The sequence below is a fragment of the Candidatus Methanoperedens sp. genome (assembly GCA_027460535.1).
Lineage (GTDB): Archaea > Halobacteriota > Methanosarcinia > Methanosarcinales > Methanoperedenaceae > Methanoperedens.
In genome coordinates, this window is record JAPZAR010000015.1 from 1 (window position 1) to 56,025 (window position 56,025).

Annotated in this window: 63 protein-coding genes and 2 tRNA genes; 31 read left to right on the forward strand and 34 right to left on the reverse strand. The window is 45.9% G+C overall.

From position 1 onward, the window contains the following. The 3 genes from O8C65_07120 to coaBC form a co-directional block, all read right to left on the reverse strand. The coding region (locus O8C65_07120; protein MCZ7356688.1) for an S-layer protein domain-containing protein at positions 1–2,133 on the reverse strand (2,133 nt) is incomplete at its 3' end. A 180-nt stretch (positions 2,134–2,313) separates the two neighbouring features. Further along, a complete protein-coding gene (locus O8C65_07125) occupies positions 2,314–2,604 on the reverse strand; it encodes a hypothetical protein (protein MCZ7356689.1) in 291 nt (96 codons plus the stop codon). Further along, the gene (coaBC, locus tag O8C65_07130) at positions 2,601–3,797 is read right to left on the reverse strand and encodes a bifunctional phosphopantothenoylcysteine decarboxylase/phosphopantothenate--cysteine ligase CoaBC (protein MCZ7356690.1); all 1,197 of its coding nucleotides are present in this window, start codon (positions 3,795–3,797) and stop codon (positions 2,601–2,603) included. The genes O8C65_07125 and coaBC overlap by 4 nt, the downstream gene beginning before the upstream one ends. A 99-nt stretch (positions 3,798–3,896) precedes the next feature. Between coaBC and O8C65_07135 the strand changes: the two genes are divergently transcribed. The 7 genes from O8C65_07135 to O8C65_07165 all read left to right on the forward strand — a co-directional run bounded on the left by O8C65_07135 (position 3,897) and on the right by O8C65_07165 (position 11,140). Next, entirely contained in the window at positions 3,897–4,568 is a 672-nt protein-coding gene (locus O8C65_07135) for a DUF166 domain-containing protein (GenBank protein MCZ7356691.1), read from the forward strand. Beyond that, the gene (locus O8C65_07140) at positions 4,569–5,795 is read left to right on the forward strand and encodes an NADP-dependent malic enzyme (GenBank protein ID MCZ7356692.1); all 1,227 of its coding nucleotides are present in this window, start codon (positions 4,569–4,571) and stop codon (positions 5,793–5,795) included. Further along, complete coding sequence (locus tag O8C65_07145; GenBank protein ID MCZ7356693.1) at positions 5,792–6,394, forward strand: rhomboid family intramembrane serine protease; 603 nt, start codon at positions 5,792–5,794, stop codon at positions 6,392–6,394. Before O8C65_07140 ends, O8C65_07145 begins: the two co-directional genes overlap by 4 nt. Positions 6,395–6,404: 10 nt before the next feature. Continuing rightward, on the forward strand, positions 6,405–8,114 hold the full coding sequence (gene polX, locus O8C65_07150) for a DNA polymerase/3'-5' exonuclease PolX (protein MCZ7356694.1): 1,710 nt from the start codon (positions 6,405–6,407) through the stop codon (positions 8,112–8,114). Between the two features lie 190 nt (positions 8,115–8,304). Further along, a complete protein-coding gene (locus O8C65_07155) occupies positions 8,305–10,335 on the forward strand; it encodes an ATP-binding protein (GenBank protein ID MCZ7356695.1) in 2,031 nt (676 codons plus the stop codon). A 237-nt stretch (positions 10,336–10,572) separates the two neighbouring features. Next, positions 10,573–10,644, forward strand: a tRNA-Gly gene (locus O8C65_07160). Between the two features lie 223 nt (positions 10,645–10,867). Beyond that, on the forward strand, positions 10,868–11,140 hold the full coding sequence (locus tag O8C65_07165) for a hypothetical protein (GenBank protein ID MCZ7356696.1): 273 nt from the start codon (positions 10,868–10,870) through the stop codon (positions 11,138–11,140). 76 nt (positions 11,141–11,216) lie between these two features. Here the strand turns inward: O8C65_07165 and O8C65_07170 are convergent, their stop codons facing one another. Then, a complete protein-coding gene (locus O8C65_07170) occupies positions 11,217–12,323 on the reverse strand; it encodes an ORC1-type DNA replication protein (GenBank protein MCZ7356697.1) in 1,107 nt (368 codons plus the stop codon). A 254-nt stretch (positions 12,324–12,577) separates the two neighbouring features. Here O8C65_07170 and O8C65_07175 point away from each other — a divergent pair, with 254 nt between their 5' ends. The 5 genes from O8C65_07175 to O8C65_07195 all read left to right on the forward strand — a co-directional run bounded on the left by O8C65_07175 (position 12,578) and on the right by O8C65_07195 (position 15,815). After that, on the forward strand, positions 12,578–12,895 hold the full coding sequence (locus O8C65_07175) for a helix-turn-helix domain-containing protein (protein ID MCZ7356698.1): 318 nt from the start codon (positions 12,578–12,580) through the stop codon (positions 12,893–12,895). 31 nt (positions 12,896–12,926) lie between these two features. Beyond that, positions 12,927–13,541, forward strand: a complete 615-nt coding sequence (locus O8C65_07180) for a hypothetical protein (GenBank protein MCZ7356699.1) — start codon at positions 12,927–12,929, stop codon at positions 13,539–13,541. A gap of 46 nt (positions 13,542–13,587) precedes the next feature. Next, a complete protein-coding gene (locus O8C65_07185; GenBank protein ID MCZ7356700.1) occupies positions 13,588–14,334 on the forward strand; it encodes a succinate dehydrogenase/fumarate reductase iron-sulfur subunit in 747 nt (248 codons plus the stop codon). Between the two features lie 2 nt (positions 14,335–14,336). Continuing rightward, positions 14,337–14,675, forward strand: a complete 339-nt coding sequence (locus O8C65_07190) for a hypothetical protein (protein MCZ7356701.1) — start codon at positions 14,337–14,339, stop codon at positions 14,673–14,675. Between the two features lie 69 nt (positions 14,676–14,744). Continuing rightward, a complete protein-coding gene (locus tag O8C65_07195) occupies positions 14,745–15,815 on the forward strand; it encodes an AI-2E family transporter (GenBank protein MCZ7356702.1) in 1,071 nt (356 codons plus the stop codon). A gap of 62 nt (positions 15,816–15,877) precedes the next feature. Here the strand turns inward: O8C65_07195 and ileS are convergent, their stop codons facing one another. Next, on the reverse strand, positions 15,878–19,024 hold the full coding sequence (gene ileS / locus O8C65_07200; GenBank protein MCZ7356703.1) for an isoleucine--tRNA ligase: 3,147 nt from the start codon (positions 19,022–19,024) through the stop codon (positions 15,878–15,880). A gap of 124 nt (positions 19,025–19,148) precedes the next feature. Here ileS and O8C65_07205 point away from each other — a divergent pair, with 124 nt between their 5' ends. After that, positions 19,149–19,367, forward strand: coding sequence for a hypothetical protein (locus O8C65_07205; protein MCZ7356704.1), 219 nt, complete (start codon positions 19,149–19,151; stop codon positions 19,365–19,367). Positions 19,368–19,374: 7 nt separating this feature from the next. Here O8C65_07205 and hypA read toward each other — a convergent pair whose 3' ends face one another. The 3 genes from hypA to O8C65_07220 all read right to left on the reverse strand — a co-directional run bounded on the left by hypA (position 19,375) and on the right by O8C65_07220 (position 21,351). After that, positions 19,375–19,740 (reverse strand): hydrogenase maturation nickel metallochaperone HypA, encoded by a 366-nt coding sequence (gene hypA / locus O8C65_07210; protein ID MCZ7356705.1) that lies wholly within the window; start codon positions 19,738–19,740, stop codon positions 19,375–19,377. A gap of 4 nt (positions 19,741–19,744) precedes the next feature. Further along, entirely contained in the window at positions 19,745–20,752 is a 1,008-nt protein-coding gene (locus O8C65_07215; protein ID MCZ7356706.1) for a hypothetical protein, read from the reverse strand. A 95-nt stretch (positions 20,753–20,847) separates the two neighbouring features. Beyond that, positions 20,848–21,351, reverse strand: coding sequence for a hypothetical protein (locus O8C65_07220; protein MCZ7356707.1), 504 nt, complete (start codon positions 21,349–21,351; stop codon positions 20,848–20,850). Between the two features lie 73 nt (positions 21,352–21,424). Between O8C65_07220 and O8C65_07225 the strand changes: the two genes are divergently transcribed. Next, complete coding sequence (locus O8C65_07225) at positions 21,425–21,955, forward strand: hypothetical protein (protein MCZ7356708.1); 531 nt, start codon at positions 21,425–21,427, stop codon at positions 21,953–21,955. Continuing rightward, positions 21,956–22,486 (forward strand): DUF84 family protein, encoded by a 531-nt coding sequence (locus O8C65_07230; GenBank protein ID MCZ7356709.1) that lies wholly within the window; start codon positions 21,956–21,958, stop codon positions 22,484–22,486. Positions 22,487–22,581: 95 nt separating this feature from the next. Here the strand turns inward: O8C65_07230 and O8C65_07235 are convergent, their stop codons facing one another. Beyond that, positions 22,582–23,520 (reverse strand): NADP-dependent oxidoreductase, encoded by a 939-nt coding sequence (locus O8C65_07235; protein MCZ7356710.1) that lies wholly within the window; start codon positions 23,518–23,520, stop codon positions 22,582–22,584. Between the two features lie 351 nt (positions 23,521–23,871). Then, on the reverse strand, positions 23,872–24,027 hold the full coding sequence (locus tag O8C65_07240; protein ID MCZ7356711.1) for a hypothetical protein: 156 nt from the start codon (positions 24,025–24,027) through the stop codon (positions 23,872–23,874). A 163-nt stretch (positions 24,028–24,190) separates the two neighbouring features. On the opposite strand from O8C65_07240, the gene O8C65_07245 reads away from it, so the two are divergent. Then, on the forward strand, positions 24,191–25,498 hold the full coding sequence (locus tag O8C65_07245; GenBank protein MCZ7356712.1) for an ammonium transporter: 1,308 nt from the start codon (positions 24,191–24,193) through the stop codon (positions 25,496–25,498). Position 25,499: 1 nt separating this feature from the next. Further along, positions 25,500–25,838: a P-II family nitrogen regulator gene (locus O8C65_07250; protein MCZ7356713.1), complete on the forward strand. Its 339-nt coding sequence runs from the start codon at positions 25,500–25,502 to the stop codon at positions 25,836–25,838. A gap of 16 nt (positions 25,839–25,854) precedes the next feature. Here the strand turns inward: O8C65_07250 and O8C65_07255 are convergent. The 3 genes from O8C65_07255 to O8C65_07265 form a co-directional block, all read right to left on the reverse strand. Then, positions 25,855–25,926: transfer RNA gene (locus O8C65_07255), tRNA-Ala, on the reverse strand. Between the two features lie 36 nt (positions 25,927–25,962). After that, complete coding sequence (locus O8C65_07260; protein MCZ7356714.1) at positions 25,963–26,229, reverse strand: elongation factor 1-beta; 267 nt, start codon at positions 26,227–26,229, stop codon at positions 25,963–25,965. A 4-nt stretch (positions 26,230–26,233) separates the two neighbouring features. Continuing rightward, positions 26,234–26,398, reverse strand: coding sequence for a zinc finger domain-containing protein (locus O8C65_07265; protein ID MCZ7356715.1), 165 nt, complete (start codon positions 26,396–26,398; stop codon positions 26,234–26,236). A 147-nt stretch (positions 26,399–26,545) separates the two neighbouring features. Here O8C65_07265 and ribH point away from each other — a divergent pair, with 147 nt between their 5' ends. Then, on the forward strand, positions 26,546–26,959 hold the full coding sequence (gene ribH, locus O8C65_07270) for a 6,7-dimethyl-8-ribityllumazine synthase (protein ID MCZ7356716.1): 414 nt from the start codon (positions 26,546–26,548) through the stop codon (positions 26,957–26,959). Between the two features lie 210 nt (positions 26,960–27,169). Here the strand turns inward: ribH and O8C65_07275 are convergent, their stop codons facing one another. Both O8C65_07275 and O8C65_07280 read right to left on the reverse strand, forming a co-directional pair. Beyond that, positions 27,170–27,346: a hypothetical protein gene (locus O8C65_07275; GenBank protein ID MCZ7356717.1), complete on the reverse strand. Its 177-nt coding sequence runs from the start codon at positions 27,344–27,346 to the stop codon at positions 27,170–27,172. A gap of 150 nt (positions 27,347–27,496) precedes the next feature. Then, positions 27,497–27,679 carry a hypothetical protein gene (locus tag O8C65_07280; GenBank protein ID MCZ7356718.1) on the reverse strand — a complete coding sequence of 61 codons (183 nt, stop codon included), beginning with the start codon at positions 27,677–27,679 and terminating at the stop codon, positions 27,497–27,499. Between the two features lie 214 nt (positions 27,680–27,893). Between O8C65_07280 and O8C65_07285 the strand changes: the two genes are divergently transcribed. Next, positions 27,894–29,033 carry a pyridoxal phosphate-dependent aminotransferase gene (locus tag O8C65_07285; GenBank protein MCZ7356719.1) on the forward strand — a complete coding sequence of 380 codons (1,140 nt, stop codon included), beginning with the start codon at positions 27,894–27,896 and terminating at the stop codon, positions 29,031–29,033. On the opposite strand, the gene O8C65_07290 is transcribed toward O8C65_07285, so the two are convergent. Next, positions 29,028–29,453 carry an FAD synthase gene (locus O8C65_07290; GenBank protein ID MCZ7356720.1) on the reverse strand — a complete coding sequence of 142 codons (426 nt, stop codon included), beginning with the start codon at positions 29,451–29,453 and terminating at the stop codon, positions 29,028–29,030. The two genes, O8C65_07285 and O8C65_07290, sit on opposite strands and share 6 nt — an antisense overlap. Before the next feature lie 40 nt (positions 29,454–29,493). Further along, the gene (locus O8C65_07295) at positions 29,494–30,030 is read right to left on the reverse strand and encodes a class I SAM-dependent methyltransferase (protein ID MCZ7356721.1); all 537 of its coding nucleotides are present in this window, start codon (positions 30,028–30,030) and stop codon (positions 29,494–29,496) included. A 120-nt stretch (positions 30,031–30,150) separates the two neighbouring features. Between O8C65_07295 and O8C65_07300 the strand changes: the two genes are divergently transcribed. Then, positions 30,151–30,978, forward strand: a complete 828-nt coding sequence (locus O8C65_07300) for a F420-dependent methylenetetrahydromethanopterin dehydrogenase (protein MCZ7356722.1) — start codon at positions 30,151–30,153, stop codon at positions 30,976–30,978. A 98-nt stretch (positions 30,979–31,076) separates the two neighbouring features. Here the strand turns inward: O8C65_07300 and yciH are convergent, their stop codons facing one another. Next, a complete protein-coding gene (gene yciH, locus O8C65_07305; protein MCZ7356723.1) occupies positions 31,077–31,385 on the reverse strand; it encodes a stress response translation initiation inhibitor YciH in 309 nt (102 codons plus the stop codon). A gap of 56 nt (positions 31,386–31,441) precedes the next feature. On the opposite strand from yciH, the gene O8C65_07310 reads away from it, so the two are divergent. Further along, positions 31,442–31,798 carry a DUF192 domain-containing protein gene (locus tag O8C65_07310; protein MCZ7356724.1) on the forward strand — a complete coding sequence of 119 codons (357 nt, stop codon included), beginning with the start codon at positions 31,442–31,444 and terminating at the stop codon, positions 31,796–31,798. Between the two features lie 4 nt (positions 31,799–31,802). After that, on the forward strand, positions 31,803–32,858 hold the full coding sequence (gene endA / locus O8C65_07315) for a tRNA-intron lyase (GenBank protein MCZ7356725.1): 1,056 nt from the start codon (positions 31,803–31,805) through the stop codon (positions 32,856–32,858). A 66-nt stretch (positions 32,859–32,924) separates the two neighbouring features. Here the strand turns inward: endA and O8C65_07320 are convergent, their stop codons facing one another. Further along, the gene (locus tag O8C65_07320) at positions 32,925–33,125 is read right to left on the reverse strand and encodes a DUF5371 family protein (GenBank protein ID MCZ7356726.1); all 201 of its coding nucleotides are present in this window, start codon (positions 33,123–33,125) and stop codon (positions 32,925–32,927) included. Positions 33,126–33,258: 133 nt separating this feature from the next. Further along, positions 33,259–34,251, reverse strand: coding sequence for a hypothetical protein (locus O8C65_07325; protein ID MCZ7356727.1), 993 nt, complete (start codon positions 34,249–34,251; stop codon positions 33,259–33,261). 100 nt (positions 34,252–34,351) lie between these two features. Here O8C65_07325 and O8C65_07330 point away from each other — a divergent pair, with 100 nt between their 5' ends. Then, positions 34,352–34,909, forward strand: a complete 558-nt coding sequence (locus O8C65_07330) for a CBS domain-containing protein (GenBank protein MCZ7356728.1) — start codon at positions 34,352–34,354, stop codon at positions 34,907–34,909. Positions 34,910–35,400: 491 nt separating this feature from the next. On the opposite strand, the gene O8C65_07335 is transcribed toward O8C65_07330, so the two are convergent. The 5 genes from O8C65_07335 to O8C65_07355 form a co-directional block, all read right to left on the reverse strand. After that, positions 35,401–36,696, reverse strand: coding sequence for an isopropylmalate synthase (locus O8C65_07335; GenBank protein MCZ7356729.1), 1,296 nt, complete (start codon positions 36,694–36,696; stop codon positions 35,401–35,403). 79 nt (positions 36,697–36,775) lie between these two features. Further along, entirely contained in the window at positions 36,776–37,810 is a 1,035-nt protein-coding gene (locus O8C65_07340) for an ABC transporter substrate-binding protein (GenBank protein ID MCZ7356730.1), read from the reverse strand. Next, on the reverse strand, positions 37,807–39,615 hold the full coding sequence (locus O8C65_07345; GenBank protein ID MCZ7356731.1) for a sensor histidine kinase: 1,809 nt from the start codon (positions 39,613–39,615) through the stop codon (positions 37,807–37,809). Before O8C65_07345 ends, O8C65_07340 begins: the two co-directional genes overlap by 4 nt. A gap of 30 nt (positions 39,616–39,645) precedes the next feature. After that, complete coding sequence (locus O8C65_07350) at positions 39,646–40,155, reverse strand: response regulator (protein MCZ7356732.1); 510 nt, start codon at positions 40,153–40,155, stop codon at positions 39,646–39,648. After that, a complete protein-coding gene (locus O8C65_07355; protein MCZ7356733.1) occupies positions 40,152–40,457 on the reverse strand; it encodes a MarR family transcriptional regulator in 306 nt (101 codons plus the stop codon). The genes O8C65_07350 and O8C65_07355 overlap by 4 nt, the downstream gene beginning before the upstream one ends. Positions 40,458–40,808: 351 nt before the next feature. Between O8C65_07355 and O8C65_07360 the strand changes: the two genes are divergently transcribed. Beyond that, positions 40,809–41,699: an NAD(P)H-binding protein gene (locus tag O8C65_07360; GenBank protein MCZ7356734.1), complete on the forward strand. Its 891-nt coding sequence runs from the start codon at positions 40,809–40,811 to the stop codon at positions 41,697–41,699. Here O8C65_07360 and O8C65_07365 read toward each other — a convergent pair. The 6 genes from O8C65_07365 to O8C65_07390 form a co-directional block, all read right to left on the reverse strand. After that, a complete protein-coding gene (locus O8C65_07365) occupies positions 41,693–42,448 on the reverse strand; it encodes a geranylgeranylglyceryl/heptaprenylglyceryl phosphate synthase (GenBank protein ID MCZ7356735.1) in 756 nt (251 codons plus the stop codon). The genes O8C65_07360 and O8C65_07365 overlap by 7 nt on opposite strands. 6 nt (positions 42,449–42,454) lie before the next feature. Further along, a complete protein-coding gene (locus O8C65_07370) occupies positions 42,455–42,610 on the reverse strand; it encodes a 50S ribosomal protein L40e (GenBank protein ID MCZ7356736.1) in 156 nt (51 codons plus the stop codon). Between the two features lie 54 nt (positions 42,611–42,664). After that, complete coding sequence (locus tag O8C65_07375; protein MCZ7356737.1) at positions 42,665–43,057, reverse strand: DUF2111 domain-containing protein; 393 nt, start codon at positions 43,055–43,057, stop codon at positions 42,665–42,667. A 28-nt stretch (positions 43,058–43,085) separates the two neighbouring features. Continuing rightward, positions 43,086–43,688: a TIGR00296 family protein gene (locus O8C65_07380; protein MCZ7356738.1), complete on the reverse strand. Its 603-nt coding sequence runs from the start codon at positions 43,686–43,688 to the stop codon at positions 43,086–43,088. Positions 43,689–43,823: 135 nt separating this feature from the next. Then, entirely contained in the window at positions 43,824–45,482 is a 1,659-nt protein-coding gene (gene thsA / locus O8C65_07385; GenBank protein MCZ7356739.1) for a thermosome subunit alpha, read from the reverse strand. A gap of 155 nt (positions 45,483–45,637) precedes the next feature. After that, positions 45,638–46,783, reverse strand: coding sequence for an alanine--glyoxylate aminotransferase family protein (locus tag O8C65_07390; protein MCZ7356740.1), 1,146 nt, complete (start codon positions 46,781–46,783; stop codon positions 45,638–45,640). A gap of 185 nt (positions 46,784–46,968) precedes the next feature. On the opposite strand from O8C65_07390, the gene O8C65_07395 reads away from it, so the two are divergent. Together O8C65_07395 and O8C65_07400 are read left to right on the forward strand one after the other, a co-directional pair. Beyond that, a complete protein-coding gene (locus O8C65_07395; protein MCZ7356741.1) occupies positions 46,969–47,907 on the forward strand; it encodes a hypothetical protein in 939 nt (312 codons plus the stop codon). Positions 47,908–48,033: 126 nt separating this feature from the next. Next, positions 48,034–48,600: a DUF429 domain-containing protein gene (locus O8C65_07400; protein MCZ7356742.1), complete on the forward strand. Its 567-nt coding sequence runs from the start codon at positions 48,034–48,036 to the stop codon at positions 48,598–48,600. A gap of 22 nt (positions 48,601–48,622) precedes the next feature. On the opposite strand, the gene O8C65_07405 is transcribed toward O8C65_07400, so the two are convergent. Beyond that, on the reverse strand, positions 48,623–49,762 hold the full coding sequence (locus O8C65_07405) for an ethylbenzene dehydrogenase-related protein (protein ID MCZ7356743.1): 1,140 nt from the start codon (positions 49,760–49,762) through the stop codon (positions 48,623–48,625). Positions 49,763–50,025: 263 nt separating this feature from the next. On the opposite strand from O8C65_07405, the gene O8C65_07410 reads away from it, so the two are divergent. The 4 genes from O8C65_07410 to thiC all read left to right on the forward strand — a co-directional run bounded on the left by O8C65_07410 (position 50,026) and on the right by thiC (position 53,380). Continuing rightward, the gene (locus O8C65_07410; GenBank protein MCZ7356744.1) at positions 50,026–50,583 is read left to right on the forward strand and encodes an O-acetyl-ADP-ribose deacetylase; all 558 of its coding nucleotides are present in this window, start codon (positions 50,026–50,028) and stop codon (positions 50,581–50,583) included. A 321-nt stretch (positions 50,584–50,904) separates the two neighbouring features. After that, entirely contained in the window at positions 50,905–51,561 is a 657-nt protein-coding gene (locus tag O8C65_07415) for a hypothetical protein (protein MCZ7356745.1), read from the forward strand. Between the two features lie 35 nt (positions 51,562–51,596). Beyond that, entirely contained in the window at positions 51,597–52,010 is a 414-nt protein-coding gene (locus tag O8C65_07420; protein MCZ7356746.1) for an EamA family transporter, read from the forward strand. A gap of 89 nt (positions 52,011–52,099) precedes the next feature. Next, a complete protein-coding gene (gene thiC / locus O8C65_07425; GenBank protein ID MCZ7356747.1) occupies positions 52,100–53,380 on the forward strand; it encodes a phosphomethylpyrimidine synthase ThiC in 1,281 nt (426 codons plus the stop codon). 250 nt (positions 53,381–53,630) lie between these two features. Here thiC and ftsZ read toward each other — a convergent pair whose 3' ends face one another. Continuing rightward, positions 53,631–54,767 carry a cell division protein FtsZ gene (gene ftsZ / locus O8C65_07430; protein ID MCZ7356748.1) on the reverse strand — a complete coding sequence of 379 codons (1,137 nt, stop codon included), beginning with the start codon at positions 54,765–54,767 and terminating at the stop codon, positions 53,631–53,633. 144 nt (positions 54,768–54,911) lie between these two features. On the opposite strand from ftsZ, the gene O8C65_07435 reads away from it, so the two are divergent. After that, positions 54,912–55,220, forward strand: a complete 309-nt coding sequence (locus tag O8C65_07435; GenBank protein ID MCZ7356749.1) for an MTH1187 family thiamine-binding protein — start codon at positions 54,912–54,914, stop codon at positions 55,218–55,220. Here O8C65_07435 and O8C65_07440 read toward each other — a convergent pair. Further along, positions 55,217–55,996: an MBL fold metallo-hydrolase gene (locus tag O8C65_07440; protein MCZ7356750.1), complete on the reverse strand. Its 780-nt coding sequence runs from the start codon at positions 55,994–55,996 to the stop codon at positions 55,217–55,219. The genes O8C65_07435 and O8C65_07440 overlap by 4 nt on opposite strands. Between the last annotated feature and the right edge of the window lie 29 nt (positions 55,997–56,025).

Consider the following 56,025-nt stretch of genomic DNA (forward strand, 5'->3'; position numbering starts at 1 on the left):
GTTTAGAGGAGTTCCTGGATCTACTACGTTCCCATCTTTTAACAGGGAGATGAGCATTGTCCGGGCACTCAGATCTATATCCACTGCCTTCAGGACATAGCCTTCCTGCAGGGGCAGGGTACTGCCAACTGATATGGTGCGTTTGAGGTCTTCATCCATAAGCACCTTGTGAAGCTGTCCCTGGGCAAGAGCGCTCTTTCCTGCAAAAGTGGTGCTTGGTTGTGCATTTGCAATAGTGGTATTGGATGTATATCCCGCGAAGTACTTGTCAGCCATAAAGCCTATGACCTGATAACTGCCGAAACCTGAGTAGCCGAATTGTACTTCTTCTGGCGTCGTGTCATATACTATGTTGCCTGCGTTGATTCTTCTATCCGTGTAGCTATTCATCTGCATCGTAATGCTTTCGTTGCCAACATCACTATTAATGTCATAATAAAACCCTGAGAAGCTCATGGGGTTCCATGTGTATTTGAGAGAGAACAGGTCAGGTCTGCTGCCGTCCCACACGCGGTTGCCCGCAAGGTAGGTCTTGGAGTGGACTGTCCAGTTCCAGTATGTCGATCCACTACCGTTTGCGTTAGTAGCTATGACCGAGACATTGTAGTTCGCGGATGAAGAAGGAGTATTGGTAAATAAGGTTTGAACTCCCGCCAAGACCAATCCGGTATTGTTAGCCTGAGAAGATCCTATGTACCATGTTACATTCGCATCCTGGCTCACGGTTATTTTGAAGGTCTGAGATACGGTTCCGATGGTCTCGACATTTACTCCAGTTGGGTCTACTTTGGTTATTACCGGTTTTGGAGAAACTGCAGCCACAAAAGGAGACAGGCTTGAGACTGTTCCACTTACCATGTCATTACCAGTATTAACCGCGGTCGTTACGTTATCCCATTTATTTGTTGAATCATTCCAATGATACAGTCTAATGTCAGATTCAATAAAACCTGAAGGCAATAACGCTGGATTATATTTTAAACTGACTGTGATGGGAGATGCAACTGTTGCTGTGGTTGATATGTTGAAATAATTGTTGCTTACCGATGTATAACCTGTGGGGAGGGAATGAGATGAATCGACTGTTTCAAGTGTGTTCCCCGGTGCAGAAACGCTTGCGAATGTAACCGAGGAATTCGTCGAGATAGTTACTGTTACCTGACTTGCGCTCGCCGGTGTGTTGGGGTCGGTGGTCGCTATTAAACTCGTTCCGGTCTCATTCACATTACCTGTTGCATCGACTGTCTTTACCAAGATTTCGTATGTAGTGAAAGAATTAAGACCAGTTATATTGTAAGAATTCGTTGTACTTATCGATGTGTTGCCTATCCAGCTACCATTTTTAAAGATGGCTACATGATGAAAATCGGGGTCTGTAGGGTTCGTCCAATTGATCAATAACCATGTCGTACCATTCCCAGTAATCATGAGATTAGTGACATTTGCTGGCGCTGTCGTATCAGGAGCTTGTGTAACAGTCCATGTCCATGTTTTCACAGCGGAGCCATTTGAATTGGAAGCGTTCGCTATAACTGTATGTACTACTCCTATTCCTGCAGTATTATTAGAATATTCAGCCTTAGTGCCTATAGGAACGGATAGGTTGGATAGCGGAACTACCACTCCATCAATTGTCCAGCTTACATCAACTATTTGATCCGCCGTAACATTAAAAGCCTGCAATCCACCAAGATATGAGGTCCAGGTTAAAGGTGGATTGAACGAGGTTATGCTTGGAGGACTTGCTGGAATGGCATTCACTATGAAAGAAGCATCTATCGATGATATAACATCGGTTCCGTTCTTGGCAGTAAAATTATAGTTATGTGTAGCGTTGCTCAAGGGACCGATACCACTAATTGTATATGTCTTGCCATCTGCCGTATTTACATCCAGAGAATCCATTGGATTCATCGCGTGATCAATTCCATCAAGGGTCAATTTTACGTAATCTGCCGTGCCATTGGCATCATCTTTGAAAGTGACAGTAAAGGTAAAAGTTGTTGTTGTGTCTCCAGATGGTGGCGAAACGGTTCCACTTATTAAGCTTAGCGGCGCTGCCATCGCAATTAAAGCAGCGCTCAGCATCAGCAGTACTAGAATTATTCCCTTAATATATCTCTTCATTACCATAATTACCCCTTCAGCTCATTTTTTCAATTATCCTCGTCTCTCTTGCCCGGTCATCATGCCATAAAAATGCAATATGATAGGGTATTCTTTCACTAAGAACTCATTATATAAATAATTTCTGTGACAAAAGTCAACCCGCCAGCAGTTTAATGATAATCCGCATTGAAATGTCCGTATTGACTATTCCTTTCCGAGCATCTTTTCCAGCAATTCAAATCTCTTTAAAGCAAGCTCCTTGCTCGCTATGCGTCTTATTATCGCCCGCCCGGTATCGAAAACTATTATTTTCTCAACCGGAGAGTTGGTCAGTATAAGCATTTCGTTATCAGGCGTTACCTGGACATTATCAAAATATTTTTTGAGTTCGGTGAGCGCCTGCGGGGTGATATTTATATTCCCAAGCTCGGCTTCCCCGCTGAACAGATCCTCTTCCTGTTTCGTAAAACAAGGCTCGATCGTAATTATTTTCATTGGCAGATAATAGCCTCGACCTTATTCATTATCTCTTTTGCTATTTCTGGTTTGGTGCCGGAGACACGCTTTACCTCGCCATCGATCATATAAACGTCATTATCCTCTGTCCCCATCCCGCCTCTTGCTACGTCATTCGCCACGACCATGGCAAGTCCTGATGCCTCCATGGACTCCCGCGCGCGCTTTATCAATTCATTTTCCGTTACACCTGTTTCAGCCTTAAAGCCAATGATCTTGAGGCCTGGATACTTGATACGGACCTGGCTGATGAGCTTTGGCGCAGGTTTCATGGTCAATGTGAAGTTCTTGTCCGATTTTATCTTCTCCCTGGAAGCGGCAACCGTGAAATCCGATATGGCGGCTGCGCTTATGAGAAGGTCGTACTTCTTATCCAGCTCTTCAAGTACGGTATCTGTCATATCCTTCGCACTCTCGGCATTGAATTCGCATATCCCCTGCATCCCCAGGCAGCCCCTGTGAACAAGAGTAACATCTGCGCCTCTCCTGAAAGCCTCAAGCGCAAGCTCGACACCTGTCTTGCCAGAGGCGCGGTTGGTGATAATTCTTATCGGATCAATAGCCTCGGCTGTCGCGCCCCCTGTGATAAGGATGCGTTTGCCCTTTAGTGTTTTTTTACCAAGTGTTCTCTCTACCCGCAGGACGATCTCTTCCTTAGATGCAATTTTCGCCGCACCCTCTTCCATTACAGGATTGATGAATTCCACCCCTAATTCCGCCAGTTTTCCCATGTTCTCGATAACGATGGGATGGTTGTACATGGATTCATGCATTGCAGGCACGATCATTATCGGAATTCCCGAGCCGAACGCAGTTGTTGCAAATGTCGTAACAGGAGTGTCATCTATACCGTGTGCTATCTTACCTATCGTGTTCGCAGTGCAGGGTGCAATAAGCAGAAGATGCGCTATGCCCCCGATACCGCAGAATTCCACATGCTCTACGACGCCAGTTATTTCAGTGATCACGGATTTGCCTGTGGCATAGCGCATCGTTTCATGATGTATGATCTTCTGGGCATCCTTTGTCATTACGGCATGCACTTCTGCACCATGCCTCATCAGCTCCCGTGCAAGCTCAACGCATCTGACAGCTGCAATACTACCTGTTATCCCGAGGGCGATAGTTTTTCCGTGCAGCGAGGTAGATGATTGAAAAATTTGTGCGCTCATCGCATTCCTCTTTGGTTCAAAAAGATAAGAATGTTTTGATGATCTCAGTCCTTTTTAAACTCCACAAGACCAAAATACTAATGCGACAATTATAATTCAATGATTTCAATCGGGGTAATCTCCAGAGGAAAATACGGGCTTCGTCTAATCGAAAACATCAGGAAAAATTCAGAGTTCATGGTTTCTTCAATAGAAATACCCGAATATCTTCCCGATTTTATAGAAGATCCCTCTGATTTTGTAGAATCCCTGCATCTGGATAAGAATATATTTTCACGCGACCTCGTTATAGCATATACACTCCATCCCGATCTTACACCGGAAATCATTCGCCTTGCAGGGGAAAATGGGGCTCATTCCGTGATCATCGCTGGCGGGACCGCGCAGGCCGGTGGACAATCCGAGCTCATGAGACTTTCCAAAAAATACAAAATGCACATCGAGGTGCATGAAATATGCTGCGATATCGAGAAAAGTGGCGACAAGGTTGTGGACGAATTCGCGTCATGTTTCGGAAGACCCGAACTGAAAATTACCACAGAGAATGGTCTTATTGCTAAAGTGGAGGTTATTCGCGGCGCGCCCTGCGGGAGCACGGAACATATGGCAAAAGGTATCGCCTGGATGGATAAAGGGAATGCCCCGACAAGAGCCGGGCTTCTCGTGCAGCAGTACCCGTGCAGAGCCCTCCGCGGCATCAAAGGCGGAATACATAAGGCTGCAAGGTTACATAAGGAAGCAATAGAAAAAGCTCTACAGGAGAGTGGTTAGATGAAAGAACCGATATATGAGGAATCATTGCGGTTCCATGAACTGCACCAGGGGAAAATAGCTTTGAAAAGCAAAGTGAGCATAAGAACAAAAAATGACATGTGCCTGGCCTATACGCCTGGGGTTGCCGGGCCCTGCATGCGAATCCATTCTAACAGCGATGACGTATATCGCTATACCTCCAAAGGGAATTTTGTAGCTGTTGTCAGCGACGGCACATCCGTGTTGGGTCTGGGGGATATTGGCCCTCTTGCGGCTATCCCTGTGATGGAAGGAAAAGCCATGCTTTTCAAGGTTTTCGCTGGAGTGGATGCTTTCCCAATATGCCTTGACACAAGGGACACGGATGACGTGATAAATTCGGTAAAGAACATAGCGCCTGTTTTCGGGGGTATCAACCTTGAAGATATAGGCGCTCCCCGGTGTTTCGAGATCGAGGCGCGCTTAAAGGGATTACTTGATATCCCTGTATTCCACGACGACCAGCATGGCGCCGCCACTGTGGCGCTTGCGGGGTTGATCAATGCTTTGAACGTCGTGGGTAAGAAATTTGCTGAAATAAAAGTTGTCATCAGCGGAGCGGGGGCAGCAGGCACTGCGACTGCAAAGATCTTGTTGAATAAAGGTGTCAGGAACATTCTTGTGTGCGATTCCACAGGCATAATATCTAAAAGCAGAACTGGATTGAACTTCGCAAAAATAGAGCTTGCTGAGCTCACGAACAGGGATAATGAAACCGGCATGCTTGCCGATGCAATGGCTGGAGCAGATGTTTTCATAGGTCTTTCTGTGGGCGGTTTAGTTTCAAGGAAAATGGTGCGTTCCATGGCTGAAGATGCAATTGTTCTACCTCTTGCGAATCCGGAACCTGAGATAATGCCTGCGGAGGCTAAAAGAGCCGGTGCCCGCATCGTTGGGACCGGGCGTGCGGATTTCCCCAATCAGATCAATAATTCCCTCGGCTTTCCCGGGATATTCAGGGGGGCGCTCGATGTAAGAGCAACAGATATCAATGAAGAAATGAAAATGGCTTGTGCCTGTACACTTGCTTCGCTTGTGCCAGAGCCTTCTGAAGATGACATCATACCCAGCATATTCAATCCTGAGGTTGCTCCATCCGTGGCATCTGCCGTGGCGAAAGCCGCCATGGAGAGCGGGGTTGCAAGGATACGCATGACTCCGGAGGAAGTTGCAGAGCATACCAGAAAGCTTGTAAGGGAACAATGATAACGGCCATTCTAATACTTCTGTGCACGATGTTCAGCCTTTATGCCTGGACATCACCGCATAATCTCGCTTTCAGTGGATCCGCCCTTTTTAATGGGGATTATTATACCCTGGTGTCAGGGCTCTTCGTTCATGCAAACCTTGTCCATTTGCTCGGGAACATGGTTTTCCTCTTCATTTTCGGCAACATGCTTGAAAATGAGGTGGGCAACCTGAGGACAGGCGCCGTGTTCTTTGCGGGCGGTATCCTATCGTTTGTCCTGAGCATTCCGTTCTATCCAGATTCGATAATGGTGGGGGCGTCGGCTGCGATTTTTGCTGTCATGGCAGCATTGTTACTCGTACGCCCTCCTGCGTATTCACTGCAATTCCTTTCTCCCATGGGACCGCTTGTGATAGTATTCCTTATATTCAATGTTGTCGCAATCGAAAATGGCGCGTCGGGGAATGTGGCATACATCTCGCATGTTATAGGGTTCGTAATCGGGCTTTTCTTCGGGGCGAGTTGGAACAAAAAGTGGATGGAAAGCCTGCTGTATACACTCGGGCTGCTTGTCATATATTTTGTGCTGTATAATTATTTGAAAACCGTGGTCTAGGGATAAGAATATGAGAAACGCTGAAGTGGCTACGCTTCTGTACAACATAAGCGAGCTCCTGGAAATAAAAGGGGAGATCACCTTCAAGATAAGGGCATATGCAAAGGCTGCCCGGGCCATTGAGGGCAATACTGAGGACATAGAAAAAATAGCAAGAGAAAAAAGATTGAAAGAAATTCCCGGGGTGGGGGAGAAAATTGCAGAAAAGATCGAGGAATATCTGGAAACCGGTAAGCTTGAGTCCTATGAGGACTTGAAAAAGCAGGTTCCTAAGGAGCTGCATGAGCTTTTAAAGATCCCCGGGATAGGACCGAAAACACTGCAATTCCTGCATGGCGAAATTGGGATAAAAAGCGTGGAAGATCTTGAAAAGGCGGCAAGGGAACACAGGTTAAGAAGGCTTGAGCGCTTCGGTGCGACAAAGGAAGAGAATATAATCAAGGCAATTGAAAGATACAGGCAGCGAAGCTCAAGGATACCCCTCGGGACCGCGCTTCCCCTCGTCCGTGAAATAATTGAGGCGCTTGCTAAGTCCGGGTTCATAGAAACGATCGAACCTGCGGGAAGCCTGAGAAGAAAAAAGGAAACAGTTGGTGATATCGACATCCTTGCCATTTCAAAGGATGCCCTGGCGGCCATCGAGGCATTTGTGCACTTGCCTGCAGTGAAAGAAGTGATCGTGAAAGGCCCAACAAAGGCCACTGTCATTACGCATGAAGCTATACAGGTTGACCTTCGAATAATGGAAAGCAGATCCTTCGGTACATCTTTACAGTATTTTACAGGTTCAAAAGAGCACAACATAAAATTGCGGGACCTGGCAAGGCAGAAAGGACTGAAACTCTCAGAATACGATCTGGAGGAGATCTCCACAGGCAAAAAGATCTACTGCGGAAGCGATGATGAAGTCTATAATAAGCTTGGACTTGCGCCCATCCCCCCTGAGATCAGGGAAGATACAGGTGAGATAGAAGCAGCTTTGGGAGGAAAGCTCCCAATGCTGGTGGAGAATAAAGACATCAAAGGAGATTTCCACATCCATACGGACTGGAGCGAGGGAACCAATACACTTGCGGAGATGGTCGAAGCCGCGAAAAAACTTGGATACGAATATATCGCAGTGACAGATCATTCAAAGGCAATAGGTGTTGCTCATGGGCTTAGCGAGGAAAGGCTCCTCGCCCAGATAGATGAGATACAAAAATTGAACAGGAAGCTTGAGAATTTCCGGGTCTTTACAGGCATCGAGGTGGATATAAAGGCCGATTCAAGCCTCAACTTCCCGGATAGCATCCTGAGGCAGTGCGATGTGGTGGTGGCGGCGCTGCACACAGGACAGAGACAGACAAGAAGGGAGATAACAGGCCGCCTGATAACTGCCATGGAGAATGAGAATGTGGATATAATTGCCCATCCCACAGGCAGGATCATAGGAGAGAGGGAGGCTTATGATGTAGACATCGATGCCCTTCTTGATGCTGCTGCCGGTTCGCATACGGTTCTTGAGATAAATGCCTATCCAAGCAGACTCGACCTTAGCGATGTTAATGCCCGAAAGGCGAAAAATAAGGGGATAAAGATTGCCATCGGCACTGATGCCCACAACATCGGGCATCTGGGGCTGATGGAGTTCGGGGTGAATGTAGCAAGGCGCGCCTGGCTTGAGAAGAAGGATGTGATGAATACAAGGGCAGCGGAGGACGTGAAGTTCAAGGATTGATTTTATCCATAAGGTAGGCCGATATTTCTTTTATTATTCCTTCAAGGAATATATCACTTTTTGAACTTTCCTTCCAAGGACAAATAGCTATAAATATATATCATCATAACTATTATGATAAATGGTATTCTATCAGTCAACATGAGCAGAGAACTGCAGTGATGAAACGAAAAAATGGTGATATGGTCTAATGACACCGCGAAAAAAGACTCTGATCCTAATAGGTGTCACGATTATTGGCCTGATCGCGGTACTGTACGCAACCTCGGAAATTATCCTTATGGGAGGTTTTGCGGATCTTGAGCAGCAGAATACCATCAAGAATGTCCAGCGGGCAAATGAGGCCTTATCTGACGACATCAACCAATTGAAAACAAGTACCCGTGATTGGGCATGGTGGGATGATACATATACCTTCATCCAGGACAACAATACTCAATATATCGAATCAAATCCCACTGATACGTCTTTTATTGGTCTTAGACTGAACCTTATCGTTTTTGTGAACTCCTCCGGTAAGATAGTCTTCAGTAAGGGATTTGACCTCGAGAACAACACGGAAACATCCATTCCTGAAAGCTTCCCGGAATTGCTTACCGCCGATAGCCTCCTCTTGCAGCATGCTGATACTCAAAGCAATGTAACCGGGATACTTCTTCTCCCGCAGGGGCCTATGCTAATAGCTGCACTACCTATCCTGACCGGCAAGGAGGAAGGGCCTATCCGGGGAACCCTGATCTTTGGGCGCTACCTGAACGCAGCGGAGATCGAGCGCATAGCACAGATAACTCATCAGTATATCACCATACTTCGGTTCGATGATCCCCAGCTTCCTTCAGATTTACTGGAACTTCGCACCTCTTTCTCAGAGGAAACACCCATCTTAACTGGGGTTCGGGAGGAGAGTTCGCATACGATATCAGGATACAGCCAGATAAGAGATATCTATGGGAAGCCCGCTTTATTGTTGCGCGTGGATTCTTCGAGGGCCATTTACGAGCAAGGCCAGACAACTGTTCAGTATTTCCTCGTTTCATTCCTCGCAATAGGACTCCTTTTTGGTGCTGTAATTTTTTCCCTTTCAGATAAGCTTGGTCTATCAATGCTGGCGCGACGTGAGAGTGAAGAGCGCTACAAGATTGTAATTCAGGAAGCCTCTGAAGGCATCCTGCTGGTCGACGCGGAAACCAAAAGATTCCTGGAAGCAAACGAAGCGCTTCAGAACCTTCTGGGTTACACCTCCCGAGAAATCCTAGGAATGACACTTTACGATATGATACCTCGCGACCATGAAACAGTAAACCGTTCTGTAGAAAGTATCAAAAAAGAGAAACATAAATTCCTAGGTGAACAGCGATACACCCGCAAGGACGGCTCGACCGTGGACGTTGAGGTCAGCGCCAACCTCATCACTTATGATGGAAAGGAGGTCCTGTGCGTCGTTGTGCACGATATAACTGAGCGCAAGCGCGCTGAAAACATGCGGCTTGAAAAAGAGCGAATCGTAAGTGCTGACAAAGCAAAATCTGAGTTTCTTGCAGGCATGAGCCATGAGCTTCGCACCCCCTTGAACTCGATCATCGGCTTTTCAGAACTCCTGAAGCTTCAGAAATTCGGGGAATTGGGCGAGAAACAGGCACATTATGTGGACAATGTTCTCAATAGCAGCAAATTCCTGCTTGAACTTATCAATGACATTCTTGACCTGTCAAAGATCGAAGCCGGGAAAATTGAGCTTGCCATCGAGAAAGTCTCTGTTCCCGAGACCATTAGCGAGACTCTTGTTCTTATAAAAGAAAGAGCATCAAAGCACAATATAGTCTTGAAGAAAGAGCTTGACCCGCAACTGGAATTCATAGAAGCAGATGAGAAAAGATTCAAACAGGTATTCTTCAATCTGCTAAGCAATGCAGTGAAATTCAGCAAGGAAGAAGGGGGAACCGTCACCATAGCGGCGAAAAAAGAAGGGGATATGGCCAGGTTCTCAGTCTCAGATACAGGCATAGGGATCAGGAAAGAAGATATGGGAAAACTCTTCAACAAATTCCAGCAGATTGATTCAGAAAAATCAAGAAAAGTTGAAGGAACAGGACTTGGGCTTGCGATTTCAAAGCAACTGGTTGAGATGCACGGTGGCACAATGACAGTTGAAAGCAAATATGGCGAAGGAACAACATTCACATTTGTAATCCCGATCGTGGCAAAAAGAAACCCTGATTAAGGATATTGACCAAGAGTTTCCACCATCGCCTTTAGAAAAGAAATGATCCTGGCTGAAATGAGAATTAAATGCATGTGAAAATGAAGAATACAAAGATCCCAATCCAATTCTTGCCACCCCAATAACTTTAATTGTATTGCGATTACTTCTCATTCAAATTCTTATTTCAATTAGAAAAACTATTAATACGGATTAGAATATTTAGAGAATGCCCCAACGGGTTTTATACTTCGGTTCGCGCCGGTAGTGTAGCGGTTATCACTGAGCGTTGCCAACGCTTAAACTCGGGTTCGATTCCCGACCGGCGCATCTATTGATTCGATTCTTTCAATTTGAGAATCCGAGGAAATTCACCTGGAAGCGTTATATGCAGGCCTCGTACGGGGTTTGTGACCGCATCCACGCTCGATACTCCCGGAAGGCGATAGGAGGCCAAAAATATTCTAAATTGGTAGAATACGGGCGCCATCTTATATGCATTGACCGAAAATTTTATGGTGCAACAAACCCATAATTAATATGGTGAAGAGCTATGAGAGCATATGAAGAAACACTGGACGATATAGAGAAAACATTGGGAACGGTTCCAGGCTTCATGATGGTTTTCAATCCGGAAAAACTTGTCCGTGACTGGCCTTCATGGAAGAAAGATAGTCTCGGAGAGATATACTTAGAGAGAGCAAGATACCTCCTAAGCACGGATAAAATTGTGGAAGAAATGCTGAGCGGAACCCAGGATAATGTTGTACTCACGCCCATAAAACCCCTTGCAGCCGCGGAGGCAACGCAAGAAGAAAGCGCCTAATGTTGTATTCGCACCAGTGACACAATTAGAATTGAAATCCGAAGGCCTCGAGTCTGAACTTTAGAGTTTTACCTTGCTACAACCTCACTTTTACCTCATCCACCGGATACCGCAGCGTCACCACCCTGCTTCTCCCGCGAGCTCCCTTCCCCGTGAAATCTGCATCAATAAGCTTGACAGAATTGAGCTTGTTCAGCATCTCATAGAAACGCGTGTAACCCAGATTCGTTTTGGAATGGAATTTTTCATAAAGCTCGCCTGAATTCGATTCCGATGAGTCCAGAATCAAGCCAAGAAGGGTCTTCTCGTCTTTTTTCAGCGTCCTCATTATATACGAAAGGTGCACAAGTCGTGATTTCTCATAAGCTAACTCCACATCAGAAAGTGCTATCGTCCTGCTCGCCCGCTTCTCTGCATTGAAACCGGCACGTTTCAAGAGATCTATCCCCACGCGTAAATCCCCGAGCTCAAAGGTATGCTCGGTGATCCTCTCCAGAACGCTGTCATCGAGAACATTGGGATAGAACCCGAGCTTCGCGCGGTTTGAGAGGATATCCATTATTTCATCCTTTGAATACTGCGGGAACTTTATCTCCTCGGGCAGGAAAACGGATTCGACTTTCTGGTCAAGAATGTGCGGGACCCCTGTATCGCTCAGTACAGCGATAACACCCACGCGCGCCCCAGGGTGCGTCTCATGGGCCCGCAGGAGGGAGTAGAGCACTTCATTTACCTCATTCTCATAGAACAGGTAATTCATATCATCAAGCGCAACCACAAGGACCTTCTCTTTTTCTGCGAGATATTTTGCGACCTCGCCAAACACTTTTTTGAAAGAAACACCCGAAGACGGAGGGGCATATCCGATAAGTTTTTTAAATATCTGTGAAAAAACCGCATACCGCGTGGAGTTCAATTGGCAGTTCACGAGCACAGGGACTATTTTTGGAGTATGCTTCTCGATCTCTTCGAAAACCTTAAACACTGCCGTGGTCTTCCCCGTACCCGGCGCGCCTATGCACAGGCAGTTCAGGGGGCGCGAGCCGGAGAGAGCAGGACGGATGCTATACATCAGCGCCTGTAATTGCGCATCCCTGTGAAGAAAATGCTCCGGTATATGATCAAGCTCGAACAGCTCGCTGTCTTTGAAAAGTGTCTGGTCCCAGGAGAGAAGGTCTTTCATCTGGGTAATACTTTCACCTAGCTGTAAATAAACTTTCCGAGGACATCATGTAACTTTATTACCGTCATTAATCCTTAATGTGGACAGACGCACTGTTCTCGGCCGTACATTCTATCAGTGATATTCCTGAACACGGCAAATCTGCGTTCATCCAGTTTCGGATCTTGACTATAGGAAAAAAACAAGAGCTCTTGGTAAAAAGCAGGCATATTTTGCCTAAAGATTTAAATCATATCAATGCATGCTTAACGGCAATGCCAAAAACGGAAAAACACATTTATTCAGAAACGGCAGCAGTCCAGGATCTTTATACCCACAAGATTGTGCGCTTATCCCCTTCGGTGAAACTCGTTTTCAAAGTGCTGGAGTATAAGGGATTACTCACGCAGAAGGAACTCGTGGCAGAGAGTTATCTTCCCCCGCGCACGGTGCGGTATGCACTGAGCAGGCTGAAAAAAGAAGGCATACTTGAGGAGAGGCTCTATTACAAAGATGCACGCCAGAGCCTGTATGGGGTGAAAAGCCCTGCTCCCGATGAACGCATATCCAACTTTGCATGCGGTATAGTATAGTTTTATATGTTTTCAGCTATATTTTTGAGGCATGGATAGAACCAATACCAGGGAGATAGTTCACCTGGTGGCTTCTTTAATAGTCCTCACGATAGCGTTCACCTATCCCAGCCTGAGCCCTGACAGGATGTCCATAGTGGCCATAGCCGTAGGAACAGGATTCCTTCTCCACGAACTCGCCCACAAATTCACTGCCCAGAGACACGGGTATGTGGCCGATTATGAGGCAAGTCCAACGGGACTAGTACTTGCCCTTGGTCTTTCCGTTCTCACAGGAGGAGGCTTCGTGTTCGCAGCACCGGGGGCAGTTATGATCCGTGGCAAGAAGGTCTATAGTTCTTTTGAATCACCGTACTGGGACTCGGCTCAAACAGCGAAGGAGTTCGCATACATCTCCATGTCCGGTGCTATCGTAAATCTGATACTGGCTTTCTCATTTTTAGCAGGAACTTTTTTCGTAACGCATTCAGGGCTGACATACGAGATCCTGGCCACCGGCGCACGCATCAATGCTTTCCTTGCCGCGTTCAACATGATCCCATTCGGACCGCTGGATGGGGCAAAAGTGTGGCGATACAACCGCATGCTCTGGGCAATGGTAGAAATCCCCGCGATTGTTTTGTTTATTGCTTTCGGCACATTATAGACGTACATTTGTTTTATTATCCATTAAAAGAAATTATACGTGAGCCATGAGATTCAAGATCAAGAGGTCGGACGGGCAAAATTCAAGGTTCGATTCCTTTGACGTCAAGGTAAAGCCGCACATGTCAGTACTTGAGGCGCTTTTCCAGATACAGGAAGAGCAGGACAGCTCGCTCTCGTTCAGGTATTCGTGCAGGGGTGCGGTGTGCGGCTCGTGCGCCATGCTCATCAACAAGAAACAGAGGCTTGCCTGCCGAACACAGGTTTCCGAGATCGCAGGTGAGCGTGTGATAAGCCCGGCGGCATACGGCCCCATTGCAAAACCCCTGATAAAGACAGGGGATGATATTCTCATTGAGCCACTTCCTAACCTGCCTGTCATCAAGGACCTGATAGTGGATTGGGAGCCTTTCTTCAAACATTATAGAGAAATACAGCCATGGTTCACAGGCTCTGCTGAAGCAATGATGTCCCAGGAAGATGTCAAAAAAATTGACAAATATGCTGCATGCATCCAGTGCTGTATCTGCTACGGGGCATGTCCGGTGGCTTCGCGGGACAAAGATTATCTCGGACCTGCTGCACTTGCGAAAGCCTGGAGGTTCTACGCAGACGTCCGCAACAGGGATGCTGAAAAGATACTGGATAGAGTGGACAAAAAAAATGGCGTCTGGGAATGTGATGAGGTTTACCGCTGCGTGGAAGTCTGCCCCAAACAGGTTCCTCCCACCAACGCCATCACGGGCTTCATGAGGCAAATAATTATTCATAGACTAAAAACAATATTCAGGTAACCATGGAGAAGGAAAGAGCTTACGGGACCGGTATGTGGGCATGGCTGCTCCAGCGCATCACGGGTTTCCTGCTGGTATTTTATCTGTTCATCCATGTGTGGTGGGTGCATTTCGCAGGAGTAAAGACACCATTTGATTTTATAATTAATACGCTTTTCCTGCCGGGAAAGAGCGCTATCGTGATCTTACTTCTGCTCGTGGTCCCTCATGCGCTGAACGGCTTTAGGGTTTTCGTGATCGATTTCGGAATAAAAGAGAAAACTCAGAAGATATTGTTCTGGGCGCTTATGGCTCTAGGCATCATCGTCATAATCCTGTCCTATTACAGCCGTTTCTATTAAAAAATATTTTATCATGTATAGCATCATATTGAGCTAAATATATATCCCCTGAAAACATTATTTGGAGCAATGCCAAACACTCAACTCACGGACGGCGTATCTGTTTTAATCAAACACAAGTGGAAGATCGTCCTGGCAGTAATTATTCTTCTGGTAGCTGCCATGTTCGTGAATATCATATTCCCGCTCCTTGACGGTATAATTATGGGCGTAGTGCTCGCATACGTTGCAAGGCCGCTGAAAAACTTTTTTGACAGGTACACTCCAGGAATATCTCCCTACCTCGCCACGGCTGCCATCGTCGTCCCGATTTTCCTGATAATCGGCCTGGGTATTATCGAGATTTTCAATCTGATACTCTGGGCAATCAAAAACCAGGATTATGTGGTCGGGGTGCTGCTCAGGTTTGTTGATAGGCTGGACCTTCCGGAATTCGCGCGTAATAAGATGGATGACATCATATCGAATTTTACAGACTATCTTCTGCCGTTTATAAAGCAGCTGCCTGTAGGCCAGATTGTGAAGTCTCTTGCGATCATTATCCTGAATATCCTGATCGCCATAATCCTGTGTTTCTATTTGCTCGTGGACGGCGGACGTCTTGTTGATAGGATGCTGGATATAATCCCCGACGAGATAGAGGGCTTCATGCGAAAATTCTTGAAGCACTTTGACGGCATTCTTTCCGCGCTGTTCATAGGGAATATCTACAGTGCGATCGCCGTGGGGATTTTGTCATTGATCGTTTTCTGGGCTTTCGGTTTCCCGAATGTACTGGCGCTTTCAGCCCTTATGCTAGTCGCCGCTATCGTTCCGTTCTTCGCGGGATGGATGGTGATCATTCCACTTGGTATTTACAGGTACTTTGAAATGGGGACGCAAAGTGCAGCAATATTTCTGACAGTCTCTCTCCTGATCCTGATAATCCCGCCTGAACTTTTAATAAGGCCTTATATCATCAAAACCCGCTCGAACATACATCCGATGCTGATAATCATCGCATTCCTTGGAGGCGGGCTGGTCGGAGGGATTGCGGGTTTCTTCATCGCGCCCATACTGCTCGGGGCAATAGTCTCGGCATACAGGGCGAACGAAGAACTCCGTAGGGAAGCATTAAAGCAAGCTGGACGATCAAGCTAATATCTGATGAAGGTAACAGAATAAAATCAAACCCGAGAGGATCTGTATTCAGGCTGGACTTGTTACGTTCTCGAAACCCCCATCCTCATTTTTATATCCTCGACATCCCAATCCTTCACAAGATCTCCCTGAACGTCTGCCCTGGAACAGATTTTTAGCGACTTTGCCCGGACCTCCCCGGATATGAAGTCTTTTAACTCTGTGACGAGTTCCAAAACTTTGGGCTCTTTGATCTCGACTACCGCATTTATCTCTTCTTCCACGGAAAGGTCAAGCTCCTTGCGCATATCCTGAATTCTTCGTATAACCTCGCGTGCATAGCCTTCGGATTCGATCTCGCGTGTGAGTTCCGTGTCCACATAGACAATCCCTGCCGAGAATCCGGCCTGGGCAATAGCAGGTGGGATCGTATCCCTGAAACTTACCATATCCTCTGTTATCTCCCAGTTCCCGAGTTCAAAACTGCCCTTCTCTGATATCACTTTTTTTATTATCCTGCCGTCAGCCTTTTTTAGATCTGCTATCACACTGCCCGCTTCTTTTTTGAAGGCAGGGCCTATGGTGGCGGGATTCGGTACGGCTTCCACGCCCAGCTCTTCCCAGGTTTCGCGAGTTGCCAGTAATACTATTTCCTTGGCGTTCGTCTGCTCTTTTAAAACAGATTCAAGACTTTTTACTGCGCCTGCCACCTCATCTTTCCCTGGTGCCACTATGATCCTTTTCACAGGCCATCTTAATTTTCTCTTTAATTTCTGCCTGGCATTCGATGAAGCTTCGACGATCTCCCTGATGAGGTTCATCCGGTTCTCAAGTTCTGTATCTACAAACTCCTCTTTCGGCTTTACCCAGTCGCACAGGTGAACAGTCGCGGGCGCATCGCGGTCGACATTGCGCACAAGATTCTGATACATTTCTTCTGAAACATGCGGTGCAAAAGGCGCTATCAGCTTTGTAAGGGTAACAAGGACCTCGTATAATGTGTAATATGCAGCCAGCTTGTCCGGGTCGTTAGCTTCCCGCCAGGTTCTTGGACGAATTAGCTGTATGTACCAGCGCGACAGATCCTCAAGTACAAACTCCGAGATCGGGCGGGTGGCTTTGTGGAGGTTGTATTCCGACATCGCGACATCCACCTGTTTTACGAGCGATTGCATTCTTGACAGGATCCACCTATCCTCCAACCTCAATCCTTCAGGAATTCCTTTCATTTCAAGGGGGTTGAAGTTATCTAGTATCATGTAGGGCAGCGGGAAACGGTAAACATTCCACATGATATTCAGCATCCTATGGACGTTCCCAACCTCGTCCCAGCTGAATTTAAGGTCTTCCCATGGCGCATTTTGTGAAAGCACATAAAGGCGGAGCGACTCGGCGCCGTATTTTGCCACAACTTCTTCAGGTGACACAACATTGCCCAGGCTCTTTGACATTTTCTTTCCTTCGGTGTCAAGAGTGAAACCATGCATCAGCACGCTCTTGTAAGGTGCTTTTCCGAATGCTATCATGCTTGCCCCAAGCTGTGAATAGAACCAGCCCCGTGTCTGGTCATGACCCTCAGTGATGAAATCCGCAGGCCACCACTCCCTGAATGCCTTCTCATCGTGCGGGTAATTAAGGGTCGCCCAGGAAGCTACGGCAGAATCGAACCAAACATCAAAAACGTCAGCCACCCTGCTCATCCGCCCTCCGCATCTGCATTTGATATGGATATTATCCACGTTCGGCCTGTGGAGATCGGGAAGCTTTGAAACTCCGGACCGCTTCTCAAGCTCATTTCTTGTCCCTATCACCTCTTTCTCGCCACAGGATTCGCAAACCCATACTGGAATTGGAATTCCCCAGTACCTCTGGCGCGAGATGCACCAGTCACGGGAACCCGTTACCCAATCTGCAAAGCGCGCAGATCCGGCCCAATCGGGATACCATTTGACTTTTTGAATCTCAGCTAGCATTTCTTCCTTGAGGTCAGTCACTTTCAAAAACCATTGCTCTGTGGCAAGATAGATGATGGGTGTCTTGCATCTCCAGCAGTGGCCATACCTGTGCGAGATCTTGCCGCTTGCAAGGAGCAGGTTACTATCAGTCAAGTCGTCAAGCACGACCCTGTTGGCATCTTTCACATGCATCCCTTTGTATTCTCCCGCTTCTTCGGTGTACCTGCCGTCAGAGCCCACGGGGCAAAATATCGGAAGTTTATTCTTCATCCCGAGTTCAAAGTCATCAATGCCATGCCCGGGTGCGATGTGAACGCAACCTGTGTTCTCGGCAGTGACGAAATCTGCCATGTAAACCTTATGATGGAATTCCTTTTGCCTGGGTACTTTTCCTTCCAGAGGATGGCTGTATTCAATATTGATATCCTCACCGAGCATGGTTTCAAGTATCTCGTATTCTTTGTACCTGCCCTGTTTCAGGACATTCGCCATAAGTGGCGCGGCCATTATCAGTATCTCTTCCTTCCCATCCTTTACCACCCTGATCTTTACATACTCAAAAGAAGGATGTACTGCGACTGCGATATTTGCCGGGATAGTCCATGGCGTTGTGGTCCATATAACTATGAAGGTATTCTCCTCGTTCTTGACCGGGAATTTTATATATACCGAAGGATCAGTCTCATCCCAGTATTCAACCTCTGAATCCGCTATCGCCGTTTCGCACCTTGGACACCAATTCACGACCCGCAGCCCTTTTTCAAGGAGCTTCTTCTCATGCGCCTGTTTCAGGGTCCACCAGGCTGCCTCGATATACTCATCACGCAATGTCATGTAGGGGTCTTTCCAGTTCAGCCACACGCCAAGATTCCTGAACTGGAGGGTCATCTCATCCCTGTGGGTCAGAGCAAACTCCTTGCATTTAGCTACGAAGTTACCCACACCGTATTTCTCGATATCCTTTTTTGACTTGAACCCGAGGACACCTTCCACCTTCACTTCTATCGGCAGGCCGTGCATATCCCATCCTGCCCTGTCGAGGACATGATAACCATTCATGGATCTATATCGCAGTATTGAATCCTTGATTATCTTGTTCCAGGCTGTCCCCAGATGGATCCTTCCCGTGGTATAGGGGGGGCCATCCACAAAAAAGAACTTCTTGCCGTTCTTCCTGAGTTCTCTTACGCTGGAATAAGCGTCTATTTCATCCCAGAATTTCTGGCTTTTCTGGTCTATTAGTTTTGCGTCGTACTGAGAAGCCTCTTTTAACATAAATAGAATCTCCAAAGAATTGGGGGTAGTATTGTGATAATGCAATTAAACCTTATGGTTTTAAAATTGTTGCCTGCAATACCTATTTATCCATCAAGTCCAATATTACAACTAAGGGGGAAATATGAACTGCGATATATGTGGAAGACCCACGACGAACAAGAAAGGAATATGCGACAGATGTAACAAAATAATGGACCAGGTGATAAGGGATGTCGGCCCTGATGTCTGGAACAATATCGATGATTGCAAGTATATTTATCCAATGATAAAACGCGTAGCAGAAGGAAGCCTGCGGACCCAGGATGTTGTTAACGAACTGCTGAAGGGCGAAGCTGATTAAATACCGATCATTCTATCTTGATTTTTTTGACGCAGCATTCACGACCTGCGGTTATATCCACATCCGTTTCTCCGCATTTTGGGCATTTTATTACAGGCAGGAAAAAGTGTAATTTTTCAAAGAATTCGATCTCGCCATTGTAAGAGCATTTTTTACAATTTATCAGAGGTTTGATGACTTTTATATTGTATCTTGCTCCCTCAGCCACTGTCCCGCGGGTTATAGTTTCAAAAATGAACCTCAGTTGTTCGGGATTAAGTGCCGTAAGCACTCCGACCTCGATAAAGACCTCATCCACCTTTTTGGCATCATTTTTCCTGGCGGCATCAATTACAGCATCCACAATGGCCCCGGCGATGGAGATCTCATGCATCCTGTTACCTGACGACCTCTATCTCGGATTTGAGCTGTATGCATTTAGCTGCGGCATAGAGCAATGATGAAAAAGCGCAAACTGTGCCTATACCTTTTCCAATGAGCGCATCATCCTTTTTTACTAGTGCTGTGATGTACGTGTCAAGCCTTACATCGGTGGTGATATCCCTTTTTTCAAGCTCGCTGATGAGATTATTGGCCTCTTCACCGGTATTTTTCCCTTTCCTGCAGAGTTTCGTGGGACATATCCTGCAATATTCTTTGAAAAGAGCGCCCCATTTCGGTCCCGCGATCCCGGCATGGACTTCGGCTACCACGCCTGCATAGGCTATGCAGCATTTCATCGCCTTACCGATCACTATTCCTTTTTCCTTTATCTCGCAGCAAACCCGGTCGTTCTTATAAAAGAACCAGTTCTCCATCCCGCGCTCGTACTTATCTTTACCTGTGTTGCGTTTGTCCCTGAGCTCTTCCTTTATCTTTTTGGCAAGCTCTGGCGCCCGCGGGATAGTCGCCGCCGTGCCGCACGTCGGGCAATAAGAGATCGGGCCTACAGCTATTTCTTTATCGTCTTTGTCTATGAACGCCACTTCTATTCCCCATGAATTGCGCCTGATCGCCACCCTGCCGCCGTTTTTCCAGACTTCATTATAAGCTGAAGCAACTGGAGTGACAACCCTTCCGTATCCATAGATATCCGCTACCTTTTCCATATCGATTATGCATTGCAGGGACTTTGTCAGTTCGGTTTCAATATCCTTCGGGAAGAATCCTCCTTCCACCATTGCAAACAGGATGGCAGGAGGCCAGGTTATGCCTTCCCCCTGTCCCACGACATTTCCTTCATTATCAAGGATTTTTGATCCGACGCCATCGGGTCGCTCCCAGGTAACCGCTTTACCCCCCAGCAGTGATAGCTCTTTCAGCACCTTGTGTGTTGTGCCGCAATTGCCGTCCTCTATCCGCAGCTTTCCTTCAAGGTTTTTTCTTACTCGATCTACAAAATCCATACAGATTCCTTGTTCGTAATATTACGAATTTTTATTACTTAAAGGTTGTCAATGTCTTTTAATTATGATTTTCTAACATCTCATATTAAAATTTTTCATGGAATCACTGTTATTTTCTGATGCTCGATGCGGGGGTATTCTTGTATGGAGAAATCATATGTTCCTGTCTTATTGAACATGTACTCAAAGTGCTCTCCCTGGTAGCGCATAAGCCCTGTCCTCCCTGTCCAGAGCCCTTCACTGCTTGCAATGGTGAGCGGGAAATCATAGCTGTCATCATTCATCCATCTGACTTTATCTCCTGCGCGGATAGTAAAATTCAGTATATCGAAGTAAGGAGGAAGGAAGATAGAATGATTCCCCCGGACTGCGCGTATCGTGTAAAAACCATAATCGCTGTCTATCCAGACTATATATTTTACCGGCGAAGGGATTATTGTCGGAACAGGTGATGGCATAACAGTAGTTGGGACCGCAGTCGGAGACGCGGTCGCAGTCAGACTTGCGGTTGGTGTGGGTGTCCCGACCGGAGCCTGGACACAGCCGAGAAAAACAGAAGACAGGACTGCAAGCACAAGAACAGTTTTGATTATTTTCATGCCCTCACCATAAAACAATGTTGTTACTTATCATAAATAATATTATCTATTAAGACAAACTATTCAAATCCAAATGACCATCCAGATAGACGACCAGGGCTGGGGCACACCTGTGGGAGGGGTGGGTATTATCGTCATCCGCAAAGAAACGGAGGAATTATATTACGACATAATTCCTATTGAGAATTTCAACATCCAGACGTTTAAAAAGAAAAATTACCTCTATGGCGCACAGAGTATTGTGGAGAATGGATTTAATAAACTAAAAGTCTCCAAGAATGAGGAGATAGAGATATGCCCGGGATGCATCCATGATAAAACCGTTGAATGGCTGAAAAATGAGGGCTTCAGATTCTCGGTGGTCAAAATCAACGGACTTGCCCAGCATAAAGGGGAAAAGCTGTTCGTAGAATATCTTCGAAAACTGGGTGTTCCGAACCCTCCCGCTATTGTTGATGAGACCGTTGATGAATACAAAACTCAGTTCTTCTACCTTATGGACTGGGTAAGGAAAGATCCGGAAGGGAGGGAGCATCTCTGCAAAACCGGCTGGAAATATTTCATCAAATTCTTCAAAACCCTGGAGAAAAATCAGGATAATTGAATGAAAATGCCCGGAATGAAAAATTGCATCAAAGTGGCTTCACTGAACAAAAATAAGATCGATGCCGTGAAAGAAGTCTTCCCCTCGTACAATGTTGAAGGCCTTGCATGCAGATCCGGGGTCAAGGAGCAACCCCTCGGCCTTCCCGAGATCATTCATGGCGCGATCTTCAGGGCCAAAGCGGTTTTTGATGCGTGTGAATACTCAGTGGGAATAGAGGACGGCATGGCCCCTGTCCCTGAGACACAGAGCGGGTACATGAACTTCTGTTGCTGCGCCATCTACGATGGAAGAAGAGTTTATCTTGGTCTTGGGCCCGCATTTGAATATCCGCCCCAGTGCACAAAAAGGGTGGTGGATGAAGGGATAACGATATCTGAGGCTTTTACTCCCATCTCAAGCAAACCGGAAATCGGTTACGAAGAAGGCATCATTGGCTGGCTCACGAAAGGGAGGATAAACAGGAAGGATTATACGAAGGCGGCAGTTGAGATGGCAAGGGTCCAGATAGATAATGCCGAATTATTTTGAGACAAGATTCCACGCTATCGGTGACCCAATTTTTCTGATACGAACTGCTTGGCAAGGTCAAAGCATCTTTAAAGGCATTCAAAATTTATGAATAGTCAGGTTTTCTTTATCTTTAAGACAACCTTACCTCGCGGATGTCCATTTTGCAGATACTCGAGTGCTTCTACTGCCTCTTCCAGAGGAAATGTCTTGTCAACATGCACTTTGACGACACGTTTATCTGCGAGTTCGGCCAGTTTGGACAGTCGTTCACTGTTCACCTGCGTGAATTGTGCTATGGCATTTACCCCATATCGTTTCATGAGTTCAGAACGAGGCTGCTCCAGCATAGAAACGATTATACCACCTTTCTTGAGCACTGTGAAAGATTTAACGTACGTCTCGCCGCCCACTGTGTCAAAAACCGCGTCATAGTTGCGTATAAGATTGTCGAAGGACTGATTCTTGTAATCTATAGCTTCATCTGCCCCCAATTCTTTGACATACTGTAGATCTTTCGCGCTCGCTGTTGTCGCCACATATGCTCCCAGATTTTTAGCAAGCTGGATGGCGATTGTCCCTATGCCGCCCGCGCCACCGTGGATGAGGATCTTTTTGCCTTTGGAAAGACCCATATGATCAACGAGTGCCTGCCAGGCGCTTACCCCTGTAAGCGGCGATGCGGCTGCTTCAACATGACTGAAGTTCTTTGGTTTACGTGCCGTGGCCTTTGCATCTGCTGAAGCATATTCTGCGAATGACCCGCCGTTTAAGACGCTGGCCTGCCCGAAAACCTCATCGCCTTTTTTGAAACCGGAAATGCCTTCTCCGACTTCTACTATTACGCCTGAAAAATCCATTCCCAAGGTTGCTGGGAACTTCAATGGCATCATTTGCTGCATATATCCTTCGCGGATCTTCCAATCGACAGGATTTACCCCGGCTGCATATACCTCCACGAGAAGCTGTCCACGAGATACCGTGGGTTTTGGTGCATTTTTGTTGATCTCGACAACTTCACTGCCTCCATACTTTTTAATCTGCGCAGCTTTCATATTTCTCACTCCCTGTTATTTAAAGGAAGGTCTTCTAGCTTTAAATATTTAACCAAGTTGGTTCGGAAGGGTTGATGTCATTTCAATGTCCAAAAAAATATAGGTGCATGTTCTCCAACGAGCTGTTGTGTTTCTGGCACGAAACCCATGCTTTTCTTTGCTATTCAAGCTGTTCCTTTACTATCTTTTCCTCCATTGATATTTCCTCCAATCTTTAATGTTGTGAACCACTAACTCAGATCTGACTCAATTCTTTTTGTAAATGTCTCGACGATTTTTTTCCTGATAATCAATTTATTGTATCCACTCAAGACTGCGGTTCGACCGATTAAACAATGGCTTTCCGATCAGTTAACAGGACATGCCTTCAAGTCCGCTGTATTTATTGACTATCGGACAGTTGTAATAATTTTCTGTGCCGCAGTAGTTTGCTATTTCAGATTGAGCAGGCTTATGATATTTCGGGTCAAGCATGCATCGCGAGTTTTTAAAGTTCGGACATCCCATATATATCTCCAAAATCTTATACTCAGGGATTCTAAATAAATTTGATCCATCCAGCCGCACTATCTTTAAAAGTTCATTACGATATTATTATATATGAAAAAGAGGTAAAAGGCATCCTGTAGTAGGTATGAATAAAAAATTCGCGTGCTTAATTATTCTTTCTTTGTTTTTTATTTCCCCGGTAAGTGCCGGGGATGGTACAAACAATGACTTTAGTCAATCCATAAATTTCACATGGCTTCTGCTAGCGGCTTTCCTGGTATTTTTCATGCAGGTAGGATTTGCCATGCTTGGTGCCGGAATAATCAGAGTGAAAAATTCCCTGAATTTCTTCACGATGGTCTTTATGGACTTCTCCCTCGGTGCGCTGGCATTCTGGGCCGTGGGTTTTGCACTGATGTTCGGCGGCTCCAATCCCTCACTTGGCCTGAACCTGGGAAACCAGTATGTAGGATACAGCGGATTCCTATTAATGGGCCAAACCTATAACAACTATTCCGCCGGGTTTTTGCTATTCCAGATAATGTTCGCAGCTGCGGCAGTATCTATAGTAGCCTGCGCCGTGGTTGAACGCCTGAAATTCAAGGCATATCTCCTGTATACGTTAGCCGTTACTACGATCATTTACCCGATTTACGGGCACTGGATCTGGGGAGGAGGCTGGCTAGCGCAGATGGGAGTCAAGGATTTCGCGGGTTCTGGCGCGGTTCATGCCGTTGGCGGATTTGTGGCACTCGCGGGAGCATATCTTCTTGGGCCGCGAATTGGGAAATATGATAAAGATGGAAAACCGAACGTAATTCCGGGGCATGACATTACCTACATAGTCATAGGAACCTTCATTCTGATTTTTGGATGGTTCGGCTTTAATGCCGGAAGCACACTTGCGGCTACCGACCTTCGCATCTCTGTAATAGCCCTGAACACTTTTATGGCCGCGGCGGCAGGTGCAACCTCGGCATGCTTCCTGTTATTGAGCAAATCAGGTAAAGCGGACATAACAATGATATGCAATGGGGCACTTGGGGGACTTGTCGCAATAACAGGGCCAAGCGCTTATGTCGCTCCATGGGCCGCTGTCTTGATAGGATTGATCGGAGGCATAATATTCGTAAAAGCCTACTGGTTCGTGGAATGGAAACTGAAGATAGATGACCCTGTGGGGGCCGTTGCATGCCATGCTGCAAATGGTGTCTGGGGCCTGCTGGCTGTAGGTATATTTGCGGACGGCACGTACCAGGGAATAACCGGTTTGATCGCAGGCAATTCCCATCAGCTCTATATCCAGGCTGTCGGCGCAGCTGCAGCAGTCGCATGGGCATTCGGCATGGGTTATATCATGTTCTCGCTCATCGATAGAACGGTTGGACTGCGGGTCAAACCCGAAGAAGAGCTGCAGGGACTCGACATAGGAGAACACGGCATCTCGGCATACCCGGAATTTACGGCAAACATGAGGGATGGAAGATAAAATGAAGAAAATCGAAGCAATAATCAGGGGCGAAAAACTCGAAGCTGTGAAACAGGCCCTGGATCTTAAGGGATTCGGGAGCATGACCGTTACGGAGGTCAAAGGCCGTGGTCAGCAAAAAGGTGTTAAGCAGATATGGCGCGGCAGGGAATACACGGTCGATTTCATACCGAAGGTGAAGCTTGAAATATTCACCTCGAGAGAGACCGCAGATGAAATCGTTAAGATAATCATAGAGAACGCTTTTTCAGGCAATATCGGGGACGGAAAGATATTTGTCCTTCCTGTCGAGAAAGCGGTCAGGATAAGAACAGGAGAGCTTGACAGGAAAGCTCTTTAAAACTCCTGAGAAATAATGGACCCGGCGGGATTCGAACCCGCGGCCTTTGCGTTGCGAACGCAACGATCTACCCCTGATCTACAGGCCCGAATAAAAAATATGTATGCAGGAAAATGAGTCTTTCCTACATCCTGCCCAGTTCAACGACAGATACGCTTTCCACCCCTCTGACTTTACTGAAGGCCTCTTCGACTTTCTCGGTTCCACCCTCTATATCGCCGACTTTTACAACTGCTATAAGGGCTTTCAGGCCGAACGCTACCGGTTCTTCAGAGAAGCCGTGCAAACGCGCACCTTCTGGAACTGCCTTCTTAAGCGCTTCTTTGAGCTTGTTCAGGTCAACTTCCATTCCTGTAGGCATTACCTTTATCTTGGCCGCAACTTCACCCATTTACTCACGGCCCCTCAAATCCACAGCCCGGGCATTTGTAAGGATTGCTCTGATGCCTGCAATGCACGCATCTACCAAGTTCTTTTTTGCATTGCGGGCACGAGAACCGTGCATAACCTCGCTCAACAAGATTTACTCCGCATGAAACACATTTTTCTATTTCAGCCATAATATCTCCTAATTTTGGACTCCCATAGAATCTAATGCTATTAAATTTATCCTTTAAGGATGCAAAAAAAATGAAAACTGCATGATAATTCCAAATCAATCGCAAGATATATAGACTTCTTAAAGAATATAACGACCAGGTGTAATAATGAGTGATATTAAACTGGGATTTGTTGTTTCGGAGTTCAATCGTGACCTGACCATTATGATGGAAGCGCTTGGTAAAGAACATGCAGGTTTTCTGGGCGCATCTGTCGAGAAGATCATATATGTGCCCGGGGTATTTGATATGCCTCTTGCGGTTAAGAAACTCGCCCAGGATGCGGATATCGACGCCGTGGTCACCATCGGATGTGTTATCCAGGGGGCGACGAAACATGACGAGATAGTGATACAGCATGCTTCAAGGAAGATAGCTGACCTTGCGCTCGAATACAATAAACCCATAACCCTCGGGATATCAGGTCCGGGTATGAGCAGGCTTGATGCGCATGAGCGGGTGGACTACGCGAAACGCGCTGTGGAAGCTGCTGTAAAAATGGTCAGAAGATTGAAGGAATAAAAAAGAGAAATAATTCACTCAAAAAAGATCTTTTAACCATTTGAAGACTTATCGCGTATTTGCTTTAATTCTTTTTCGATTTGTTTCATATCGTAACTTTCTTTACGTTGTTCCACTATTTGCTGGATATCCGTTTCGTCCATATTTGACCTGACTGTTTTTTATTGGTTTTTTCTATTATGTACTCGCATTGAAACAGAGCAAGCTAATTTATCCATTCACAATTGCATCGACCATCTGGGCTTCCCAACGGAAGTTGTCCATATACCAATCGTAGAAGTCATATTCCTTATTCCTGAGCCTCCGTGCCTGCCTTTGCATATCTACATAATTTTGACAATTTACCCAGAGCCTGCACGGGCATTTCCGTTCTTTACATCCTGGCATAATTCAAATTCTCATTGTGGTTATTATTTGGTTATTATGACATTTTCCTTTTTTGATATTGATCTTTTTTAGTCAATGTAATGATCCGCTGGCAGACGGGGCGAATACATTCAGGACAGCGCTTGATCTTTTCTGTGTGCATAAAAATAATTATGGTTTGACTATTCCGGCGTTCCCGCTCCCCTTTAAGATAGCCACATATTCGTCTATGAATATGTCACGCATGTTTTCAAGCAGGAATATGTTCCTTGTACACAGCATTACCTTGTTTGCCGTGAGCCGCTCTGGTGCGCACTTTTCCATCCAAAGTACTACCTCGTTTGATTCGGTCATTGTTTTCGTCTCCTCTCGTCCTGTTATCCTCCTTGCTTTTGCCCATCATTATAATTATAATCATTACATTATGATATATAAAGATTGCGATAGAAAAAAGAAGGAGGGGGCATTATATAATATATTTTAATTACAGTCCAGCCATTAGACCAGGTATGCGAACTCCTTTTCAGAATGACTTAAATATCAGGAAAGAGTCTGTGAGTTATACTTTATGACTGCAAAACGCCTTCAGACCATAACGGAATCGGCGACCCTTAGGATATCAAACCTTGCCAGTGAACTAAAAATCCAGGGTAAAGATATAATAAGTTTCAGCCTTGGAGAGCCCGATTTTACTACTCCTGCCCATATAATCGAAGCAGCTAAGGCTTCCCTTGACAGGGGAGAGACGCATTATACCCCTTCGCCCGGGATACCAGAACTGCGCAGGGCCATCGCTGAAAAACTGAAAACCGAAAATAAAATCGAGGCCAAGAGCGGCAACATAATCGTTACTCCTGGAGCAAAGCAGGCAATTTTCGAGGTTATGCTTTCAGTACTGCAGGAAGGCGATGAGGCAATCCTCTTTGATCCGGCATGGGTATCATATGATCCCTGCGTGAAGCTCGCCGGGGCTAAGACGGTCTGGGCACCCACATCCACCGATAACGGTTTCCTACCAGTCGATGTAGCCGACTATGTCACAAAAAAGACAAAAGTCATTGTTATCAACAGTCCATGCAATCCGACAGGCGGCGTTTACGGCAAGAAAAATCTAAAAGAGATCGCTGACCTTGCCATTGATAATAATATCCTTGTTCTTTCAGATGAGATCTACGAGAAGATCATCTACGACAAGGAACACATCAGCATTGGCTCAATGGATGGGATGCAGGAACTCACGATAACGGTCAATGGGTTCTCAAAAGCATACGCGATGACCGGATGGCGGCTCGGGTATGTGAGCGCCCCAAAGCAAGTATATGAACAGATGCTTAAACTGCACTCGCATTCTGTTAGCCAGGCGACGTCTTTTGTCCAGTATGCAGGTCTGGCAGCCCTCCAGGGTGACCAGAAGTGTATTGCAGACATGGTGAGTGAATTCAGGGCACGAAGAGATCTCCTCGTCAGCGGTTTGAATAAACTCGGCATCAAATGTGCAAGACCCGACGGGGCCTTTTACGCTTTTGCAGATGTGAGCGAATACGGGAGCGGAGAAGAGATAGCAGAATTGCTGCTTAACAAAGCCTTCATTGCAACCACTCCGGGTTCTGCGTTCGGAGAAGCCGGGAAAGATTTTATAAGGATATCGTATGCCACATCGCAGGGGCGAATAAAGGAAGCTTTCGCACGCATGGAAGCGGTATTATGATTTTCCATATCGCTCAAGAACTTTTCGAATGATTGCCCCGCTGCTGCACAGTTCACATTGCTCGAATGACCTGACTCGTACTACTTTTGCATTAATACCATGAGTTCTTAATTGATCTTCAAGCTCTTTTTCCCTGAAAAATTGGTTTTTCCCAAGGGCAATGATATCCGGTCTTATTTCGCGGAGGGGCTCGAACATATCCTTCTCGCTTCCAAGCATCGCCATATCTACCATTCTTAGTGACGCAACCATAGCCAGCCTCTGCTCTTCATGAATAATGGGCTTTGGTTTGTGTTTTATCATCGAATCCCGCGCCACTATAACATAAAGCTCATCGCCTAGCCCCCTTGCCTCAGAAAGATATAAAATATGCCCGGGATGAAGAATATCAAAAGTGCCGGTTGCAAGGACTCGAACCATCGACCTCAATATTATTTTTGATTGTTAAAAATGTTTGTAATCAGACATAAATTGTGCAGTCAATGTCCAGGTACATCACGCAAGCCTCTTTCTTTCCACCCCAGTTTTTTGATTGCTCGACATCTACGGTCACGCTGGGCAAATTCTTGACAGCGTTCACAAGATACCTGTTCATCTCAAGATTGCATGATGGGAGGCATATTATATGGCCGCTCACCTGCTTGCATTCCAGCAAGAGTTCGTAGAAAGGGTCTATGACCTGCCAGGCATAGTCTATCTCCCGTCCCATGAATTCACAGAACTCATCGTAATCGCTTTTCTGGAAGGCATCGCTTAATGCATCTTTTTCAAGTAACGCTGTGTAACACTGTATATACACGTCCTGGAATGATTTTGGCTTGAACGGGAGGTTGAACGCATCGCAGCAAACCACTTCAAGCCCCTGCTTCTTTGCCTGCCTGCAGAGGCCCATTTTGACATCTATACCTACGAAGAGCTTCCACTCCTTACCTTTGGTCTCGTACAATCTTGAGTGGTTTCCGCAACTGATTTCCAGGATTGAATCGGGTTTTGTCATCTTATTCCAGCTTTTATTTAACATGCATAGGTTGTCAATTTTTATATAACTTTTTAAATAGCAGAACAATTTCAAAAAACTTATAAATGAACCATGCGAATCTCACCCTGTGATCAAAATATGGTCGTAAAGATAGGTTTTATAAAACTTGGAAATTTAGGAACCTCACAGGTAATCGATCTGTTACTTGATGAGATAGCGGCGAGAGAGGGAATTGCTGTACGTGTATTCGGAACGGGGGCCAAGATGGGGAAGGATGAAGCAGCAGAAACGGCATCCTTCAAGAACTGGGGGCCTGACTTCGTTGTTATGATAAGCCCCAACTCAAGCGCTCCAGGACCAACGGCGGCGCGAGATGTCTGGAAAGACACACCTACGATAGTAATCTCTGATGGTCCGACCAAGAAAGAGGACAGGGAGAAACTGGAACAGGCTGGATTCGGTTACATAATACTGCCGGTTGATCCATTGATAGGGGCAAAGAGAGAATTCCTTGACCCTGTGGAGATGGTGGCGTTCAACAGCGATGCAGCAAAAATCCTGTCCGTTTGCGGCCCGATCAGGCTCGTCCAAACAGAGATAGACAAGGTCATCGACCAGGTAGCAGCAGGCACAAAGCCACTGTCACTGCCAAAGATCCTGGCAAAGCCTGAAAAATGCGTTGAGAGCGCCGGGTTCGCAAATCCATATGCAAAGGCCAAAGCCCTTGCAGCACTTCACATAGCCACAAAGGTCGCTGAGATCGATTTTCCTGCATGCTTCGTACTGAAAGAGGTAGACCAGATCGCGACCACGGCAGCCGCGGGACATGAGGCTCTTCGTGCCGCAGCCAGGCTTGCGGATGAGGCGCGTGAAATGGAGAAGGCGAACGATTCGGTGCTCAGAAAACCCCATGCAAAGGACGGAAGGCTCCTTTCAAAGACAAAACTCCTGGATAAGCCCCAATAAAATGATTTCAATGGAAGTGGTTCCCACTTCCATACTAATTTTTCAACAGTAGGATTTAATTGTTCTGAAAAAAAGATTGTAGGATATATATTAAAGTTTTACACCTTTATCTGTTCAGGTGAGAAGCCTTTCTGTATAAGCACGTTCTTCATCCTGTTCTTATGGTTCCCCTGAAGTTCGATAACATTATCTTTTATCGTTCCACCACATGCGAATTTAGATTTCAGATACGTCGTTAACTCCTGCAAATTAATCTCACTGGGATTAAGACCTTCTATCACAGTAACTTCTTTTTTATATTTTCGCGTATCTACTTTGATGACTATTCTCTGCTGTTCTTTTGCCACCTCTTCGCATATGCAAAGCTCTTTTGGCAATCCACAGACAGTACACATTTCTGAACTCATTTGTTGGATTAATACCTCCATTCTTATATTACGTAAGAGTGTTATATAACTTCTTAATGCTTCACGTATTAAAATATAATGGTTTGGAGATTGCGAAAAATGTAGAGTTGGCAACAAGTTTATTAGACCAGATGCTGGGTTTGATGTTCCGAAAAAGCCTTCCACCGGAATTCGCCATGATATTTGTGATGAATAGACCAATGCCTGTCAATATTCACATGCTTTTCATGCGTTTCCCAATTGATGTTGTCTTTTTAAATGAAGAAAAGAAGATTACCGGACTCTTGCGGTTGAACCCCTGGACCGGTTATAAAGCAGTGAAGAACGTTAAATATGTTATCGAGATGAATGCAGGTGCGATCGAAAGATTCAGGCTTTCCATAGGTGGAAAAATAGACTTCGGGGATATTTGAAAATATGACGCTATCAGGGAAATTGATCGAAAATATCGTGGTGATCGAAAAAAACGGGATCGATGAATTATACAATACAAGTTTTTATGGGCGCCCCCGAGGGAATATTCTCGAACTCTCTCTGCCTGAGAGTGCATATCTTGCCCGCCTTGGAAAAATATCTGTGGAGTGTGAAGGGGAAAAACTCGATTTTAAACAGTTCTTCCTGAGAGCATCGGCTATATTGAAAAATTTCGAATTATTTTATATAGTTTACAAAGACCTGAGAGAACGTGGATACTATGCCCAGCCTGGAGTTACAGGTTTCAGGGTATATCCCCGTGGGGGACATCCCGGCAAGACCCCTTCGGATTTTTTTGTCCTTATAACTTCAGAAAGGACACCGCTTTTGCTTTCCGATCTAAAAAAGCATCTTGAAACCGTTAATAATCTGAAGAAACGTTTGATCCTGGCAATTGTGGATGAGGAGAGCGATATTACCTTCTATGAGGTCAGAAAAACAATCCCATCAGGATCCTGCGAATTCAAGATCAATAAGGCACTTTCAGTGGCCAGTCTGCTCGAGGACAGATGCATGGTCTGGGATTCAAAAGCATCAAGTTTACTGCATAAGGAGGGATTTTTTGGCAAACTCATGGATGAAGGACATCTACAACTATCTCTTGTCGAATCTGCTTACCTTTTGAACAAGGAGGTTCTAGAGATTGAAAGCAGAAATAATGAAAGACTTGACTTCGATGAATTTTCAAGGCTTGCATCTAGAATCGAATCCGATTTCATGACGAAATACAGGGTTTATGAAAAGCTACGGAACAGCGGACTCATTCCCAAAACAGGCTTTAAATTCGGTACGCATTTTCGAGTCTACAGGAGCTATGAAGATCAATCAAGTCTATCTCATTCTGAATATCTTGTCCATGCCATAGAGAACAAATATGTTTTTTCTCTTCAGCAGCTTTCGCGTGCAGTGCGGCTTGCTAATAGCGTGAAAAAGGAAATGATCTACGGCACTGTCAACTCACAGGTTGATTTCTTTATTATAGGGAGAATGAGGTTATAGTAGTAGCCGGTGGGAATTCTTCTGGACGATTCCCGGCGGAATAGTAATCAATCCCCACTATAAGAGCTATTCTTCCCTCTGTTTTCGCTTTACGACTTTTTCAAGTTTCTTGGCCCACATATCCTCTACCTGTGTATATTCGCACTCGAGATAATGTGAGACCGCTTTGGCCAGCGCATCCTTGGTGCTGCTCTCTCCAGTCTTTTCCTTCAGAGCTTCAATGTCTTCCATTGTAAGAACTGTCTGTGCATGCATGATTTTTGCCATATTTTCCTCCTGAGTAGACTAAGTTATGCCGCAATATAATTGCGGCCTCTCGTGCATCCTCATCATCATAGGAAAGTATTTAAAGATTGCGTAATACTCGCCGGCATTTGTTCACAGTTGAAAAAAATTAGTTTCAATATTTTCGTTTTCTCAAGAACAGATACAAGGCCATCATGGTAATCAAAACAGGTGCTTCAAAACCTGGGCTTTTTTTGCCGGCAGTCACTGTGGTTTGGGGGCTCTCCTGCGATCCCATCGCTGAAAGGCTATCTTCTGCCAGTTTTATTTCGTCATTAGCATACCCAACATTACTCAGGACATCCTGTTCCCTTTTCTCCCAGAATGCCGCCAGTGCCATGTTCGTATTATAATCCTCCGCATTCCTGAGGTGGATCTCTGCATCTGAAACATTCTTGCCCTGATTTTTCGCCTCTTTTATGCGGGAAGATAATGACCTGATTTTATCATCGGTCTCAACTATTTTATTTAATGAGCTTGAAAATGAGCCTTTTATACTGAGCTTGTCCCCGATGTGCATTTTATCAGGAGACCATGTGGGGACCATATGACCGTACTGGAAAAGTATCCTGAAAGGCTGCGGCGTAGCCAAAGTTACTTCAACCCCCTTTGGAAAAAATACCTGCGCCCTGATATCTGCATCCGGAGATACGGATATGGCGGTGTTTTTCCCTGAAACAATAGCCTGAGGTGCCTCGATCGGGATATCTATAGAATAATCTGGACCTGCTTTTGCTACCCAGTTTTCTGCGGTAAATCCAATGCGTCCATCCCATTTTTTTCCCGCTTCAACAGAACTGTTAAAATTGACGGTGATTTTCGTTTTTCCAGAGATCGTTTGCTGTTCAACGACCTGGCCTGTAAAGCTTGATGTGTGATCAAAATCGTATATTATCCTGACACCTGAAGCAGGAACTTCGAAGGAAAAACCATCAAGCTGGGAGGGTCCAACGTTCTCGATTTCAGCCTGTATGACTTCTTCAACGAGCCCGCTATCTTGCAGCGTTACGTTCAAAACCCACCTGTTGAGGTTCACTCCTCCTGCTGATGCCGGATAGACTGTCAATAACATTATGAGAAAATAAATAAAAAAATTCTTTGCTGCCATTTAATCACAGCCACCATAAAACACTCATAATTAATAGCCTTTACGCAGATAAAATTGTCACAGCAATACTAATATACAACTTATTACCCATAGTAATATAATGTTCCTGCCCGCGCCCGACGATATGAAGAAACTGAGGCTTGAGCTGGGTCTCACTCAACATGACCTCGCCTCGCGCGCCGGCGTAAGCCAGCCCCTTATCGCGCGCATCGAATCAGGGGACGTCGACCCCAGACTATCCACACTGGGCAAGATATTCAATGCCTTTGACGCTGCAAGGAAAGAAAAGGTCATTGTCAAGGATATAATGCATTCACCCATCATCCACACAAGTTCGGATAGTTCGGTAGAGGATGCCGCCAGGATCATGGAAAAGCACGGCTTTTCCCAGATGCCGGTCATCGACAACGGAGTGCCGGTGGGCAGCATCTCAACTGACCAGATAGTGAGTTCGATGACGGACCAGGACATAAAAAAAGTGTCCCATCTACTGGTGCGCAACATAATGGGTGAGTCCTTCCCAACTGTTTCTCCCATAGCAGATACAAATTCTGTCTCGAGGATTCTCGAAAAGAATCCGGCTGTTCTTGTACTTGAAAAAGGGAGGGTAATTGGCATGATTACCAAACATGATATTATGAAAATGCTTAGAGGATGATTGCCGAAACCTGCGGGTTTTCCATGCACATAAATGGTTCTGCCATGCGCAGAAATAATCCTGGAGGGAAGCTAATATTGAAGCCAGACTTTCCCGATATGATCCTGAGTCGCCCGAATATACCGCAGGGCATATGCCAATCCCACGGCGCGGATAACCCTATATAGTTAAAAAAGTAATATGATGATATCCAGACCTACGAAATCTGGACAAAATCGTGTTGATAGGTCCTTGCGGGAGAACGGCAATGCCAAATCGATGACCGTACAGACAACCCCAATGCGGTACACGCGATAAAGCCTGACGCAAGGGTTACGGTGACCGACAGCGGCATAAGCCAGAGGATGAAGTTCCGCGTTAGTGTCAGGCTACAGCAATTTTTTTTATGCTCATCTTTTAATAAGCCTTTTCTTATTACATAAATGCATAGAATTGATGTCGAACACATCTAATATGAATCCATCACTAACAAAGCAAATAGCTAAACCTTGTTACTTCTCTCCCTTTCCTGAGTTATTCAACCCATTCGCACTGTGCTCCTCGATTATGGACTCAAGCATGAAAAACTTCTCAACATATTTCTTGAGCTCCTCATCCGAGATAGCAGAAACGCGTTTCTCCTCGTTATACAACTTTTGTATCTCATCCTGGATGGCTTTCACGCGGGAATCGTTCTTTTCAACCTTGATGGCGACGTGCATCAGTTCGTTCAGGGTTTCCTCAACTTTATACCTTATCACCTCAAGCCCCGACGAATCGCCTATCATCAGTTCTCTCTTTCCGCCCACGATCTCGGGCGGATATGGTTCATAGGTGAATGGGTTCTTTATGATGCCCGCAGTGTGAATGCCACTTTCATGAGCAAAAATGTTTTTCCCCACGACTGATTTATTGCGCGGCACCCTTATGCCGATCTCCCTTTCCATGAATCGTGCAAATTCAGTAACGGACCTTAGATCATACTTCTCAAATCCCTCCATCCGCTGTATAAGGAAAAGAACGACCTTCTCAAGCTCCGCGTTCCCGGCTCTTTCGCCTATACCCAGGAAAGTCAGGCTCGACCAGTTCGCACCATACCAGTATCCTGCTATGGAGCATGCAACGGACATCCCAAAGTCGTCATGGACATGGGTTTCAATATTCCGCGTACCGATCTCGCGCAATCGTTTAACGATGTACGGTATTCCGTAGGGTTCATCTACTTCAGGGAATGGCACCCCAAAGCCAACTGTATCGCAAATACGTATTGTACAATCGGGATCGATCTTTAGAAGTTCTTCGACGAGAGGGAAAACAAAACCTTCATTGTCAGCACGCGTCATGTCTTCTATATGGGCCCGGGTCCTGAGCCCATGGTCAACAGCATACTGCAATGCATCGGTATATTTCTTCCGGGCCTCCTCCCTGCTTTTAAGACCCATCTTATCCATGACATGAGAATCCGAAACAGACATGAGGATACCTGTTTCTTTGATACCGTCCATGGATAGCACAAAATCAATGTCCTTGGGATTTGCTCTCGCCCATCCTGTGACCTCAGGGAACTCATAGTTCCTGTCAAGCATTTCTTTGACTGCTTCCCTGTCCCGTTCGTTATACACAAAAGTCTCAAGCTTCTCGATCCCGATCTTATGAAGATACTCGTAAATCTCCGTCTTGTGCCTTTTTTTCATCACTATTCCGGGCATCTGTGAGCCGTCCCGGATGGTGCTGTCGCTTATGAAGACTTCCTGGCCAAGTGGAAGCTTTATCTTTGGTAGATCCTCGTATGACCTGTATGCTTTCATTGGCTGACTGATTGTTATCAGGATTTATATTACTTGTGGTTTTTGAGAAAAAAGTAAATAACTGCCTGAAATAAGAACTTCATTTCGCTTTTATTTCGAACCCTTCGAACATCTTCCTCATAACCACATCCTGGCACGATCCAAAACCGGGGGTGGCTATCGTATTTCCATTCAGGTCATCGATAGAGTTAATATCTGAATCTGCCCCAACTATAAGCGATGAGCCACCCGAATTTACCCCCCCAATGATATTAACCCTGCCATTGTCGTTTATCCTGTATCTTAAAACCGGTGTCATTCCAAGTGTTGCGGCATCCACTTCCCGGTGATCAAAGGCATTCATTATTGCCAGACCGTTCCTGTAACCTATGAACTGGATATTCTTTCCCGGGACCAGGCCTGCTTTTTCAAAATAGCCCTCTTTCTCTGCCACATACATAGCGAGTTCATGCAGATTGCCATCCAGATAGCCGAACCTCATGCTCCCGTTAACAGCTGGCGGCGCCCAGTCAGGATTATCCTCCAGTTTTTTTCTGATATCATTGTAATATCTGTCAAGTATTATACTGGACAGGAACCCGTCCAGATCGTTGTAATCCTGGCTCTTTTTGAAAGTCCCTGCTTCATTCAGTATCTCAAATCCTTTCTTTGTCTCTTTCAGATCCGGGAATTCTTGATACACGGTATTATTGATCGCTTCTGACACTGTTGTCCTGTCAACCCCCGTAAATTCCGAACCGTACTTCAAGACCTTTTCCCTATTTGCCGGGTCATTAATGAATCTTGTACCCTTCATATGTGCCCAGAGAAGGGCTCTTATCATATCCTCATCTTTTAAGTCTTCAGAGATTGCAATGATGCATGAGGGGTGATTGTTCCAGATATCTCTGGAATTGACAAGATACCTCCCGTAACCTGAAGTAACGGCTTTTGAATCATAAGGTTCCCATGAAATGAATCCTTTTATAGTCCCGTTCTTCAATGCCCGGGACATTTCATCCGCGGTCATGGAAACAACGTAGATAGTTCTTTTAGCCTGGGATTTCTCGTATATAATAATCCCCGCAGATGCGACTATCAATACAACTATGATTGCGTAGACATACTTTTTCATGATCTTACTACCTTTTTTAACCTGAAATAGAACCTACTCCCTTTTCCAAGCTCACTATCCACAAGAATTTCACTATTATGCGCCCTGATGATACCGCTTGATATTGATAACCCAAGTCCGCTTCCGCCGATTTTTCGCCGCGATGTACTATCCACCTGGTAGAATTTATCGAATATTCTCTCTAATTTATCCTTCTCTACCCCGATGCCATTATCCTCAATGTTGATTTCGATACTATCCTTCAATTCTTTTGCAGACAGAATGATTCTCCCACCGTCTGGTGTAAATTTCAATGCATTTCCAAGGAGATTATTCAACACAATAATAAGCTTTTCCCTATCGGCGAAGAGTGGAGAAAGTTTCCCGGGAATATTCATTGAAATGGTTATATTTTTTTTCAACGCGAGCTGGCCGATATTTTCAAGAGTGACATTCGCGATTTCCTGGAAATCCACCTCTTCCATTTTAAACTCCATCTTACCAGCTTCGATCTTTGATAGGTCAAGTATTTCATTTATCATCAGCGTCTGTCGATCAATATTCCTTATTATGATCGAAAGCATCTCTTTCTGGACTGCCATATCTGTCACATCCTCTGATTCGAGGAACTCTGCAGACGTCCTTATTGCAGAAAGGGGCGTCTTGAGTTCATGTGAGACAAGAGATATGAAATCCGATTTTAATGTATCCAGTTTTTTTAATTCTTCATTGGCAACAATGAGTTCTTTATTCTTTTCTGCCAGGTCTTTGTCTGCAATTTCGATTTTTGCTTCCAGTCTTTTTCTTATGTCCAGCAGTTCTTTTGCGGTCTGGTTGAATATTTCTGTAAGCCTTCCGATCTCATTTTTTGAAGAGACGGGGACTGGTTTGAAGTTCCCCTTCACAAGACCAAGGGCGCCTTCCTCCAGTGATTTTACGGGTTCTGTCAACCTCCTTGAGATAACAACAGCCAAAAGGACTACACAAAGGACAGCAAGAAAGGAGATGGCAACGGTAAGCCTTCCCAGAACCAGGATTTCTGCATAAGCCTCATCCTTGTTCTTCTCCACAATGAGCCCCCATCTGTAAAGCGGCAGCCAGTAATACGACCCGAGGACTTTCTCACCCTTATAGTTGACATATTCCCCTGCTCCGTTCTTTTCATATGTCACTTCCCGGACCGCGAGATTATTGTTGATTTTTTCAAGCAGTATCATGGACCTGTTTTTGTGGAAGATAAGCTCCCCGTCTTTATTTACCATGAATATCTCGCCGAGCTTTCCGATATCAATGCCATCTATGATCCTGTACAGGTTCTCCATACTGACCCTTGCTCCCATTATTCCTGTCATCGTGTCATTCTTCCTGATGGGGTTGGTTATCATTATTTCAGGAGAACCTGTGATGGCAGAAAAAGAAACATCCGAAATAAACATCTTTCCCCTGGCAGCTTCTGTGAAATAAGTTTTCATGCTTGCATTTCCCGTGTTGTTAAGCGTGGAGAATATGATATCGCCGTCAGGATTCATAATAAAAAACTCTTCGTATACACCTTCGTGCTCGCTTTCGAATGTATTCAGGTATTCATGAAGTTCTTCTTTTTTTGAATTCGCTGCTATCCGGGAGATAATACGGACATCATCCTTTCTTGCCTCCATCCAGTTATCTATCGCATGTCCCGCATTTTCAGTCGCACCCAGCAGGCTGTCTGTCACGGAAGCACTGATAGCGTCTTTGCCGTAATTATAGGATGTGTAAACAACGATGGACAGGGGGATTACTGAGATAAGCAGGAAAAATATTATCAGTTCGGACCGTATACCCAAGGTCTAACCCCTACGTACTCAATTACATAATTATATTTTTGTTTTTCTAAGGATTCTTTTAATGCGGGCTTTCAGTTCGCTGAGATTGAACGGTTTTGTTACATAATCATCCGCCCCGATCTCGAAACCTTCCACTTTATCCCTTATTTCATCCCTGGCTGTCAGCATGATTATCGGTATCTTCTCCGTAACCTCATCTTTTTTTAACCTGCTGCATACCTCATATCCATCCATTCCCGGCATCATAAGATCAAGAATTACCAGGTCCGGTATTTCATTCTTTGACTTTCTGATCGCCTCATGACCATCATAGGCTTCGAAAACATTATAATCATCAGCTTCAAGGGACCTCTTGAGCGGTAATAGAGCATCCATCTCATCGTCCACTATCAGGATCTTTTGCCTTGTATCAGAAAAATGCCTTATCCTTCTTTCAACCTCTTCTTCCGGAACCCCCAGTTTTCGGGATATCTCTGAATAAGATATACTCTCGTCTCGTTTTATTAATTCAATGATTTTATTATCTATATCGCTTTTCATTGCTTATCACCGGCATTGTTAGTCATGTTTTTCAAATCAATATATACTTTAAGTAAATATTTTGTAAGCTCACTCTCCTGGTTCAACCTGAATATCCTGATCTGCTTGCCAAGCGATCTCTCTTTTATTATCTCCTGCTCCAGGAGCGGTTCGATAACCCTTGACACTGTGGAATGGGAAAGACCGGTCTCGTAAGCAATCCCTGATAGATATGTATCGTTATCTTTATTATTAAGAAGGAATTCCAGAACTGTCAGTTGAGCGGTCTTGCCAAAGATTTTTTCAAGAAATGCAGTATGCATATATGGTTAATTTTCTTCATTGGCTATATATCTTGTCTTTATTTAAGCAGTCCTGAATTTTAATGATTGAGGTCAAAATAATAATTATTAAATCTTGTCGTTATTTATATAGACTCTAATTATATTTGTTAAATCTCGACCATAAATATTAAATACTATAATGTTTATTTACTAACTTGTCGATTAATAGACCAATGAATGCAAAATTAGAATGGTGGTATGTGTGTTTGGCAGGTTGGGTGGTGGGGATATGGTGGTTTATGCCTTGAGCTCCTGTATCTCATTTGAAGATACAGGCTCGGGCATTAGTGGACAGGTAAATTAAATACCGAACCGAACCAAGAAATATATATGATTCTGCTCACCGGAGCGACCGGTTTTATAGGAGGGCATGTCCTGAAGGCACTGTCCGAAAGAAAAATCCCTGTCAGATGCCTTTCCCGAAAATCCTTACCCTCCGAAAATCCTGATATCAACTACGTATCAGGGGATGTTTTGAATTATGACTCGCTTCTTAGTGCAACAGCAAGTGTTGATACTGTTTACTACTTTATTCACATGATGGGTGAGCAAAAAGAGCAGAAAAAATTCGACATACTGGACAGAATTGCCGTCACAAATATGGTCAAAGCGTGCAAGACCAATGGAGTCAAAAGGATAATCCATCTCACAGGCATGAGCAACCCCCGCGAGAAGCTCTCGCACCATCTTGCCAGCAGGAGAGAAGTGGAAGAGATCATCAAGGAGAGCGGCATCGATTATACGATCTTCAGGGCTTCGGTAATAATTGGCAGGGGTGGCGCGGCCTTTGAAATCCTTGACACTGTTGTGAGAAAATTTCCCATAGTTCCCGTTTTCAACTGGGAAAATTCGAAAGTTCAGACCATTTATATCGGGGATGTGATACGTTATCTGGTGGAATGCCTCGATAAAAAGGAGACCATTAACAGAAGCTTTGATATAGGCAGTTCCCAGGTTTTGACATACAGAGAACTGATGCAGCAATATGCCAAAGAAATTGGACTGAAAAGGATATTTATAAGGATACCTGGTTCGTGGCACCGGGTTTCTTCAATGTTTCTCGGGAAGCTTGCACCGGTGAATCCGGATGTTGTTTACTGGTTGATAGAATCATTGCGTAACAATATGATATGTGAACCGAACGACCTTAAGAAAATTTTCGGTTTTGAGCCTATTTCATTTAAAGATAGCATAAAGAAAATAAGCGAATCTGGTCAATGACTTCGAGATTTGATCGCATTGACAAGCTCTTCTATCTTCCCTTTGACATCCCCGACCTGTTCAACAACCGTGCCCGTGCATATCATATCTGCGCCAGCCATTACCCTTTCTCTGGCTGTGGGCCCATCGCGGATCCCACCTCCAACGATAACCTTTGTTGTTTTCCCCACTGCCTTTTTGACGGCAGCTACCATTTCAACAGGCACGGGCTTATCCGCGCCAGACCCGGCTTCCAGATATATATAGTGCATACCGAGATATTTTGCAGCAAGTGAATATGCAACAGCCAGCTTGGGTTTATTCCTTGGTATCAACCTCGCATCTCCAACCCAGCCCGCAGCTCCTCCGGGTTCTATCACGATATACGCCATGGATATCGGTTCAATACCGTGTTTATATATCAATGGAGCCCCGATCGCCTGATTCGTAGTAATATAATTGACATCCCTGGAATTGAGAAGGCTCATAAAAAAAACCGCATCTGCGTTCTCGCTCAAACCCCCGGCATTTCCCGGGAACAGTATGACCGGAAGATCGCAGGCTATTTTTATGGCTTTTACTGTTTGTTCAACTGTGCCCCCAGTTGCTCCGGTAGAGCCACCTACCATGATGGCGTCAGTGCCGCCGAGCGCTGCCTCCCGTGCAATATTTCCTGCAACTTCAGGGGTCTGAGAATCGGGATCTATAAGAGTTAGGTGAACTGCGCCTTCTTTTTCTACTAACTGGTTGAGGCGTTCCTCTACTCCCATTACAAATTACGTTCCTTTGCCCTTTATTTCCTTGGATTTCGGTCTAAGACCTGTATATCCGCATTTTCTGCATCTGGTAGCACGTAATGAGTTGCGCGCATTGCATTTCATGCATATCTTCATGTGTAAGAGTACTTTTTCCGCTTCTGGGAATCTTGCCATAATTTACCTCTGGTGGACTGCTAACTTATATGTCATTGGATATTAACTCTTTGCTCAAAAGGTGCTTTTCTTCTTCTCCTCGACCTGCCGCACTATCTGCGGGTAATTGCCGAATACCGCTGCCAGGTCGATGGTGCACACAACATCCACGACGCCGATTGCGGCTATCGGTTTTCCGTCATTGTCCTTTAAGGGAGTGACAACTACAGGTATTCCTTTATAGGCTCCCCTGTCTGGAATGGTATGGATCACTGTATTCTTTACAAAAGCCTCTTCGAGTACAGGACCGGTGTAATCCATATCAGTCACTTTTCCTCTCTCAAGCCTTACCCCTTTTTTGTTCTTGCTTCTCATTGTGACAGGAAGAGAGAGCAATTCATGTACCATTTCTGCAAAAGGGAGGATTTCCTCACTCGAAGAATTTTCCGATATACGCATTTCAGACATATTAACACTCCTTAACACTGTTTAACGTTCATTGGGTAATTATTTTTTCCCTTACTTCTCCCCCAGGTTCTAACTCCCCGAATATTTGACCTTCAAAAGAATAGACCTCTGCACCTTCAAGCCACGCATCAGGCATGAGTCCGGCCTTCATGCATGTCTGGCAGAGGAATTCAGTGCTATCAAAACCATGCTCCACCGCCACCTGCGGAAGCAGGAGTCCCTGGCACCTGCCTGCTGCAACTATCAACCCGTCTCTTCCGATGACTATACTGTCAGGCATTTCTTTGGGTTTTGCTTTGATGCGCTTAGGCACAGTGAGTACAGTAATCTCAATGACCAGGTCTCCTATCTCCTCTGGTTTTACAGGATGAAAACGTGGATCCTCCCTGGCTGCATTAATGGCTGATACTATTATAGCTTCCCCGAGTGGCAATATCGGATATGGGCGGCCTATGCAGCCGCGGAGCTGTTTCGTATCATTTTTTTCATTTAAGGTAACGAAGACACCGCGTTTTTCACGGAACACCGGGGGCAGGTCATCAGGTTTTATCTTTGTTCCATTCTTGAGACATTCTTCAATAGCACTGCGGGCAAGCCTTATTGCCAGCTCTCCCTCTGATTCTGTAAGCATAATCAAGAATTATCCTGCAAGGATATATGTTTTTTTAGGGGATGAGGATTGAGAATAAAATACCATCTTCTCAATCCGCAACCAATCAAGACTTTTTAGATATTTAGATTCGATGATAGCGGGGTGAAAGTAAACCTACATCATCATTCCGGGAGGCATGCCTCCCATACCGCCGCATGGAGCGCCACCCTGGCCGCAACTTCCTGCCTCGCCGCCGCCCGTAGCCGCGAGAACATCATCGATCCTCAATATCATGATCGCTGCTTCGGTCGCTGAATAAATGGCCTGTGTCTTCACCCGTAGAGGTTCGATAACGCCGTTCTCCCACATATTCTCCACTTTTCCGGTGTAAACATTAAGACCTCCATCCTTGTTCCCATTTTCATGCTGGCTTCGAAGTTCAGCCATCATATCTATGGGGTCAAGTCCCGCATTCTCAGCAAGGGTTTTCGGGATAACCTCAAGCGCTTCTGCGAACTTTGTCACTGCGAGCTGCTCCCTGCCTTTCAACGAAGATGCGTACTCCCTTAACCTCAGGGACAGTTCGGTCTCTGGAGAACCTGCACCTGCTACCAGTTTTTCATCTTCGATCGCAACACTTACTGCTCTCAAGGCATCCTCAAGAGCCCTCTCGGTGCTGTCCAATACATGCTCTGTCCCACCGCGGATGAGTATCGACACAGCCCTGGGATTGCTACATTCGGTAATGTAAAGGATCTTATCCTCGCCATTCCCCCTGATTTCTACAAGCCCGGCACTTCCTATATCCGAGGTTTTAAAATCATCGACACTCGTGATGAGATTAGCACCAATTGCCCTGGCTATTTTTTCCATATCATTTTTCTCGACACGCTCAACTGCAAGGATATTCGCCTTTGCCAGGAAATGTTGGGCGATGTCATCAATCCCCAGCTGGCAGAGCACTACATTAGCTCCTGCAGCTGCGATCCTGCCCACGATGTCCTGGACGATCTTCTCCTCCTGGTCCAGGTAATTCTGGAGCTCGCCTGGTGTGGAAATCTTGATCTCGGCATCGAGTTCCATCTTGCTGAATTCAATAGGACGGGTAATAAGGGCGATTTTCGCATTTTTAACATTGTCTGGCATGTTACTGTGGGCCTTGTCCTTATCAAGAACAATCCCCTTGATTAACTCGCTATCATCCAGGCTTTTACCCCCCTTTTTCTCGATTTTTATATTGTCGATATCAATTAACTTCTTGCCATCCTCTTCTTCCACAATGGATCTTATCGCAGTCACGGCAATTCTTGCGAGTTTTTCCTTTGAACCCTCTGCGCCTTTTCCGGTCATGGCTGTTTTTGCGATGTTGAGAAGGGATTCCTCGTCGTCCTCTGTTATCGTATGTGTGATATCTTTCAGGATCTCAATCGCTTTTTCAGCCGCCATCCTGTAGCCGCTCCCGATGGTCGTAGGGTGGACATCCTGTTCCAGCAGCATTTCGGCACGTTCGAGCAGTTCTCCGGTAAGCACTGCGCCGGTCGTTGTGCCATCGCCTACCTCATCGTCCATGGTCTTTGCCACTTCGACCAGCATTTTTGCAGCCGGGTGCTGGATATCCATCTCTCTCAGGATCGTCACACCGTCGTTCGTGATCGTGATATCCCCGCCGCCCACGAGCATCTTATCCATGCCTTTTGGTCCGAGCGTGGTTCTCACGGCAGCTGCTACCGCCTTCGCAGCCATGATATTATTGCTCCGGGCTTCTTTCCCCCGTGTTCTCTCCGTACCTTCTCTTAAAATTATGATGGGCTGTCCGCCAAGTTGTGTCGCCATGAATATCATCCTCCAGATATTTGTTATTGCTATTTTTGTCTGCAGGCAATTATATAAAAGTAAACCAATTATACAAATGCCATGCTCGATTGAGGCAAAACAATGTTTGAAGTTCTATATAAGAATTGCGTTGACAATGTACCCTTTGACAAATCTCATTTTAACACATTGCTGGCAGCCTCGACGCCAGGACCCATCTTCTTCACGATATTATTCTTGTGGAGCACTATCTCCACTGCCTGTACTGTGCTTAAAATATCGAGTTTGCTGATATTACCCATGCTTCCGATCCTGAAAATCTTGCCTTCAAGAGGTCCCTGACCGCCAGAAATTTGGATACCGAGCTCCTTTATCCCGCCACGAAGTTTCTTGTCATCGATGCCCGTGGGTATTTTCATGGCGGTGACCGTGTTTGAATATTTACTGGAATTATTCAACTGCGGGAACATCTCTACATCCATCGCATCGGCAGAGGCTCGCAACGCTTCTGCATACATGGCATGGCGCTTGATGCGAGCATCAAGCCCTTCTTCCTTTACGATCTTGAGTGCCTCGTGCAGTGCGAAGAAAAGCGGAACAGCCGGGGTATATGGCGTTTGCGCGGTCTCTTTGCCTGCTGATTTCTTATAGGCTTTCAAATCCATGTAATAAGGCGGCTTCTCCACCATGGAATCCCATGCCTTCTTGCTGACCGATATCGCTGATAATCCAGGAGGAGCGCCTATGCATTTCTGCGAGCCCACGACTGCGATATCCACGCCCCATTTATCCGCGAGTACTTCATCCCCGCCTATCGTGGTAACGCCGTCCATTATGAACAGAGCTCCATATTTCTTAGCAAGGTCCCCGACCTCTTTTGCCGGGTTCTTGATGCCCACTGAAGTGTCATTGTGCACAAGTGTAACTGCCTTAACCCCTTCGGCAAGCGCGCTCTCGACTTTATCCAGTTCTATGGATTCCCCTTTCGCCCAGTCGAATTTGACAGGCTTTACATTGCCGTATCTTTCTCCGATCTCCCTGAATCTTTCCCCGAATTTCCCGTTCTCGACGGTCACGAGCGTATCCTTTTCGCCGATAACGTTCCCGACAGCTGCCTCCATGGCACAGCTGCCTGAGCCGCTTATAATATACATATCGTTCTTAGTTCCGAAGAGCTCCTGCAGGGTCGATCTGCATTCATTGTACATATCGCCGAACTCCTTGCCGCGGTGCCCGATTATGGGTTTTGACATTGCACGGAGTATTCGGGGTGCTACGGGCACAGGACCTGGTATCATAAGTAAAGTATTTTCAAGATTCATTAAGAGTCTCTCCTTTTATGCTCAATATTTTTTTGCATATACAACTAACTTGCATGTATATCTTTTGCCGGAAAAAGGGGACATATCTCTCAATCAAACCTGGTCTTGTATGTTAATTATTATCATAATGAATTGTATGGGAAATGCTTTTAAGCAATGATACCATTAACAGTATCGGTGATTTGATGAATAGACCGCTCATCTGTTTATTGTTGCTGCTTGCCGTGGCTTTATCCGGCTGTACAGGTTCAAGTACTACAACTGAAAATGGCCCTGCGCAGATGCAAAAGATTGAACACGCTAATGCCAACCTTGATGGAAAGATCGTGGACGTGAAATTTTTTCCCACTGATGCCAGGGCAGGGGAAGTAGTGACTGCAGAACTCATTGTAGCCAATACCGGTACTGAGGTAATTAAGAATGAAAGTGTGGATATAAAAGTTAAGTTAAAGACTCTCGATGATTTCATGGCAAATATGTATTTAAAAACTATGAGTGACGAAAAGAAAACGCGAACTCTGGAGCCACTCGATTTTGATACTGAGATCCAGCCCGAAATGAACAAACCTATCAGCGCTGTTTTTCATACAGTCCAAGAAATGCAAGGAAGAAGTCTTGCAGGCACATATGAAATCACTATTAATTTATCTGTAAATAGAGAAAAGGTGGAATCGAACATCTTCCCCATAACCCTCCACTCCGGTACGATAAGGGAATTTACGCCAATACCCACGCCTTCACCCACTCCAACACCCATCCCGACTCATACACCCACCCCAACGCCTACCATCACCGAAACTGAGACACCTACGCCAACACCCACTCCCGAAATAGTCGCAACCCCAACTGGCATGGAGAAAGAAGTGAGAATTGTCGCCACCGATAAATTCGGCATTAATCAAATACAAATAAATCCAGGCGATGCGATCCTCTTTAACAACAGAGAAGATGATACTTATACGCTGGTTGAATCGGATCATAAAATGGCTAATATCACAGTGAGCACCAGGGTAGTTCAAATCTTCAATACAACAGGTGATTACCACTTTGCTCTGATAAGACCTCAAATGCACACGAAACCCAGCGAACTCAATGTTACTGTAAGGGTCAATGCAAGCCAGTAGGCCTGCAATTTTTTTAATAACCTTCAATGTATGAATTCTAGCGTATTCATAGGCGTTGACCTGGGAACCAGCTAAAAGCGCAAAAGTACGGGTCTGGCTTTTCTCATTGAAAAAAATGGGACTCCGATGATTGAAAGCCAGCCCCTGCATATAATCTCGGAAGATAAATTAATCCGCTGCGCCATCATGCAGATATCTGAAAATTTTGGATCAAGTATTATTGCGATAGATGCACCTCTTTCAAGACCTGACCATGGAACAATGCGGGAATGTGAAAAGCGACTGCGCACACACGGTATCGCATGCTTCCCTTCGGGCGCAGATTGGGTGAGAAAATGGGTAGACAAAGGGATAGCCCTCAAAGAATGGGCTGAAAAGGAACTTGGTGCCAGGGTGATAGAGATATATCCATATGCTGCCAGGCTGGAGCTGGACGTGGGCGCTGATGTTAAGAAAAAGACGAGGAATGGACGCGCTTTGATCCAGGAAAGGCTGCTCGGGTCGATAGGAGGGCTGAGAGAGATGACCGCTGATATACTGCTCTCCGATGATGAACTTGATGCCATACTTTCGGCATATACTGCTTACCTTTATGAGAAAGGCAATGCTTGTGAAATAGATGGTGGCGATGGTGTGATATATCTCCCCTTGAAAAAGGGAGACCATAGAATAGATGAATATTCTACAACTTAAGAAAAACTAAGAAGAAGGTGGTTTACCTTCTTCTGACAAGCAAAGCTATCAGCACTGCCCCGACCGTAAAAAGTATTTCGAATGCAGGTGCTTTGGGGGTTGCTGTAGCTGCTACGGTAGTGACTGCGGGCGTTGTGGCCGCAACGGATGGTGCGAAAACCAGCATACTCACCCCGGTCTCATAGCTGTGCCTTGTTTGCGCATTGTCAAATATCGCAGTTCCGAATGGATATTGCCTGGTCAAATCCGAGAACTGGACATCGTACTGGCTCCCCGTAACAAGCTTTCTGCCATATTCCAGCGTCCACATGCCATTGCTGTAAACTGCATTGCCTTTGATGTCTGCCCTGTCTCCAGTGGGCGGCATTACAATGATGCCAGCGATTTCATCGTTAGCCTTATAAGTATCCGTAAAGGGCATCTTCTGGTTGTCAAATATCCAATACGGTGGAGCTGGCTGATCTGCGGATGTATAATTTGGAGCATTCTTTGCAGCATTGACATTATCGTAATATGGGCTTCCTCCGGGATCGGGATGCCTTCCTGCATCTGGTGTTGCAGTACTGTAATGTGTGGAATCGATATACTGGTCATCAAAATAGCCGGTAGGATTGGTTCGCACCATCTTCATATGCCAGATGTCACCCATTTCTCCTTGAGACGCTGTGTACATGTTACCATAGGCTTTGACATCGGAATTTTCAGCTGCATGACAGGTGACAAAACATCCGTTGACGTCAAAACCAGCTATATTAATGTCCCATATCTGGGAAAGCTTGTCTTCATAATAAGTCTCTTCCCCACCCATTTTTGCACCTGGTGTCATGAGCTGTTTCCAGCTTCCATCAGCCTGTTTCTGCCAGGGTAAGCGCCTCAAGCTCTCCGTGGGGTCATTCCACCTGGCCAGAAAATACACCGAATCATCGGTGTAAACGCTTTTCAATGTGACCGTATGCGCTCCTGTATTGGCCCCTCCTGCCACATTGACTGTCATCGCAGGTGCCTGATCCCAAAGCGCCTCTGGAGTTCCGTCAATGACCGGGGCCGTCGACACCTTCATCGAAGTAAGTGTCCCGGCAGCCCCTGATCCTGTGGCGAAAAGCAACCACAATATTAATCCAGCTGCTAATCCCATGTTGATTTTAACTATCCCTATTTTCATATAGTTCCTCCCGAATAATTGCACACACTAATAACCCCACTATTAGTGCCGTTATTTGTTGTTTGTCTCTTATAGCTTATAAAGATTTTTCAAATCCTGCTTTTTGGATAATGCATGCCTGAAAAAGAAATGAAAGAATAAAAATACGGGATTTAAATGCCTGGGCGTCTGTTCAGTTTGTATGGATGCCCCGTAGTTTTCCAGCCGTCATATTTTATCCTTTATCGATCAAAATAAATAGGTTACGATTAAAATAGAAAATTATGGATGCCGAAATAGGAAGCGCAAAAATAATCATGTTACTGGGGGATATCACAGAACAGGGAACAGACGCCATTGTCAATGCCGCGAATCCCGGCCTTATGGGAGGAGGTGGAGTGGACGGCGCGATACACAGTAAAGGCGGATATGAAATATTGAAGGAATGCAAGGCCATAAGGAAATTGCTTCCAGAAGGTCTTCCAACGGGAGAAGCGGTGGTAACGACCGGAGGCAGGCTCATGGCAAAGAAGGTTATACACACTGTAGGTCCTATCTGGGCCGGTGGTTATAAGAAAGAGCCAGAACTGCTTGCGAAAGCTTACCTCAGCAGCCTTACTCTTGCCCTTAAGATGGGATTGAAGACAATATCCTTCCCATCCATAAGCACAGGCGCGTATGGATTTCCAATAGATAAAGCGGGACGGATAGCTCTTCTTTCCGTTATCGAATTCCTTGAAAAAAATCCCGGGCTCGAAGAGGTGAGGTTCGTGTTGCACAGCCCCTCTGATCTTCGAATATATGAAGAAGCCCTATCTGAGATTCTCAAAGAAAAGGCATAGGAGCTGTCAAAAAGTTTAGTTTTGGGGCTATCATGAAATATTTGAAAATAAAAAACCGCAGATAATGGCGCCCAGAGTCACGGGCCTCCCGAGTCGCGCCTCGGGAGGGCGCGTCCACGTCAACCGTCACGTCAGTTGACGCCGTGAACACGTATGGCTCACGCCATACGTGGAGATACATGTCTATGCGTCACGGCGAGCATAACGCCGATGAACGCAGATTCAAGATAGCTTATTTGCGATCTATTAATTGTAACAACAAAGGATTGATGCCCACCTCCGGTGGTAATGTTTATATTTCATCAATAATAACATTAAATCATGGTTGAGCTTGGGAAAATAGACAAACCGGAAGCGATGAGCTTCAAATCCGGAAGAAAACTTTACGTGGTGCCGACGCTGCCCTTTGAAGAACTAGCCATGCAAGTCAAGCTCGATAACGCAAAAATCGAGCGGTTCTGGGGGGAAGTCAGGGAAAAAATCGATCATTTCGTATCGACCTATGGAAATATCGGCAGCTTGTATATTGAGGGAATGAACGAGGATGCTGGCTTAGAATTTTTTGAAAGGTACGGAAAGGACAGCAATCATTACAGATTGATAGAGAACCTGACCGAGCGCGGTGCGAAACTGCAGGGAATCGATAAAGAGGAAAAAATCATGTTTTCTAAACTGCTCTTTGATGAATATTCCAAATCCTTCCTGCCCGAGATCAAGGAAGTCCACCAGGGTTTCTATGGCAAGGATATTGATTTTGAGAAATGGAGAGATTACCTGGTAAAGAAGATAGAGGAAATCCAGGACGAGATGAGCAAGTTGGTCTCAAAGCTCATTGGAGAAATGCCTGAAAATTCAAACGGGGTTCTTATCATCACAGATGGGAGGCCCGTGGAGTTCCCGGAAGGTGTGGATGTTTTCCAGATAAGGCCGCCGGCTTTTGATGAGATCGAGAGGACTATCAGGGGAAAATTGAAGTAATCTTTATCCTTTCCTGCGTTCTAGTGCTCTCCTCTATGAACTGGTTCATTTATGCTGTGGCGTGCCTGTTCCTTTACGGGATCATGCAGTTTTTTATTAAATTAGCATCTACGGGCGGCAATCCTGTCGCATCATCCATGATTTTTATTGTAGCCCAGTTCCTGTCGCAGATCCTGCTTGGCGCATATTTGATGTCGAAAAGCGAAGCAGGCATTGATTATGGCAGCATAAAATTCGGGGTCGCCGGAGGCATCGTGGCAGGCATAGCGACAATATTTTTCTTCCTTGCCCTCCAGCAGTCCACGCTCTCAAAGGTAGTACCAATCGTGAATATGAACGTGGTGGTAGCAGTTCTGCTGGGTGTGATCTTATTGAAAGATGCCGTGAATTACCGGATGGCTGCAGGGATCGTTCTTGCCGTAATGAGCATATACCTGCTGACGAACTGAACTAATCAACTTTACTTGATTTAAATTCAATTTTGTTGATTGAACACATTTATCTATAAGTGAATCCTTCCAAAAGCCCGGTAATATTCATGAGTCTCATAGCAGAAGCAAAAAAAGGCAATCTGACACAGGAAATGAAACTGGTGGCAAAGGATGAAGCCGTAGAGCCAGAATTCGTACGGCGCGGAATAGAGAGCGGACGCATAGTGATTCCGGTGAGCCCCTATCGCCACACAAAGCCGTGCGGCATAGGCAAAGGGCTTCGCACAAAGGTGAACGCATCCATAGGAACTTCATCAGATATCGTGGATATTGAAATGGAGATAGAAAAAGCAAAGGTCGCAGAAGCAACAGGCGCAGATACGCTCATGGAGCTTTCAACAGGAGGAGATCTTTATGATATCAGGAAAAAGGTTATCGAATCCACCGCCCTCTCGGTGGGCAGTGTGCCGCTCTACCAGGCTTTCATTGAAGCCATCCGCAAATACGGCGCAGTCGTTGACATGAAAGAAGACGAGCTCTTCAATATTACAGCCGAGCAGGCAAAACTCGGGACGAATTTCATGGCGATACATACAGGGATAAACCTGTTCACCGTGGAGCGCCTGAAAAAACAGGGACGATTCGGTGGTCTCTGCTCCCGCGGAGGAGCTTTCATGACCGCCTGGATGCTTCATAACGAGAAAGAGAATCCGCTCTACAGCGAGTTCGATTACCTGCTTGAGATAATGAAAGAGCATGAGGTCACATTGAGCATGGGAAACGGTATGCGCGCAGGAGCGATACACGATTCCACGGACAGGGCGCAGATACAGGAACTTATTATGAACTCGGAGTTATCAGACAAAGCCCACGATGCTGGCGTGCAGACCATTGTTGAAGGTCCGGGCCACATCCCGATAGATGAGATCGATGCTAACGTAAAGCTCATGAAGCGATTGAGCGGGGATAAGCCATTCTACATGCTGGGGCCACTGGTCACGGATATCGCGCCGGGCTATGACCACATCGTTGCTGCCATCGGTGCATCTCTCTCAAGCGCAGCAGGCGCCGATTTCATCTGCTATGTGACGCCCGCAGAGCACCTCGCGCTCCCCAATATCGATGATGTAAGGCAGGGTGTCATAACCGCAAGGATAGCCGCACATATAGGCGATATGGTGAAGAATAACGACAGGCAGAGGGACCTTGATATGGGACGCGCCAGGCGGGATCTTAAGTGGGAGAGGATGTACGAACTTGCGATCGACCCCGAACATGCGAGATCCGTGAGGAACAGCCGCTCGCCTGAGGATGATGAAGCATGCACAATGTGCGGGAATTACTGTGCGCTCAAGATTGTGAAGCAGAATTTCAATTTTGAGCGATAGGATATTCTAGGATTTCGAGGATGTGACCCGGAATGCCACGGCACCATACGAACGTATGATGCCTTTATGATTCGTTTTTTGGAATTGTTCCTTATTATCTTAATATGTATTTTTGGCGAAACTCACTTTTCGACGATCTCCATATTCTTTCCGATTGAACCGCGCCGGCGATCGGGAGATGACCTTCGCATCATTCCCAGAGATGAAGCTGCCTGAATAAGCTAAAAAAAGATAAAAAGGAGGGTCAGCCCTACTTTTCTTTACTGAAAACCGCAGCCCTTGAAATCGTCTCGCGCGGGAATGATTCCTGCGCACGAGCCATGTGCTCCATTGCCTCTCGCAGAGGTTTCACGACTTCCTTGGGGATCACTTCCTTGGGTACCACTGGCCCCCTTGCTGGTTTGACTTCGCCCCCTGACAGGAACGGGCTTGTTACGCCTGTGAGTACGGCCATCACGCGCACCCTTCCCGCGAGTCCCGAATCCACCTTTGCGCCCCAGATAACGCGCTTGGTGTTGGGAACCTTATCCATTATCTGCTCACCAACGACAGCGACCTCTTCGAGCGTCAGGTCTTCCCCTCCCACAATATGTATGAGGACACCGTATGCAGTTGATATATCAGTAATATCAAGAAGCGGCGTCGATAGGGCCTGTGCCACTGCCTTCTCCACACGGCTTGCGCCGTCGCCTTCACCGATGCCGATCGATGAGATCCCGCCGCGTTCCATTACCGCGCGCAGGTCGGCGTAATCAAGGTTGATAAGGCTTGGCTGGGTTATGGTATCTGTAATATTCTTAACAAATGCCCCAACGAGCGCGTTCGCGACAGACAGCGCCTCTTTCAGCGGCAGGTTGCCCGCCACTTCCCTGAGTTTTGAGTTATCTATGACCACGATTGAATCGCAGCTTTCTGCAAGCGCTTTTATGGCATCGCGTGCTTTCTCTCTCCTTGACATCTCAATTGTGAATGGTATGGTCACGCATGCGATCGTGAGCGCTCCCGCTTCCCTTCCAGCACCCGCAAAAACTGGTATTGAACCTGTGCCCGAGCCTCCTCCAAGTCCCGCCACGAGGAAAAGAAGATTGATGTCCTTTAATTCTTCCCTGATCTCGGCCAGGTTTTCCTTTGCGGCCTCTGCGCCCCTCTCAGGGAAGCCCCCGCAGCCATGGCCCTTGCACAGCTTTTCACCGAGCAGCATGATCTTATCTGCCCGTGTCATCGTAAGAAGATGGTTCGCATCCGTATTGGCTCCGATTATCTTGCCGCCTGCGAGTTTCTTATCCGCTATCCATGTTACGATATTACACCCGGCACCGCCCAGGCCAACTACACAAACCGATGGGCGTGACGTCTTAACTTTTTCTAATAATTCTTCTCTGGTCATAATCCGCCTCCGCTGGTTACTCGTTTTGTTACTATTTAAATGCTTTTTTTTATTATGCATTTAATAAAAATTGTAAAAATACCAACACCTGTCAAACCAAAAGTATTTTGCCATTCACCGCCAACAAACATAAGGAGGTTAGATATGAAACCTATTGTTACTGCCGAGCTTGAAATTGTGGCTCTCGGAACGGGAAGCACCAGCATGAGCGCACATATTTCAGATGCCGTTCGGGCTATCGAAAGATCGGGTGTCAAATACCAGTTGACTCCGATGGGGACTGTGCTTGAGGCATCGTCGCTGGAGGATATATTCCGTGCAATACGCTCGGCCCATGAAGCGCTGGTCAAAAAAGGTGTGAACAGGGTGGTCACACATATCACGATAGACGATAGAAGGGACAGGCCAAAGGGGATGGAAGAAAAAGTGGAAGCCGTCAGGAGCAAGCTCTAAACCCATTTCTCGAGGCTTTCCTTTTCTTCAAAGCTTATGCTCAATCCATCATGTGCAGCGATAACTTTCACTCCCGTTCTTTCTGATATGGCCTTCGCCTGGAACTCTGGAGATGCTTTCAGGACCTGCAAGCCAAAATGGGTCAGTATCGCCATCTTCGGCCTTATTTCCCCTATCAATATTGCCGCTTCCTCCATGTTCAGGTGCCGTATCCTCTTATCAGTCACCATCCTCACCACATTGATGATAAGAAAATCAACCCCCTTGTAAGCCCCGGGCAGCTCGGGAAAATATTCGGTATCCGGGATGTACCCCAGCCTTTTTGAGCCGAACTCGTAGATAGTTCCATACGTTTCAACAGGATGCATGTTCCTGATGGGAAAATGAAGCTGGATATTGCGCAGTTTAAATCCCATGCCTTCTTTTATTTCAGTTATCTCAGTGAAAGGTCTCACGTATTGAAGCACAACTGGATCATCGTGCAGGCAATCCCCGGGAACGATCAGGCGACCGCGGGGCTGAAATCCGCCCCCGGTCATGGCTTCCACTATGACATTGATATCATTTGAATGGTCTATATGCCTGTGGGATAATATTATAGCATCAAGATTTCTAGGCACAAGCCTCTGCCTGTGAACCATTACGAGGCAGCCCGGTCCCGGATCCTGCAGTATGTTCACCCCGTCCAACTTAAGCCAGAAACCTCCACTCCTGCGCAACTGGTTAAGGACGACCATCCTCCCGCCTCCAGTTCCGAGAAAAGTGACACTCGACATCAACATATAAACATGTGCAACTCATACAA

Bases quoted from the DNA above. Each gene is read 5' to 3' on its own strand.
- O8C65_07125 (MCZ7356689.1), bottom strand. From the start codon at position 2,604: ATGAAAATAATTACGATCGAGCCTTGTTTTACGAAACAGGAAGAGGAT.
- coaBC (MCZ7356690.1), bottom strand. From the start codon at position 3,797: ATGAGCGCACAAATTTTTCAATCATCTACCTCGCTGCACGGAAAAACT.
- O8C65_07135 (MCZ7356691.1), top strand. From the start codon at position 3,897: ATGATTTCAATCGGGGTAATCTCCAGAGGAAAATACGGGCTTCGTCTA.
- O8C65_07140 (MCZ7356692.1), top strand. From the start codon at position 4,569: ATGAAAGAACCGATATATGAGGAATCATTGCGGTTCCATGAACTGCAC.
- O8C65_07145 (MCZ7356693.1), top strand. From the start codon at position 5,792: ATGATAACGGCCATTCTAATACTTCTGTGCACGATGTTCAGCCTTTAT.
- polX (MCZ7356694.1), top strand. From the start codon at position 6,405: ATGAGAAACGCTGAAGTGGCTACGCTTCTGTACAACATAAGCGAGCTC.
- O8C65_07155 (MCZ7356695.1), top strand. From the start codon at position 8,305: ATGACACCGCGAAAAAAGACTCTGATCCTAATAGGTGTCACGATTATT.
- O8C65_07165 (MCZ7356696.1), top strand. From the start codon at position 10,868: ATGAGAGCATATGAAGAAACACTGGACGATATAGAGAAAACATTGGGA.
- O8C65_07170 (MCZ7356697.1), bottom strand. From the start codon at position 12,323: ATGAAAGACCTTCTCTCCTGGGACCAGACACTTTTCAAAGACAGCGAG.
- O8C65_07175 (MCZ7356698.1), top strand. From the start codon at position 12,578: ATGCCAAAAACGGAAAAACACATTTATTCAGAAACGGCAGCAGTCCAG.
- O8C65_07180 (MCZ7356699.1), top strand. From the start codon at position 12,927: ATGGATAGAACCAATACCAGGGAGATAGTTCACCTGGTGGCTTCTTTA.
- O8C65_07185 (MCZ7356700.1), top strand. From the start codon at position 13,588: ATGAGATTCAAGATCAAGAGGTCGGACGGGCAAAATTCAAGGTTCGAT.
- O8C65_07190 (MCZ7356701.1), top strand. From the start codon at position 14,337: ATGGAGAAGGAAAGAGCTTACGGGACCGGTATGTGGGCATGGCTGCTC.
- O8C65_07195 (MCZ7356702.1), top strand. From the start codon at position 14,745: ATGCCAAACACTCAACTCACGGACGGCGTATCTGTTTTAATCAAACAC.
- ileS (MCZ7356703.1), bottom strand. From the start codon at position 19,024: ATGTTAAAAGAGGCTTCTCAGTACGACGCAAAACTAATAGACCAGAAA.
- O8C65_07205 (MCZ7356704.1), top strand. From the start codon at position 19,149: ATGAACTGCGATATATGTGGAAGACCCACGACGAACAAGAAAGGAATA.
- hypA (MCZ7356705.1), bottom strand. From the start codon at position 19,740: ATGCATGAGATCTCCATCGCCGGGGCCATTGTGGATGCTGTAATTGAT.
- O8C65_07215 (MCZ7356706.1), bottom strand. From the start codon at position 20,752: ATGGATTTTGTAGATCGAGTAAGAAAAAACCTTGAAGGAAAGCTGCGG.
- O8C65_07220 (MCZ7356707.1), bottom strand. From the start codon at position 21,351: ATGAAAATAATCAAAACTGTTCTTGTGCTTGCAGTCCTGTCTTCTGTT.
- O8C65_07225 (MCZ7356708.1), top strand. From the start codon at position 21,425: ATGACCATCCAGATAGACGACCAGGGCTGGGGCACACCTGTGGGAGGG.
- O8C65_07230 (MCZ7356709.1), top strand. From the start codon at position 21,956: ATGAAAATGCCCGGAATGAAAAATTGCATCAAAGTGGCTTCACTGAAC.
- O8C65_07235 (MCZ7356710.1), bottom strand. From the start codon at position 23,520: ATGAAAGCTGCGCAGATTAAAAAGTATGGAGGCAGTGAAGTTGTCGAG.
- O8C65_07240 (MCZ7356711.1), bottom strand. From the start codon at position 24,027: ATGGGATGTCCGAACTTTAAAAACTCGCGATGCATGCTTGACCCGAAA.
- O8C65_07250 (MCZ7356713.1), top strand. From the start codon at position 25,500: ATGAAGAAAATCGAAGCAATAATCAGGGGCGAAAAACTCGAAGCTGTG.
- O8C65_07260 (MCZ7356714.1), bottom strand. From the start codon at position 26,229: ATGGGTGAAGTTGCGGCCAAGATAAAGGTAATGCCTACAGGAATGGAA.
- O8C65_07265 (MCZ7356715.1), bottom strand. From the start codon at position 26,398: ATGGCTGAAATAGAAAAATGTGTTTCATGCGGAGTAAATCTTGTTGAG.
- ribH (MCZ7356716.1), top strand. From the start codon at position 26,546: ATGAGTGATATTAAACTGGGATTTGTTGTTTCGGAGTTCAATCGTGAC.
- O8C65_07275 (MCZ7356717.1), bottom strand. From the start codon at position 27,346: ATGCCAGGATGTAAAGAACGGAAATGCCCGTGCAGGCTCTGGGTAAAT.
- O8C65_07280 (MCZ7356718.1), bottom strand. From the start codon at position 27,679: ATGACCGAATCAAACGAGGTAGTACTTTGGATGGAAAAGTGCGCACCA.
- O8C65_07285 (MCZ7356719.1), top strand. From the start codon at position 27,894: ATGACTGCAAAACGCCTTCAGACCATAACGGAATCGGCGACCCTTAGG.
- O8C65_07290 (MCZ7356720.1), bottom strand. From the start codon at position 29,453: ATGGTTCGAGTCCTTGCAACCGGCACTTTTGATATTCTTCATCCCGGG.
- O8C65_07295 (MCZ7356721.1), bottom strand. From the start codon at position 30,030: ATGACAAAACCCGATTCAATCCTGGAAATCAGTTGCGGAAACCACTCA.
- O8C65_07300 (MCZ7356722.1), top strand. From the start codon at position 30,151: ATGGTCGTAAAGATAGGTTTTATAAAACTTGGAAATTTAGGAACCTCA.
- yciH (MCZ7356723.1), bottom strand. From the start codon at position 31,385: ATGAGTTCAGAAATGTGTACTGTCTGTGGATTGCCAAAAGAGCTTTGC.
- O8C65_07310 (MCZ7356724.1), top strand. From the start codon at position 31,442: ATGCTTCACGTATTAAAATATAATGGTTTGGAGATTGCGAAAAATGTA.
- endA (MCZ7356725.1), top strand. From the start codon at position 31,803: ATGACGCTATCAGGGAAATTGATCGAAAATATCGTGGTGATCGAAAAA.
- O8C65_07320 (MCZ7356726.1), bottom strand. From the start codon at position 33,125: ATGGCAAAAATCATGCATGCACAGACAGTTCTTACAATGGAAGACATT.
- O8C65_07325 (MCZ7356727.1), bottom strand. From the start codon at position 34,251: ATGGCAGCAAAGAATTTTTTTATTTATTTTCTCATAATGTTATTGACA.
- O8C65_07330 (MCZ7356728.1), top strand. From the start codon at position 34,352: ATGTTCCTGCCCGCGCCCGACGATATGAAGAAACTGAGGCTTGAGCTG.
- O8C65_07335 (MCZ7356729.1), bottom strand. From the start codon at position 36,696: ATGAAAGCATACAGGTCATACGAGGATCTACCAAAGATAAAGCTTCCA.
- O8C65_07340 (MCZ7356730.1), bottom strand. From the start codon at position 37,810: ATGAAAAAGTATGTCTACGCAATCATAGTTGTATTGATAGTCGCATCT.
- O8C65_07350 (MCZ7356732.1), bottom strand. From the start codon at position 40,155: ATGAAAAGCGATATAGATAATAAAATCATTGAATTAATAAAACGAGAC.
- O8C65_07355 (MCZ7356733.1), bottom strand. From the start codon at position 40,457: ATGCATACTGCATTTCTTGAAAAAATCTTTGGCAAGACCGCTCAACTG.
- O8C65_07360 (MCZ7356734.1), top strand. From the start codon at position 40,809: ATGATTCTGCTCACCGGAGCGACCGGTTTTATAGGAGGGCATGTCCTG.
- O8C65_07365 (MCZ7356735.1), bottom strand. From the start codon at position 42,448: ATGGGAGTAGAGGAACGCCTCAACCAGTTAGTAGAAAAAGAAGGCGCA.
- O8C65_07370 (MCZ7356736.1), bottom strand. From the start codon at position 42,610: ATGGCAAGATTCCCAGAAGCGGAAAAAGTACTCTTACACATGAAGATA.
- O8C65_07375 (MCZ7356737.1), bottom strand. From the start codon at position 43,057: ATGTCTGAAATGCGTATATCGGAAAATTCTTCGAGTGAGGAAATCCTC.
- O8C65_07380 (MCZ7356738.1), bottom strand. From the start codon at position 43,688: ATGCTTACAGAATCAGAGGGAGAGCTGGCAATAAGGCTTGCCCGCAGT.
- thsA (MCZ7356739.1), bottom strand. From the start codon at position 45,482: ATGGCGACACAACTTGGCGGACAGCCCATCATAATTTTAAGAGAAGGT.
- O8C65_07390 (MCZ7356740.1), bottom strand. From the start codon at position 46,783: ATGAATCTTGAAAATACTTTACTTATGATACCAGGTCCTGTGCCCGTA.
- O8C65_07395 (MCZ7356741.1), top strand. From the start codon at position 46,969: ATGAATAGACCGCTCATCTGTTTATTGTTGCTGCTTGCCGTGGCTTTA.
- O8C65_07400 (MCZ7356742.1), top strand. From the start codon at position 48,034: ATGATTGAAAGCCAGCCCCTGCATATAATCTCGGAAGATAAATTAATC.
- O8C65_07405 (MCZ7356743.1), bottom strand. From the start codon at position 49,762: ATGAAAATAGGGATAGTTAAAATCAACATGGGATTAGCAGCTGGATTA.
- O8C65_07410 (MCZ7356744.1), top strand. From the start codon at position 50,026: ATGGATGCCGAAATAGGAAGCGCAAAAATAATCATGTTACTGGGGGAT.
- O8C65_07415 (MCZ7356745.1), top strand. From the start codon at position 50,905: ATGGTTGAGCTTGGGAAAATAGACAAACCGGAAGCGATGAGCTTCAAA.
- O8C65_07420 (MCZ7356746.1), top strand. From the start codon at position 51,597: ATGAACTGGTTCATTTATGCTGTGGCGTGCCTGTTCCTTTACGGGATC.
- thiC (MCZ7356747.1), top strand. From the start codon at position 52,100: ATGAGTCTCATAGCAGAAGCAAAAAAAGGCAATCTGACACAGGAAATG.
- ftsZ (MCZ7356748.1), bottom strand. From the start codon at position 54,767: ATGACCAGAGAAGAATTATTAGAAAAAGTTAAGACGTCACGCCCATCG.
- O8C65_07435 (MCZ7356749.1), top strand. From the start codon at position 54,912: ATGAAACCTATTGTTACTGCCGAGCTTGAAATTGTGGCTCTCGGAACG.
- O8C65_07440 (MCZ7356750.1), bottom strand. From the start codon at position 55,996: ATGTCGAGTGTCACTTTTCTCGGAACTGGAGGCGGGAGGATGGTCGTC.